The sequence below is a fragment of the Mycobacterium sp. SMC-13 genome (assembly GCF_045311035.1).
Taxonomy (GTDB): Bacteria; Actinomycetota; Actinomycetes; order Mycobacteriales; family Mycobacteriaceae; genus Mycobacterium.
Genome location: NZ_JBJIAI010000017.1, coordinates 57,040 through 110,974, shown reverse-complemented (window position 1 = coordinate 110,974; position 53,935 = coordinate 57,040). Strand labels below are relative to the sequence as shown.

Below are 53,935 nucleotides of genomic sequence, written 5' to 3'. Positions count from 1 at the left end.
TCGGCCTGCAGTTCGGCCTCGCGGCCGTCGAACCTGGCCTGGTATGCCTCGCCGAGTTCGCGCAGGTACTCGCGGTCGAAGCGGGGAATGATGGAGCGTGAGCAGTTCCAGTCGAAGGCCTCGACCGCGATCTCGATCTCGCGCTGCGGACCGTCCTCGATGACCGTCCCGCGGCCGAAGACCTTGAGGCGGGTGCGTCGCGGGTAGTCGACGAAGAACATTGCCAGCCGGTCGTCGGCGGCCAGATTGCCCAGGGTGACGAACTGGTTGTTGCCGGGCAGATCGATGAACCGCAGCCGGTCGGTCTCGGGCAGGTACCGTACGAATCCGGCTGGGCCACTGCGGTATTGGAGGTACGGCCAGCCGTTGGGTGTGACGGTGGCCAGGCAGAACTGGTCTGCGCGCCGGATCATCAGCAGCTCGCGGTCGTCGAGGCGCTGCGGTCCGTCGTCGGCGCGCTCGGTGTGCCGGCCGTACGCCAGATAGCTGCCGTTGCGCTGCTGACGATCCAGGGCATCGGGGCCGAATGCCAGGTGGTGATAGTGATTGTTGGGCTCGGCGGACACAACGGCTACGCTACGCCCGCCTTCGAGCCCGACGATCGGCTAGCGCGGTGGATTGAACGTGTTCGGGGTTTCCGGGTGGATGCGCTGCACCGTGGGGGCCGGGCGTGTGCCCTGTGGGCTGCCGGGATGCAGCGTCACCTGCCAAATACTGCTCAGGTCATTGGGTGTGAAGCACGTCTTGTCCAGGCACGGCACGCATTGCTGGTCGGGGCCGCATCCCGCCACCACGGGAATGCCGAGGAGATTCATGATGCGGAAGATGTTCTCGGTGTTGCCGCCCACGAGTGCGACCGATCCGGCGGGAAGGCTCGAGACTGCTTGGGCCAGCGGTTCGGCGGCTGCGGCGGACGGAGTGCTGGGATCCGCGTTGGGCAACTGCTGAACCGCCAGTCCGCGCGCTGCGGCGGTGTACGACACGGTCTGCTTGGACCGCAGCGCACTCGATGCGTACACGTTGTTGAACCTGATGTCCTGCAGGACCTTGGCGACGGCCTTCGCGTATTGAATCCCGTTGCTCGACAGCGGGAGGGTGGGATCGGAGAACACCGGTTCACCGTGTTCGACGATGTACACGACGGTCGGCGCCCGGTTGGGTGCGTCGGCTTGCGCGGGATTACTCGCCACCGCGATCGGTAGTGCGCACACAGTGCCCGCGATCGCGATCGAAGCTCGGGTTGTGAGCTTGCGTCGTGCCGCCATCGTTGTCCTCCTGGCCGTGAATGATGTTTGCAGGCACCATCTTTCGGTGCGCGCTGAACGGTACGACCGGAGCTGACGAGGCAGCGGGAGAGTTCCGCTGGATGGGATCACGGTCCGGCAACGCTACGGTGCGGCGGTCACCACGACCTGAACGACACCGGTGTCGGTGTCCGACGCGATCACCAATGTCGGTGCGTTCGCGGCCGAGACGACGTGGCCGCCGGTGACGCTGACGGTGTACCCGTTCGGGTAGGCGATGGCCGGCACCGACATGGTGCTCAACGAGCCGGCCGCGAAGCTACCCGAACCGTCCGCCTTGGTGGTCGAGTAACTGAAAGTGAAGGCGCCATTGGCATTTGACAGCTTGAGCGGCGTGCCGGACACCGCCTGTGGGTACGGCGAAGCCAGCACCTGCAGGTTGCCGGTGTTGACGTTGTCGCCGGTCGGCGGCAGGGCCGGGTCGTAGACCACCGACTCGCCGTCGGTGCTGCCGCTGGTGGTGATGTCTCCGACACCGGAGTAGGCCCATTCGGACCAGCTCATCAGGTACCGGTCGGCGGCATTCATCTCGGCTCTCAGATCCGATGGCAGGTGGGAGGCGCCGAATTCGTCCATGAACACGGGGATGTTGTTGGCTTTCCCGTAGGCGTGCGCGGTGGCGGCCTGCTGCATGGCCAGCCATCCGCAGATGCTGCTGGTGGCCGAGCCGGCGCAATAGTCATGAAACGCCAGAACGACTTTCGCGTCGTCGATGGTGCCCAACTGGATGGGTAGGCCGAGGATCGCGGGAACTTCGGACACCGCGGGGTTGGCGGGTTCGACGAACAGCGCGGTGTTCGGATCGACGGCCCGGATGGCGGCGGCCACCTGGTTGTACATCGGCGTCAGTTGCTGCGTCGCGTAGAACGGACTGCCCAGCAGCGTCGGCAACCATGACGTGCCCGGGAAAGGTTCGTTCATGATGTCGTACCCGATGACGCTGGTGTTGCCGGCGACGGCGGCAGCGACCGTCTCCCAGGCCTTGGCGTAGTTGTCCTCGAGGCCGATTCCGTTGGCGGCAGTTGTGTTGTTCCAGAAGCCATCCCACGCCGCGGTCTCGGCGGGGTTCAGGTAGTAGCTGCCGGGGAAACCGAAACTCCGGTTGGGCAGCCCACCGGTCTTGGTGGCCCACTCCGGGGCGCCCTCGCCGCCGAGCGATGCGCTGTACAGGTCCTGGTGCATGTCGATGATCGTGTAGATGCCGTGCGCCGCGAGCATGTCGACGGTCTGCCGGATCGAGTCGATGTAGGCGGCGTCGTACACGCCGGGCTGGGGTTCGACCCCGGCCCAGATGACCCCGAGTCGCACCACGTTGAAACCGTTGGCCGCCAGGAATGCGGCGTCGTCCTCGCTGAATCCGCTGGCCGCCGGATCGTAGGGCGCCAGCTTGTACACCTCGTTGAACCCGTGCAGCAGGACGACCTGCCCGTCGCTGTTGGTCAGCCAGACGCCGGTCGGCGTCACGGACAGCATGGAGCTGTTCACGCCGGTCTGCACGAGGGTGGCGCCGGTACCGGACTTGCCGACCGCGCCGTGGTTGCCCAGCAGGCCCGCGTTGCCGCCGGCGCCGCCGAGCGCCGGCAGGCCCGTGGAGCTGCCGCCGACGCCGCTGTTTCCGGCGCCGCCGCCGCCACCACCGATACCCAGGATGAAGGCACCGTTGCCGCCGTTCCCGCCGCGGCCGCCATCGGCTCCGTCGCCGCCTCGGCCGCCGGCGCCGCCGGCGCCGAACAACAGGCCGCGACCGTTTCCGCCCTTACCGCCTGGCCCGCCGGTACCACCGGCCCGGGCGCCGCCGTTTCCGCCGCGGCCACCGATCCCCATCAGGGCGCCACCGGCGCCTCCCGCGCCGCCCGACGCTCCGGCGCCACCGGCCCCGCCCCGTCCACCATTGCCGACCATGCCCGCCGCGCCGCCGTTGCCTCCGGGGACCGCGGCTTCGGTGCTGTCCCAGCCGGCTCCGCCATCGCCGAACAGCCATCCGCCTGCGGTGCCGTTGGGTGCGGTCGCGGTGCCGGTGCGGCCGTTGCCGATCACGTAGGTGCCGGCCAGCCTGTTGATGACGCCGTCCACGCCCTGCCCGAGCGGACTGGTGATCCAGCCTTGGATGCCGGTGTGCAGCGGGTTGTAGATCACGGCCTGGAACCAGCCGGCCGCATTGGTGGGAAGTGCCGGCACGGCGTTCGGCGCCGCCTGAGTCGCTGCGGAGGGGAGCGTCGCGGCGACAGCGGTTGCGGTGGTGCCGGTGGCTTGCGGGGTCGCCGGAGCAGCCGCGGCCACTGCCGTGGCAGCTGATTTCGGTTTGGTGGCAACGGGTTTCGATGTGGTGTGCGGTCGGGGCGATGAGGCAGCGGTGGTCGCTGCGGCCGTGCGCTGCGGCTGTTTACCAGCTGAACGCGTCGCCGGCGTGCTGCCGGCGGACGGGTGGGTGCCGCTCGAGCGGGGCGGCGCAGCATGTGCCGGCCGAGCGGGGGACTTGGTTGAACCGTCGCTGCCGGCATGCGCGGTGGCACTGGCCGCCGAGGCGGCGGGACTGCCGGCAGCGTCGTGCCCGGACTCGGTGTCGGCCCATGCGACAGCGGTCCCGGTGGTGAGTGCTGCCCCGATGATGGCCGCCGCGAGTCCCCCGACGCCGTACAGACCGGCGCTTACCGTCATTGCTTGTGTATACGTGACCGGTCCGTGCGCTGCGGCCAAAATGGCGCGGCTGTCTGAATTCGGCATGGCCGGACGGCACAGACGATTCGGGCCCGTCAACCGGAGTTGACGGGCCCGAATCGTGTGTTCAGTTGGCGGGTGCCGGCGGAACCGGGGGAACCGGTGCGCCGGGCGGGGGCGGGACATCGGCGGGGTCCGGACGGAACTCCACCAGACCCGGCGGGATGTTGGTGCCAGGTGGCGGCGCCGTGCCGGGCAGGGACTCACCGAGCTGTTCGCGCGGCATCTGTCCGAGCAGGCCGCCCTTCAGGCGACCGTCGCGGTACATGTCGATGTAGCGACCCAGCCACGTACGCCCGTTGACGTCGGCGTTCTCCTCACCGGGTTCGACATCGAACTGCTCGCACTTACCCGGAGCCGACGGCTTGATGCACTGCTGCGGGCCGTAGGCGTTGTTGAAGGCCCGCAGATTGGGGGGCGTGACGGGACCGCCCGCACCGGGGGCCGAGGGCGTGGCGTACTGGCCGAGAACGGAGCCGCGGTCGAGACCGGTCAGGTCCGACGGTGCGCCGAGGGCGGCGGCCAGCGGATTGACGTCGTTGGTCTGTCCCAGGACGTTCAGACCCTGCGGGCCCAGGTTCGCACCCGCGATCGGGACCGCCAGGTTCGCCCCAGGGCCTTCAGCCGCGACGGGCGCGGGTGGCGGCAGGGCGGGGCCTGGCGCCGGGACCGGGGTGGGTACGGGATCGGCGGCTGCGATGTCGGTCTGCGTCATTGCCGTCGCTGCTGCGAAAATCGCTGCGGCGACGGCAATTCCGCGGGTAACACGGTGCATCAGACGGACTTCGTGACGCCGTAGTAGGCGACGATGTCGTCGGTGTCGGTGGTGGAGCTGGTCAGCACCGCGTAGGACCGCAGGAACGACTGGCCGACGCAACCGTCGACCTTGATGTGGGTGTCCTTGAGGGTGACGCGCACCGGCGCGGCCTTGAATGTCTTTTTGTCGACGGGCACCTGGGTCACTGTGCCCGCCTTTGGACGGACTTCGATGGTCCCCGATAGCGGGACGCTCATGCCGGTGGGCAGCAGGCCTGCGAGGGTGGAGCCGGAGGTGCTGATGCCGATCCGGCCAGACAGGCGGACCTGGCCCAGCTCGATACCGCAGCCGATCTGGTAGCCGGCTTCCAGCGTGCCGCCGTTGAGCTTGGTCTTGCCGTTGCCGGTGACGGTGCCGCTGAAGGTGCCGCCCACCAGGTATTCGCGCGAGCTGGCGGCGGTGGTCAGTGGGGCGACGGGCAGCTGGGTTTCGTTCTTGGCCGCGACCTCCAGGACCCAACCATCCGGACTGGTGACGCGGGCCGGTTCGTCGGAGGCCACGATGCCGGTGTCCGGCGGCGGGCCGTCGAAACCGGCTGGATCGACCGGGTCGGCCAGAGCGAGGGGCGTAACGGTCGCCGACAACAGCACGCCTGCTGCGGCAGCCAATGTGGCAAGTCGGTTCAACATGGGGTTACGGGGCCTCTCGTGGTTGGAATCCGGGATGGAACTATCTCGATTCCCGGAGCATTCAATGGTCGTGTCTCGAATTGGTGAACAGTTGGCTAATTGCAGGGAACTGGAGGGGTGCAAAATCGATTTTCTGCAATCAGTGTCAAGTATTTTCTTCTTACTGATTGAAATCGCATCCGGTACACCTGTCCGGCGCGGTCGGGCTCGTGGAGACGTTGTTCGCCCGCGCAGGACATCGGGTCATCAGACGGACTTGGTCACACCGAGGTAGGTGATGATGTCGTCGGTGTTGTCGGTCGAGCTGGTCAGCGTGGCGTACGACCGGATGAACGACTGGCCGGCGCACTGGTCGGTCTTGATCCGGACACCGGTGATCGTGACGCGCGCCGTGGTGCCCTTGAACGACTTCTTGCCGATTGCGACGGTGGTCACGGTGCCGGGCTTGAGGTGCACCTTGCCCTCCAGGCTGATGCCGGTGCCGAGACTCGGGTCAGTGCCGGTGAAGGGGATCCTGATGCCCGGCGTCAAGCTGAGCCCGGGGTTGATCTGGCCTTCGTCGGCGATGATGCCGCAACCGATCTGCTCGCCGGCTTCCAACGTTCCACCAGTGAGTTTGGTCTTTCCGCTGCCGGTGATCTTGCCGGTGAAGGTGCCGGCGACCCAGTACTCGCGCGAGGAGATCGCGGTGGTCAGCGGGGCGACCGGCAGCTGGGTCTCGTTGCTGCCGGTGACCTCGATGTGCCAGCCGTCCGGGGTGTCCAGAACGCCGGCGGGGCCCGACGGCACGGCGCCCTCGCCCGGAGGCGGCGGGGCCGGGTTGCCGGCCGGCTGCACGGCGGGCTCGGCGGGCGGGTCAGCGAGTGCCAGCGGCGCGGTGCCGACCGGGAGCACCACGCAAAGGGCTGCCAACATGGCATAACGGTTCGACATGGTGATGAGCGGGCCTCTCGTATCGGGTAATCAGCGATGCTGCGGGGAGCTGTGCGTTGCTGAATTTGTGTCGCTGTGGAGCATCCACTGGCTGGGTTGCCGGTCGGTGAACGGACTGCAAAAACTTGCCCCTGCGTTATCAACCAGTGGGCAACGCCGGAATGCGCGTGTATTGCTGGAGTTATTTGTGGTGGTAGCCGACTATTGAATGCCCTGTTCAGCGTGTGTGATGTAGGCCATTGGTTGGATCGCAAAATACAACCGACAGGGATTGGAAATCGTCGGTTTGTCCATCGTTAACCAACTGGCCATGTGGACGCTTGACCGTTGGAGGGTCGAACGCCGAGCGTCCGTCATTGCCGGGCCGCGCAGGCCCGGCGGACGCGGCGGTCGCACCGAATGACTTGGAGGAAAAGGTGAAGTCTTCACACACCTGGGTACGGCTGGTGGCCGCGTCTGCTGCTGTCTTCGGCGCCGGCGTCATGTACCTGCCCGCCGCTGCTGCCGATGATGAAGCGGGCCCGATCGGCCCGATCGATGCCGGCTCCGGGGTGCAGTCGTCGGGCGTCACCTCGTCGAACGCCGACCCTGCTGCGGTCGCCGCGTGCTCGCAGTTCGCCTCCGCACTCGACGGCGCGTCCTCGGGCTACGAGAGCTTCGCCGAGAGCCTCGACGCGCACGACCAGTACGTCCACCAGAGCAACGTCGCGGGCCGGACCAGTCTGCGACAGTCCGCCGCCGTCGCGATGGATGCGGCCAACACCCCGGGCCTGGCGCCGGACATCGCCGGCCCGATGCGGTCGTGGTCCTACGGGGCCGCCAAGCTGCTGGTGAAGATGGGCATCGGAATGACGGGCGACAGCCTGGACACCACCGCAACCGAGGTCAACACCAACGCCGAGGCCGTCCAGCGCGGGTGCGCAGCGGCCGGCACTCACGCCTGAGCGCGCCAGCATATAAGGAACACGTGAAGCGACACGCCCTTGGCGTTGCCGTGCTGTGCCTGGCCCTGGCGGCCTGCGGCGGTAAGACCGGCACGCCGACCCCAACCACCCCGTCGGTCGTTGCCGAGTCGAGCATCGACGACCTGCTGCTGACGCCGGACGAGCTGAACAAGACGATTGGCATCACCGGCATGGTCGGTCAGCCGCCCACAGATGTGATGGACGACCACCGCAACATGTTGCCGAACCTGAACTGCCTGGGCGTCTGGCAGATCGACGAGGCCGCCATCTACTCGAAGGACGGCAAGGAGGCAGGCAGCGGCCAGGGCTGGAAGGCCATGCGGCAGCAGACGCTGCGGACACCCGACGTCGACCAGTGGAACTACCTGGCGGCGCAGTCGGTCGTCTACTACTCGACGTCCACGGCAGCGCGGGAGTTCTTCAACCTGTCGGCCGAGCGGTGGTCCAAGTGCACCAACCACCACGTGAACATCCGGCTCAACGACAAGCCGCTGCCGAAGTGGCTGTCCGGCGACCTCGAGCGCACCGACACCAAACTCGCGATGCCCATCACGCGTGGCACCGGGCCCGAAACCCGTTGGTGCCAACACGTTTTGCAGCTGGTCGCCAACCTGATCATCGATGTCGAGGCGTGCACTCCCAAGGCGCCGGTGACCGCGGCCGCTGACATCGCCACGAAGATTCAGGCCGGCATCCACTAACCGGAACGTCCCGCTGGTTGCACCATCCCGGTCCCGGCGCCTGGTCCGGTGGTCTATGGTCGCGCCATGGCAGTCAGCGCGTCGCACGAAGTGACCATCGAGGCAACCCCTGAAGAGATCATGGATGTCATCGCCGATCTGGCGCAGACGCCCGTGTGGTCGCCGCAGTACACCAAGGCCGAGATCCTGGATACCTACGACAACGGCCGGCCGAAGCAGGCCAAGATGACCATCAAGGCTGCCGGCATGGCCGACGACCAGATTCTGGAATACACCTGGACCGACCTGGTGGGCAGCTGGGTGCTGATCAGGTCGTCGTCGCTCAAGAAGCAGGAAGCGCGCTACACGCTGACCCCCGCCGGCAACAAGACCAAGGTGAAGTTCGAGATCACCGTCGACCCGGTGGTGCCGATCCCCGGCTTCCTGCTCAAGCGCAGCGTCAGCGGCGGCGCCGAGACCGCCACCGAGGGACTGAAAAAGTTCATGGCGAAGAACAAGAAGGGCTGACGCGCACCGGGATTCAGCCTCATCGACCCATGGGCTAACGTCGCGGGATGACGAATGCGGGGCCACTGGCCGGAGTCAAGGTGATCGAACTCGGCGGGATCGGCCCCGGGCCGCACACCGCCATGATGCTGGCCGACCTCGGCGCCGACGTGGTGCGGGTCCGTCGTCCCGGCGGGCTGACCATGCCCGCCGAGAACGTCGACCTGCTGCACCGCGGCAAGCGGATCGTCGACCTTGACGTCAAGTCCGACCCGGCGGCGCTGCTCGCGCTGGCCGCGAAAGCCGATGTGCTGCTTGACTGTTTCCGCCCCGGGACCTGCGAGCGTCTCGGTATCGGGCCGGCCGAGTGCGAGGCCGTCAACCCGCGTCTGATCTTCGCCCGGATCACCGGCTGGGGTCAGGACGGACCACTCGCGCAGACCGCGGGCCACGACATCAACTACCTGTCGCAGACCGGCGCGCTGTCGGCCATCGGCTACCGCGACCGGCCCCCGGTGGCACCCCTGAACCTGGTCGCCGACTTCGGCGGCGGTTCGATGCTGGTGCTGATCGGCATCGTGACGGCGCTCTATGAACGCGAACGGTCCGGCCGCGGCCAGGTGGTCGACGCGGCGATGGTCGACGGCGTCAGCATGCTCGCCCAGATGATGTGGACCATGAAGGCCACCGGCGTGATGAAGGACCAGCGCGAGTCGTTCCTCCTGGACGGTGGTGCCCCGTACTACCGCGTCTACGAGACCTCCGACGGCGGGTACATGGCGGTCGGCTCGATCGAGCCGCAGTTCTTCGCCCAGCTACTTGTGGGGCTCGATCTGGATCCCGCGGAGGTGCCCAACCAGTTCGACCTCGCGCGCTACGACGAGATGCGGGACATCTTTGCCGCCCGGTTCGCGAGCCGGACCCGCGCCGAGTGGACCGAAAAATTTGCTGGAACTGATGCCTGCGTCACTCCCGTGCTCAGCTGGACCGAGGCCGCTGCCGGCGAACACCTCCGGGCCAGGTCCACCATCGTCACCGTCGACGGCGTCGACCAGGCAGCGCCGGCGCCGCGGTTCTCGCGGACCCCGTCCGGCCCCGTCGGCGCCCCGCCGCAGCAGACCACGCCGATCGACGCGCTCGGTTGGTAACGGTTTGGAAAGTTAGCTGCCGCATTTCCTATACGAGGCCGGTGTAGAGGACTAAATTTGCCCCTATGGCAGTTATGGCGTCCCGAGAGCTGGTGATCGACGCCTCGCCCGAAGCCATCATGGATGCGCTGGCCGATATGGACGAGGCGTCGCAATGGCGCAGCTTGCACCGGGAATTACAGGTAGTGGATCGGTATCCGGACGGTCGTCCTCACCACGTCAAAGCGACCGTGAAGATCATGGGCATCACCGACAAGGAGCTCCTGGAGTATCACTGGGGTGATGACTGGATGGTGTGGGACGCGTCCGACACCATCCAACAGCGCGGGCAACATGCCGAGTACAAACTGACCCGTGAGGGCGACCGGACCCGGGTGCGGTTCGACATCATCGTGGACCTCGTTGCCCCCATTCCGGAGTTCTTGTTGCGCCGAGCCCGCAAACTGGTGCTCGATGCTGCGGTCGACCGGCTGCGGGCCCGGGTGACTCGTCTCTACGGCTAGTCCAGAATCTGTCGATAGGGAGTTTGTATGACCGACCGCCCACCTTCTCCGCTGTTGGAGAAGCTGGTGGTGGTGCGGCACGGGGGGCCGCAGCAGACCGTGGTGACCGAGCTGCGTCGAGTGATCCTGCGCGGCGACGCGCCGCCGGGGACCCCGGTGCCGCTGACGGAGGTCGCCGAGCTGTTCGGGGTGAGCCACATTCCGGTGCGGGAGGCGCTCAAGACGTTGATCAGCGAGGGCCTGGTGACCCACCGGCCGAACTCGGGGTACACCGTCTCCCGAATGACGAAGCAGGAGCTGCACGAGATGTACGTCGTGCGCGCGGCGCTGGAGGGCGCGGCGCTGGCGCGGGCCGCCGAACGCGCCACCGAGTACGAGCGGGCCGTCGCCATCGAGGCCAATGAGCGCATGGCGCAAGCGATCAAGGACTCCGACGGCGCGGCGTTCCAGCGGGAGAGCCGCAACTTCCACATGGCGCTGGTGCGCCCGTCCGGCATGCACCGGCTGCTGCACATCCTCGAAATGTCCTGGAACATGATCGAACCCGTGCAGGCCATGATGCACGTGACGCCGGACGACCGGGCCAAGCTCAACGGCGATCACGAGGAGATGCTCGAGGCGTTCCTGGCCCGGGACACCGACCGGCTCAGTGCCATCGCACAGCGGCACAACGACAGCGTCGACGCCGCGATCGGCACCCTGCCCACCGACACCGGGCTCCTCACCCAGGACACCTAGGGATTTGTGCACGATTTTCCGCGCCCGCCGCGGAAAATCGTGCACAAATCACAGGGTGCGGAGGCGGCTGATGGCCTCGTCGAGGGTGTCGTCGCGTTTGCAGAAGGCGAAGCGCACCAGGTGATTCCAGCCGGCGGAGTCAGGCGAGTCGGGATCGAGGAATGCCGACATGGGGATGGCCGCGACGCCGACGCGCTCGGGTAGCGCGGCGCAGAATGCGGTGCTGTCGTCGTACCCCAGCGGCCGGGGATCGGCGCACAGGAAGTAGGTGCCGAAGCTGTCGTGCACGTCGAAGCCGATGTCGGTCAGGGCACCGGCCAACCGGTCCCGCTTGCCGCGGTAGGACTTTCGCAGCGCCGCGACCCAGGCGTCCTCGTGGTCCAGCGCGTGCGCGACGGCCGGCTGGAACGGCGCGCCGCCGACGTACGTCAGATATTGCTTGGCGGCGCGGACCCCGGCGATCAGGTCGGCGGGCCCGCACGCCCAGCCGATCTTCCAGCCGGTGCAGTTGAACATCTTGGCGGCGCTGGAGATGGTGACGGTGCGCGCGGCCATGCCGGGGTACCCCGCCAGCGGCCGGTGCTGATGACCGTCGAACGTCAGCTGCTCGTAGACCTCGTCGGTGATGACCAGGAGGTCGTGCTCGATGGCGAGCGCGGCGATGGCCTTCAGCTCGTCGTCGCTGGCGACCATGCCGGTCGGGTTGTGCGGTGAGTTCAGGATCAGGGCGCGGGTCCGCGGCGTGATCGCGGCCCGGAGCCGGTCGATGTCGATGGCGAAGCCGTGGCCGTCGGGCGCCAGCGGAACGACGACGCGTCGGCAGCCGGCCATGGCGATCACGGGGGAGTAGGAGTCGTAGAACGGCGCGATGATCAGTACTTCAGAGCCCGGTTCGACCAGCCCGATCACCGCCGACGCGATGGCCTCGGTACCGCCGACGGTGACCAGTACCTCGGTGTCCGGGTCGTAGTCGATGCCGTAGTGCCGCTTGCGTTGGGCGGCGATGGCCTGGCGCAGCGCGGGGATGCCCGGGCCGGGCGGGTACTGGTTGACGCCACTGGAGATCGAGTCGATGGCCACTTGCAGCATGGGTGCCGGGCCGTCCTCGTCGGGAAACCCCTGGCCGAGGTTGACGGCGCCGACCCGGGCGGCCAGCGCCGACATCTCGGCGAAGATCGTGGAGGCGTAGGGCCGCAGGCGGGCGGCCATCCCCGGTGGCGTCACCCCTGGATTGTCGCAGAACTCCTGACGTGGTCGACGGTGCGCTCGTGCCGCTGCTGCCGCGCGATGACGGCGAAGTAGAACGCCAGCGCGAATGCGCAACTGGTGAACAGGCTGCTGACGAAGAACAGCCACGGGTGCCGGATGCCGCGCCGCAGCCCGTCGGCGATGGTGAACAGCGGCAGCAGGATGACGTTGATGATGGTGTAGTCCTGGCCGGCCGACGACGCCGCCGGGTTGACGAACATCAGCCGGATGTAGTCCGACCAGCTGCCCGGCCCGGTGATCGGATTGCCGCCCGGCGGTTGGTAATCCATGACGAACTTGGTGTTGAAGTAGTAGCCGAGCGCTATCGAGGCGATGCCGATCAGGTAGTAGGCCGACTCGAGTGCCGAGAACGCGGGCCCGTCGGCGGGCCTGCGGAAGACCGCGGGATTGAGTTTGACGATGACCGCGATGGTGATCAGTCCGAGGACGGCGTGGACGATGAGCGAGACCATGCCAGCGGAGTCTGCTCGCCCCGAAATGTTTTGTCAATCATGACAAAACATTCTGCGGTACGGTACTGGGATGCCCAGGCCGCCGCAGACCATACGTAGCGAACGCACGCGCGAGGCGCTGCAACAGGCGGCATTGGTCCGGTTTCTGGCGCAGGGCGTCGAGGGCACGACGGCCGAGGAGATCGCCGCCGACGCCGGTGTCTCGCTGCGCACGTTCTACCGGCATTTCACGTCCAAGCACGAGCTGCTGTTCGCCGACTACGACGCCGGCCTGCACTGGTTCCGCACCGCGCTGGCCGGCCGGCCCGCCGACGAACCGGTGCTGGCAGCGGTGCAGGCCGCGATCTTCGCGTTTCCCTACGACTTCGGCGCCGTCACCAAGATCGCTGCGCTGCGCGAGCAGGAACTCGACGCCGACCGGATCGTCAGCCACATCCGGCAGGTCGAGGCGGACTTCGCCGACGCCATCGCCGAGCATCTGGCGCGGCGTGGTGGATCGGACGACCGGCTGCGCATCGCGGTGACGTCGCGGACCATCGCCGCCGCGGTGTTCGGGGCCATGGAGGTGTGGATGCTGGGCGCCGAGCGGTCGCTGGCGGATCTGGCGCGCATGTGTCACCAGGCACTGGATCAACTGGCCGCCGGGGCCGTCTGACCTTCGTCGGCAAGTTTTGTCACTATTGACAAAACTATGCGCGGGTGCGACTCTGCCGAAATGGCGCAATTCGACGCAATCGTGGTGGGAGCAGGGCACAACGGGCTGGCTTCGGCGGTGCTGCTCCAGAAAGCGGGCCTGCGTACGCTCTGTCTGGAAGCCAAGCTCTACGCGGGCGGCATGGCCTCGACCGTGGAGCTCTTCGACGGCTTCAAGTTCGAGATCGCCGGCTCGGAGCAGTTCCCGACGTCGCTCAAGGTCAGCCAGGAGCTGGGCCTCGACGAGGTGCCGAGTGTCGAACTGGAAGTCATGTCGGTGAACATGCGGGGCATCGGCGACGAGCCCTTCCTCTTCTACTCCGATCCCATGAAGCTGCTCACGCACATGAACGAGGTGCACGGCGCCGAGGCCGTCAACGGCATGGCCGGGCTGATGGCGTGGAGCATGGCGCCCGCCCGGGCTCTCGGCCGGTTCGACGCCGGACTGCCGCCCAAGACGTACGACGAGATGTATGCCTGTGCCACAAACGAATTCGAGCGGTCAGCCATCACCGACATGCTGTTCGGGTCGGTGACCGACGTCCTGGACCGCTACCTGCCCGACAAGGACAAGCACGGTGCCATCCGCGGTATGTTGTCGGTGCTGGCGTGCAACTCCACCTACCGCGGACCGGCCACCCCCGGCAGTGCCGCCGCGCTGGCGTTCGGCCTCGCGGTGCCGACCGACGGTGCGTCACTGATGCGAAAGCTCAAGGGCGGCATCGGCGCGCTGACCAAACACCTCGAGGACACGTTCGTGGCGCACGGCGGCGAGGTCCGGTTGCGCAGTGCGGTCGCCGCCGTCACCGTCGACGACGGGCGGGTCACCGGCGTCCGGCTGGAGGACGGCACGGAAATCACTGCGCCCGTAGTGGTCTCGTCACTCGCGCCGTCGGTGACCGTGGACCGGCTGCTCGGTGCCGCCGCGCCTGACGACGTCCGGGCCCGCTACACGCGCGTCGACCACCGCGGCAGCTACCTGCAGATGCACTTCGCCCTCGACGGCATTCCCGAGTTCGCCGAGCCGTACGAGATTCTGAACAACCCCGAATTGCAGGGCACGATCGGCCTTTTCAGCACACCCGAGGAACTGCAGCAGCAATATGACGCCGCGCGCTGTGGAATAGTGCCGGCCGACCCGTCCATCGCCTGGCAGATCCCGTCGGTGCAGGACCCCGAGCTGGCGCCGCCCGGCAAGCACGCATCGTCGGCCTACGCGCTGTGGTTCCCGGTAGAAGGCGGCGGCGACTACGGCTCGATGAAACGAGAAATGGGACAACGGGTCATCGACAAGATCACCCGCGTGGCACCCAACTTCGAGAAGCTCATCCTGCGCCACACCACCTTCACACCGCGGCACATGGACCGCATGTTCGGCGCTCCCGGCGGCGACTTCTGCCACGGCCTGATCCACCCCGAGCAGATGGGGCCGAACCGGCCGGGGCCGCGCGGCTACCTCGATCAGGAGCTGCCGGTCGCGGGCCTCTACCTGGGCGGCGCCGGCTGTCACGGCGGCCCGGCCGTCAACTTCATCCCGGGCTACAACGCCGCGCACGCCGTGCTGAACAACTGACTCGGCTTACTCAGCCGAAACGTCACCGAAACGGGTTCGGCAACAACACCGACCTACGCTGCGGGGATGCGGCCCCACCGGCGTTCTGTCCTGCTCGGGCAGCTGGTGGCGGATCGGGCTGCGCCGTCACAGCAGGGGGTGCTCAATGAACTGCGCCGTGCAGTCCTCGACGGCGGCGTGCCACCCGGTACGCCGATCCCCTTGGCCGACGTGGCGGACGTGTTCGGCGTCAGCCAGATTCCGGTGCGGGAGGCGCTGAAAACGCTCATCGGGGAGGGGCTGGTGGAGCACCGGCTCAACTTCGGTTACACCGTGGCCCTGTTGACGCCGCAGGAACTCCGCGAAATGTACATCGTGCGTGAGGCTTTGGAGTCGGCATCGCTGGGAGTCGCCGTGGCCAACGCCACCGATGCCGACCGCGCGGCCGCGGTCGCGGTCAATGTCAGGCTGCAGCAGGCGATTCGCGACGATGACGCGGGCGCCTACCACCGGCAGAGCCGGGAGTTGCATGCCGCTCTCACCCGGCCGTCGCGCATGCATCGGCTGCTGCACATGCTGGAGGCGGCGTGGAACGTCACCGAACCCGTGCAGTCGATGCTGCATGTCAGCAGTGACGACCGGGCGGACCTGCATGCTGATCATTGCGCGATGGTCGACGCCTTCGTCGCCGGTGACGCCGAGCGCCTGATCACGGTCGCGGAGAATCATGCTGTCCGGCTCAACGCGGTGATCGCCAAATTGCCAACCGACACCGGGCTGCTGGCGTAGCGGCGGAACATATATCTTTTCCGCAATTGCGGCATATCTCAGGGGAAACAGCAGGGAAACGTTGCTTTTTTAGCGTTTTCGAGCATGACTGACACCCTCGTTCCCAAGGACCTGACCCCACCGGGCGCGGTGATCGGCGCAGGTGACATCGTCGAGGCCGCCGGCCACCCCATCGGTGGCGGCGTCATCAAACCGGACTACGACCCGCGATTGACCAACGAGGACCTGGCCCCGCTGGGCAAGCAGAGCTGGGGCTCCTACAACATCTTCGCGTTCTGGATGTCCGACGTGCACAGCGTCGGCGGCTATGTGACCGCGGGCAGCCTGTTCGCCCTCGGCCTGGCCAGTTGGCAGGTGCTGGTGGCGCTGCTGATCGGCATCACCCTCGTCTACTTCCTGTGCAACCTCGTCGCCAAGCCCAGCCAGGTTGCCGGCGTGCCGTATCCGGTGATCTGTCGCACCGCATTCGGTGTGCTGGGGGCGAACATCCCGGCCGTCATCCGCGGACTGATCGCGGTGGCCTGGTATGGCATCCAGACCTACCTGGCGTCGGCCGCCCTGGATGTGGTGCTGCTCAAGCTGTTTCCGGGACTGGCTCAGTACGCCGACCTCGCCACCCACGGATTCCTCGGCCTGCCGGTGCTGGGCTGGGCCAGCTTCCTGCTGCTGTGGGTGTTGCAGGCCTGCGTCTTCTGGCGCGGTATGGAGGCCATCCGCAGGTTCATCGACTTCTGCGGACCCGCCGTCTACGTCGTCATGTTCGTCCTGTGCGGTTACCTCATCTACAAAGCCGGCTGGGGCGCAATCGATCTCAACCTCGGCGAGGTCAAGTACACCGGCCTCGATTCGATTCCGGTGATGCTCGGCGCCATCGCGTTGGTGGTGTCCTACTTCTCCGGCCCGATGCTCAACTTCGGCGACTTCTCCCGCTACGGCAAGTCGTTCGCCGCGGTCAAGAAGGGCAACTTCCTCGGGCTGCCGGTCAACTTCCTGGTGTTCTCGGTGCTGGTGGTGGTCACCGCGTCGCTGACGCTGCCGGTGTTCGGCGAACTGCTCACCGACCCCGTGCAGACCGTGGCCCGCATCGACAGCACCTTCGCAATCGTGTTGGGCGCGTTGACCTTCACCATCGCCACGATCGGCATCAACATCGTCGCCAACTTCATCAGCCCGGCGTTCGACTTCTCCAACGTCAGCCCGCAGCGCATCACCTGGCGCGCCGGCGGCATGATCGCCGCGGTCGGCTCGGTGCTGATCACCCCGTGGAACCTCTACAACAACCCGGAGGTGATCCACTACACGCTGGAGATCCTGGGCGCCTTCATCGGCCCGCTGTTCGGTGTGCTGCTCGCTGACTTCTACCTGGTGCGCAAGCAGAAGGTGATCGTCGACGACCTGTTCACCATGGCCGATTCCGGAAAGTACTGGTACTCAGGCGGATACAACAAGGTCGCGGTCATCGCCACCGTGGCCGGCGCGGTGCTCGCGGCGCTTCCGGTGCTACTGGCGGGCACCGTGTACGGCATGCACACCGCTGCCCAGTACAGCTGGTTCATCGGCTGCGGCGTCGCCCTCGGCCTCTACCGGGTACTGGCCGTCCGCGACCGATTCGTCACCGAGTCGGTGTCGTGACCGTCCGGGAGTCCTTGGGATGAGCCAGATTTGGGTCATCAACCCCAACACCACAGAATCGATGACCGCTGGGATCGGCCGCTGCGCACAGGCAGTGGCCGGTCCCGGCGTCGATGTCGTTGCCGTGACGTCCGGATACGGTCCGCCCTCGATCGAAAGCCACTACGACGAGGCCATGAGTGTGCCGGGCCTGATCGCGGCGATCCGGCGTGGTGAGGACGCCGGGGTCGACGGATATGTGATCGCGTGCTTCGGCGATCCGGGGCTGGACGCGGCGCGGGAGGTCGCGGTCGGGCCCGTCATCGGCATCGCCGAGGCCGCCATGCATACCGCCAGCCACCTCGGCCGCGGCTTCTCTGTGGTGACGACGCTGTCGCGCACCATGGGCCGCGCCGCCGACCTTGCGGAACGCTATGGGATGCAACGGTTCTGCCTGGGTATCCATGCTTGCGACATCCCGGTGCTCGACCTCGAGACAGACCCGACGGCACGCAAGGTGATCACCGAGGCATGCCGGGAGGCTTTGGAGTCCGACGGCTCCGATGCCATCGTCCTGGGGTGCGCGGGCATGGCCGAGATGTGCGCGGCGATCACCGCAGAACTCGGGGTGCCGGTGGTCGACGGGGTGAGCGCGGCGACGTTGACGGTGCAGGCGCTGGTGCAAATGGGTCTGCGCACCGGCAAACGCGGCGAGTTCGCGACGCCGCCGGCCAAGCCGTACACCGTCCGGCGCGACGGCTAACCGGCCGGGTGCACGGCGCGCCAGTGCTCGGCGATGTCGATGCGCCGGGCCAGCCACACCCGGTCATGGCGCTGTACGTGGTCGAGGAATCGTTCCAGCGCCGCACTGCGGGCCGGGCGGCCGACCAGACGGCAGTGCAACCCGACCGAGAGCATCTTCGGGCTGCCGCCCAGGCCCTCGGAATAGAGGACGTCGAACGCATCACGCAGATGGGCGAAGAACTCGTCGCCGTTGGAAAACCCTGCGGGAGAAGCGAAGCGCATGTCGTTGGTGTCGAGCGTGTACGGCACCACCAGATGGTCGGTGTCGGCCACCCGCACCCAGTACGGCAGATCGTCGGCGTAGGAGTCCGAGTCGTACACGAACCCGCCGTGCTGCACCACCAGCTCCCGCGTGTGCGGTGAGTCCCGGCCGGTGTACCAGCCCAGCGGCGCGGCGCCGGTGAGCTCGGTCAGGATGCGTACCGCCTCGGCCATGTGTGCACGTTCGGTGTCGCGGTCGGTCAGCTGGTAGGACTTCCACCGCAGGCCGTGGCAGGCGATCTCGTGCCCGAGTTCACCGAACGCGGCCAGCGCCTCCGGGTTGCGCTGCAAGGCCCGCGCCACCGCGAAGATGGTCAGCGGGACACCCCGTCGCTCGAAAATCCTGAGTATCCGCCACAATCCGGCGCGCGAGCCGTACTCGTAGAGCGACTCCATGCTCATGTGCCGGTTGGGGAACGCCTCGGCGGGCGTCATCTCGGACAGGAAGGTCTCCGACGCCGGATCCCCGTCGAGCACGTTGTTCTCGCCGCCCTCTTCGTAATTGAGGACGAACTGCACGGCGATGGCGGCGCCGCCCGGCCACTGCGGGTCCGGCGGGGTGCGGCCATAGCCCACCAGGTCGCGTGGGTAACTCACGCGAGGTCCCCGAACAGCCGCAGCCGGGCCAGCCCGCCGTCCGGGTAGATGTCCAGTCGTGCCTCGGACACCACGTCGTCGGCCTCGATGATGAAGCGGTGCCGGGTGTCGGGCAACAGATCGGTGCGGGGCAACAGGTCGACCCACTGTCCGTCGGCGCGCAGTGCCGTCAATGCCGCTGCTCCGGGGCTGTTTCCGATGAAATAGGACGTGTCGATCTCGGCGAGCCGCACCCGGCCCGGTCCGGCGAGCCGGATGCGCACCCAGTCGTTGGAATCGTCACGGCGCCGGGCGGTTTCCCAGCCGTCACCCATCACCTGGGCCTGTCCAGGGAAGATCAGATTCTGCGGTGAGCTGTAGAAGCGATTCGAGGCGTCGAGCACCAGACCGCCGTTCTCCAGCGCCGCCAGGTCCAACGGGCCGACACCGAGGAATCGCTTGTCGGGGCGGCCTTCTCCGTGCACCCGCAGCCGCGCCACCCCGCCGTCCGGGTAGATGTTGAGCCGTACATGCGTCCAGCGCTGTTCCGAGGAGACCTCGAAGTTGTTACGGGTGTCGCCGTACACGCGCGAGCGCTCGATGAGCGGTACCCAGCCGGGGTCGACGGCCAGCTGTTCGGCGGTGGGGTAGCCGTCGACCTCGATGGCATCGACGGAGACGGCCGGCGGATAGTTGCCCTTGAACCACGCGGTGTCGACCACCACGCCGCGGATGACGCCCGGCACACCGAGCCGCACGATCGCGGTGTCGTGGCCTTCGTCGCGACGACGCCGCGTCTCCCAACCGTCGTACACCTGCCCCTTGTGGCCGAACGAGGCCGGCCGATACACCGACGGGCCAGGGGAGATGAGGTTCTCCTTCTCGGCGAACAAGTCGTCGTTGGCCCAGATCACCGCCCCGCCGAGGCTCCGTAGCGCGAGGTCGGGCAGCCAGGTGAAGTCGGGCAGTGATTCAGTCATGGCAGCTTCCGGTTCTTGAGGTTTCGTAGCACGTCGACGGTAGCGCCGGGCGCGATCGCGAGTATGTCGTCAGCGCCGAACGCGCCGCAGTCCAGCCCGCGCAGCACCACCGCCGCCAGCGCCTCGGCGGTCGCGGGTTCGTCGACGATCGGGCCGCCGCTGCGGTCCAGATAGGCCTGCAGCCGTGGCGCCGCGGCGGACATGGCGGCTCGGAAGAACGTGAAGGTCGCCAGCCACCGGGTCACCAGGTGGCCGGGGTGCATATCCCAACCCTGGTAGAAACCGCGCTCGAGCGAACGGGTGACGAGCCGATGGTGGCGCCGGATCGCCTGCACCACTTGCTCTTCGGTGCCGACGGGGGCCACCTGCGTCGAGCCGTCGGCGACCCAGACGCCGGTTTGCGCGGCGGCGGTCTGCATCACCGCCTTGGCGTGGTCGGCCACCGGGTGATCGAGCGCCTGGTGCTGCGGTGCGATACCGCAGGCGGCGCTGTAATCGTATGTACCGTAATGCAATCCGCTGCATCGTCCGTCGGCCAGCTGGATGGCGCGGGCGACGGTCGCGGTCCCGTCGGGGCCGAGGACCGCCTGCGGGCTCTCGATCTGCAGCTCGAAGCGCAGCGTGTGATCTGGCAGACCGTGTGCGGTCTCCAATGCCTCGCACAGCCAGACCGCCGCCGTGACCTGTTCGGCCGCACGCAGTTTCGGCACGGTGAAGACGAAGCCGTCGACGGCACCGGCGTCGAGCACCAATTCGAGGGTGCGCAGGGCCCGACGGCGCTCCGCGGTGGTCAGCCCCTTGATGCGAATCCCGCTGTGGCTCAACCCGAGTGCGGGCAGCGTCGCCGCCGCCCGCGCCGCGTCGCGATCCTCCACGTCGTCGCCGCGGTTGCCGTAGCCGTCCTCGAAATCCAGGCGCAGGTCGGCAATCGGCGCGGCGGTGAGTTGGTCGCGCACCAGCGTCACCGTGGCCTGGTCGCCGAGTTCGGTGAACACTTCCGCGTGCCGGTCGAGCAGTTCGAGCGCGGCTTGACCCCACTGCGCCGGCGTATCGGGCGTCGCGTCGGCCGCGCTGACATAGACGGTATGTATCGGCTGGACGGCGGCAGAGCTTCCCGGAAACCGCGCCGCGAGGTCGGCGTCGACACGGGACAACAGGGTGTCGATGCGATGGAGATCATCCGCCGGGATGCGATGGTGGGGGTCCGACACCCGCCTATCGTGCCGTGCCGGCGCGATCTCAGCATGTCGAGCCCGAGTCGGTCTCAGCGGAGCTGATCTAGTCTCGGCAGAGCAATGTCGCACAAGGAGGCCCGATGACCAGCGCCGAACGGATCGACGATCCCGCCGAGAATCCGGTGCCCGACACCGGCACATACGCCGGCCCGGAGTGGATGGGCAAGGCCAACTGGCACTCGGTCGCCGAGTCCTACCTGCTGCGGGCCGTGAAGCCGCTGCTGTTCCTGCTGACCAAGCTCATGCTGGCCATCAACAGGCGGTTCCCGCAGGCCCTGCTGGACCGCGCGTACGACGGTTCCGAGCGGGTGACGAACTGGATGCCCGCGGTGCGCGGGTCGCGCACCGAAAAGGTCGAGCTGCCGAACTGCCCGGCCGAATGGGTCTGGAACGAGACCACCCCGCCGGTCGACGGCCGCGTCATCATCTACTTCCACGGCTCGGCGTTCATCGCGCTCGGCATCAACAGCCATCGGCCGCTGGTGAGCCACATCGCCCGCGACAGCCGCGCGCGGGCCTTGAGCGTCGGGTACCGGCTCTGCCCACGAAACCTCGTCGAGGACGCTGTCGAGGACGGCGTCGACGCCTACCGCTACGTCTTGGCGCAGGGCGTGAAGCCCGAGAACATCGTCCTGGCCGGTGACTCGGCCGGCGGCTTCATCGCGGCCATGACGGCCGTGACGGTGCGCGACCTCGGCATGGCGCCGCCCGCCGGCTGCGTGCTCCTCTCGGCTGCCACCGACAGCGACATGACGCCGAAATACGAAGCCGCGGCCCGTGTTCCGGACGCCATGTTCCCCGTCGACTTCCTCCGGATGATCAATGAGGTCTTCCTGCTGCGCAACGGCGGACGCGAAGCGACCCCGTCCCCGGTCGACGCCGACCTGCGCGGCCTCGGCCCGTTCCTGCTGCAGGTGGGCTCGGAAGAGGCGCTGCGCCCCGATTCCGAACTGCTGGCCGAGCGCCTCGCAGGTGCGGGCGTGCCGGTGCGGCTGCAGGTCTTCGACCGCGCGGTCCACGTCTTCCAGGCCTTCGCCTTCTCGAACCCCGACGCCCGTCGTGCGGTCGGCGAAGTCGCCGAGTTCGTGAAGTCCGTCGCCTGATTCCTCCGAGCGCCGGCACGTGTTCGACGAGTCACCACGAAACAGCCGAACACAAGCCAACATTCGACGCTGTTGACCACAGTCGGGAATGAACCGGCGTCGTGCTGCGGTTGCCTACTCCGTGACTGCCGCACCCTTCCGTCTGTCCCCCGACGCCGCGCTGCTCAAGCCCGTTCAGGTCGGAGACACGTCGGCCACCAACCGTCTGTTCATGGCACCGCTCACCCGGTCACGGGCTGACGCCGACGGCACACCGTCGGACCTGGCGGCCGAGTACTACGCGCAGCGCGCCGGCGCCGGGATCATCATCTCCGAGGCCACGGCCGTCTCGCGCAGTGCCAACGGCGCCTACATGAACACCCCCGGCATGTACACCGACGGGCACCAGGCGAAGTGGGCCGGGATCGCGCAGGCCGTACACGATGCCGGCGGAAAGATGTTCGTGCAGCTGTGGCACGTCGGCCGCATGGCGCATTCGGAGATCAGCGGGGCCCAGCCGGTCGCGCCGTCGGCCATCGCCGCCGACATGGTCACGCACACTCCCACAGGCAAGAAGCCGTTGGAGATCCCGCGGGCACTCGACATCGAGGAGCTCCCCGGCATCGTCGCCGACTTCCGTGCCGCCGCACGCCGCGCGGTCGACGCCGGGATGGACGGCGTGGAGATTCACGGCGCCAACGGTTACCTGTTGCACGAGTTCGCGTCCGATGTGGTCAACCAGCGCACCGACGCGTACGGCGGATCGCCGGAGAACCGGGCCCGGCTGACCGCCGAGGTCGTTGAAGCCGTCGTGGCCGAGATCGGAGCCGGACGGGTCGGGCTGCGGATATCACCCGGGAACCCCGCCGGCGACATGCACGAGGACGACACGTTCAGCACATACGAGGCCCTGCTGAACCGCATTGATCCGTTGGGCATCGCCTACCTGCACGTCGTCATCGACCCCACCGCTGACCTGTTCGGTGCGATCCGCGCGCTGTGGTCGGGAACGTTCGTGCTCAATACGGGCCGTGGGTCGGGCACCGATTTCTGCCAGCTGAACAGCTTCGTCGACCTGGGTGCCATCAGTGCCGCCGCGGTCGGACGGTCCTTCCTGGCCAACCCCGACCTGGTCGACCGGCTGGTCCTGGGCGCCGAGCTCAACGAGCCGGACGTGGCGACGTTCTACGCGCCGGGTCCCGTCGGCTACACCGACTATCCGTTCCTCACCGAGGCTGTCGCCTGACGGCAGGCGCAGCGCTGCGGTCTTACGCAAGGGCCACTTACTGCACGTCAGGTTGACGCGGACGTGCGGTAGGTGGCCTTTTGCGTTGGTCTGGTCACTCTCCCAACCACCTGGTTGGGAGGGCCTGTTACGCTTCCGGGCAGGGGACCGTCTACTTGCGGGTAGATCCACCCACAACCCCATCTCAATAGGACCTGGAGCAAACACATGTCCGAAGAAGCCTTCATCTATGAGGCCATTCGCACGCCCCGTGGCAAGCAGCGCAACGGTGCACTGAACGAGGTCAAGCCGGTCAACCTGATCGTCGGCCTGATCGACGAAATGCGTCGTCGCAATCCCGATCTGGACGAGAACCTGATCAGCGACGTCATCATGGGCGTCGTCTCGCCCGTCGGTGACCAGGGCGGCGACATCGCCCGCACCGCCGCGCTCGTGGCCAAGCTGCCCGAGACCACCGGTGGTTTCCAGCTCAACCGCTTCTGCGCCTCCGGCCTCGAGGCCGTGAACCTGGCCGCCCAGAAGGTCCGTTCCGGCTGGGACGACCTCGTGTACGCCGGTGGCGTCGAGTCCATGAGCCGCGTCCCGATGGGTTCGGACGGCGGCGCGTGGGCCGGTGACCCCGAGACCAACTACCGCATCGGCTTCGTCCCGCAGGGCATCGGCGCCGACCTGATCGCCACCATCGAGGGCTTCTCGCGCGAGGACGTCGACGCCTACGCCGTGCGCTCGCAGGAGAAGGCCGCCGCGGCCTGGTCCGGCGGCTACTTCGCCAAGTCGGTCATCCCGGTCAAGGACCAGAACGGCCTGACCATCCTGGACCACGACGAGCACATGCGTCCGGGCACCACCCTGGAGAGCCTGGCCAAGCTGAACTCCGCGTTCGCGGGTCTGGGCGCCATGGGCGGCTTCGACGACGTGGCGCTGCAGAAGTACCACTACGTCGAGAAGATCGACCACGTCCACCACGGTGGCAACAGCTCGGGCATCGTCGACGGTGCCGCGCTGGTGCTGATCGGTAGCGAGGCCGCCGGCAAGTCGCAGAACCTGACCCCGCGCGCCCGCATCGTGGCCACCGCCACCAGCGGTGCCGACCCGGTCATCATGCTGACCGGCCCGACCCCGGCCACCAAGAAGGTCCTGGACCGCGCCGGCCTGACGGTCGACGACATCGACCTGTTCGAAATCAACGAGGCCTTCGCTTCGGTGGTGCTCAAGTTCCAGAAGGACCTGAACATCCCGGACGAGAAGCTGAACGTCAACGGTGGCGCCATCGCGATGGGCCACCCGCTGGGCGCCACCGGCGCCATGATCACCGGAACCATGGTCGACGAGCTCGAGCGCCGCGGCGCCAAGCGTGCCCTCATCACGCTGTGTATCGGCGGCGGCATGGGCGTGGCCACCATCATCGAGCGCGTCTAGGGAGATTGAAAGAACATGGCTGAGAAGACAATTCAGTGGGACAAGGATGCCGACGGCATCGTCACCCTGACCATGGACGACCCCACGGGTTCGGCCAACGTCATGAACGAGCACTACAAGGAGTCGATGCACTACGCGGTGCAGAGCCTGCTCGCCGAGAAGGACTCCATCACCGGTGTCGTCATCACCAGCGCGAAGAAGACCTTCTTCGCCGGCGGTGACCTCAAGGGCATGATGCAGATCGGCCCCGACGACGCCGGCGAGGCGTTCGCCATGGTCGAGGACATCAAGGCCGACCTGCGCGCCCTGGAGACCCTGGGCAAGCCCGTCGTGGCCGCCATCAACGGCGCCGCCCTCGGCGGCGGCCTGGAGATCGCCCTCGCGTGCCATCACCGCATCGCGGCGGACGTCCGCGGCAGCCAGATCGGCCTGCCCGAGGTCACCCTGGGCCTGCTGCCCGGCGGTGGCGGCGTCGCCCGCACCGTGCGCATGTTCGGCATCCAGAAGGCCTTCATGGAGGTCCTGAGCCAGGGCACCCGCTTCACCCCGGCCAAGGCGCAGGCCACCGGCCTGGTCGACGAGCTCGTCGACACCGTCGAGGAACTGGTGCCCGCCGCCAAGGCGTGGATCAAGGCCAACCCCGAGGGCGGCGTGCAGCCGTGGGACGTCAAGGGCTACAAGATGCCCGGTGGCACCCCGTCGAGCCCGGGCCTGGCCGGCATCCTGCCGTCGTTCCCGGCGCTGCTGAAGAAGCAGCTCAAGGGTGCTCCGATGCCCGCGCCGCGCGCCATCCTGGATGCCGCCGTCGAGGGTGCGCAGGTCGACTTCGACACGGCGTCGCGCATCGAGAGCCGCTACTTCACCCAGCTCGTCACCGGCCAGACCGCCAAGAACATGATCCAGGCGTTCTTCCTGGACCTGCAGGCCATCAACGGTGGCGCCTCGCGTCCCGAGGGCATCGCCAAGCAGGAGATCAAGAAGATCGGTGTGCTGGGCGCGGGCATGATGGGCGCCGGTATCGCCTACGTGTCGGCCAAGGCGGGCTACGAGGTCGTCCTCAAGGACGTCACGCAGGAAGCCGCTGACAAGGGCAAGAACTACTCCGAGAAGCTCGAGGCCAAGGCGCTCGAGCGTGGCAAGACCACGCAGGAGAAGTCCGACGCGCTGCTGGCCCGCATCACCCCGACCGCGGACCCGCAGGACCTCAAGGGCGTCGACTTCGTCATCGAGGCCGTGTTCGAGAACCAGGAACTCAAGCACAAGGTGTTCCAGGAGATCGAGGACATCGTCGAGCCCAACGCGCTGCTCGGCTCGAACACCTCCACGCTGCCGATCACCGGTCTGGCGACCGGCGTGAAGCGCCAGGAGGACTTCATCGGTATCCACTTCTTCTCGCCGGTCGACAAGATGCCGCTGGTGGAGATCATCAAGGGTGAGAAGACCTCCGATGAGGCGCTGGCCCGGGTGTTCGACTACACCCTCGCCATCAAGAAGACCCCGATCGTCGTCAACGACAGCCGTGGCTTCTTCACCTCGCGCGTCATCGGCACCTTCGTCAACGAGGCGCTGGCCATGCTGGGCGAGGGCGTCGCGCCCGCGTCCATCGAGCAGGCCGGCTCGCAGGCCGGTTACCCGGCTGCGCCGCTGCAGCTTTCGGATGAGCTCAACCTGGAGCTCATGCACAAGATCGCTGTCGCCACCAAGGAAGGCGTCGAGGCTGCCGGTGGCACCCACGTGGCGCACCCGGCCGAGGCTGTCGTCGAGAAGATGATCGAGCTCGGTCGCCCGTCGCGTCTGAAGGGCGCGGGCTTCTACGAGTACGTCGACGGCAAGCGCACCCAGCTGTGGCCGGGACTGAAGGAAGCCTTCAACTCGGGTTCGACCGAACTGCCGCTGCAGGACATGATCGACCGCATGCTGTTCGCCGAGGCACTCGAGACCCAGAAGTGCATCGACGAGGGCGTGCTGACCTCGACCGCTGACGCGAACATCGGCTCGATCATGGGTATCGGCTTCCCGCCGTACACCGGTGGTTCGGCGCAGTTCATCGTCGGCTACCAGGGCGAGCTCGGTGTCGGCAAGGAGGCCTTCGTGGCCCGCGCCAAGGAACTGGCCGCCAAGTACGGCGACCGCTTCCTGCCGCCGGCGTCGCTGGAGAGCTAGCCCCTAGCGCCACCAAAAACCCCCAAATCCCAAGGGATTTGGGGGTTTTTGCGTTGGTGGGGCACGCGGATGCGCGGTGGTGGCTGGTCAGGTGCCGGAGTCTGTCGTCTGGGGTGCCTTCACGTGAATCCACAGTTTGTCGAGGATGCGCTGCAGGTCCCGGCGCTCGCGCTCGCTCAGCACTTCGATGAGCCCGCCGCACGCCTGCTCGAAGACCGGAAGCGCTTCGGCGACAAGCTTTTCCCCTTCGGGTGTGATGCGGACCGGTGTGCTGCGGCGGTCGGTGGCATGCCGGGTCCGGGCAACCAGCTTCCGGTTCTCCAGCCAGTCGATGAGACCGGTGGCGCTGGCCTTGGTGATGCCGAAGTACTCGGCGATCCCGCTGGGGGTCTGGCGGACGGTCCATTCGTCTTCTGGTTGGGCGAGCTGTGCCGCGAAGATCATCAGGACATCGAGCTTGGCTTCTGAGATGTTGACGCGTTCGAGCTTGCGGTTCACCGCGGCGATGACGTCGTCGGCCAGCCACAGTAGGGACAGTCCCAGCCGGGCCGCATTGACGTCCTTCGCCGGATCGGCACCCTTCATGAGGTTGAGCACGGGCCGCATGGCCTCCGGCGCCGTGAGTTTGACCCGGGCGGCCGAGAGGCCGCGGCGAACGGTGGCGGTGCTGATCTGTGGCCGGCCCATGCCGGCAGTTTAGAAACCTGACAGTAAGGCAACCGAACCGAGTCTTGTCATGCCACCCCGGCGGCGGGTTTCGAGGTCAGCGTGCGGGGTTCGAGTACACCCGCGTCGGCACGATGAGCACCGCGGCGCGGCCCTCTTCCCGCATGACGCGGTCGTACGTGTCCCAGTCGTCGTGGGTGCCGCCGGCGGCGGTAAAGACGTTGCGCAACATCACCCTCAGTGTCTCGGCATCGGTGTCGTCAGGCCCGATGACCTCCGCCGTGCCTTCGACCGTCAGCCACTGCCACCCTGCGTGCGCGACGACCGAAGTGCGCGGGTCGGCCCGCAGATTGCGCAGCTTGCGGGTTGACCCGATGGCGACGAGCGCCACGACCGGCTCCCCGGTCGTCGGATGTGGCAGCACGCCGGCATTGACCACCGACGACTGGATGCTGCCGTCACCACGCAGCGTGTTCAGCACAACCAGCCCGTGATCACGCGCGGACAGCTCGGCGAATTCAGACAGGTCGGTCATGGCGTCCTCAATCCGCCACGTCAAATGCGGCAATGACTTTCGTCGGTTTGACCCGGACCACCAGCTCGCCGGGGACACCGTTGCGGCGGCCGTATTCCTCGGCGCGGTCGGCGCCCATGTAGCGGCCGCCGGTACGCGTGGCGATGTCGAGCAGCTCGTCGGGGTCCTCACTGATCGCCGCGACGCCCTGAATCTGGACGAACGCATAGGGCGGGGACGTGTCGTCGACGCACAGCACCACGCGTGGGTCGCGGGCCAACGCCCGACCCTTGGCGGTGTCCTTGCCGGTGTTGAACACCAGCTCGCCGCCGTCCACCACGAACCACACGGGTGCGGCCAGCGGCCGGCCGTCGGCCGCCACCCAGCCGAGCACCGCGGTGCGCGTGCCCTCGGACAGAAACGCGATCACATCGTCAGAAAGTTCGCCCATGTGGCCACGCTACGCCCGGCGACCGACGGCCCGATGCCGGCAAAGTCTGGCTGCGAAACCTCAGGTGCGGCGCCGCTTGAACAAGTAGTACCGCGCCGGGTTCTTGCCGCCCCGGTCCAAGCCCGGCTCGTCACCGCTGTCGAGCAGCGTCCACCCGAGCGCGAAGCGCCGCTCCACCTCGGCCGGATCGATCCCCGGCACCCCGAACGAGGCGCCCGGCACGAACGCGACGATCAGCAGGCGCGCGTCCGCGGCGGCGACCGCTGTCACCTCGCCGACGTAGGCGTCGCGGTCGTCAGCGCTCATGCCGTGCAGGCACCCGTTGTCGACGATCAGCGTGAAATCGGCGCCGATGCCCTGCCCGGTGAGCCGGGTGGCATCGGCCTGGTCGAACCGCACCGCGCCCGGCGCCGTGGCGTCCCGCTTGGCGGCTTTGGCCCGCGCCTTCTGGACCGCCGTCGCGACGTAGTCGATGCCGGTGACGTCCCAGCCGAGCCCGGCCAGATACAGGGCGTTGTCGCCGGTGCCGCAGCCGATGTCGAGCGCGGTGCCCGGCGTCAGCGCACCGTCACCCTCGACCAGCTCGCGCAGACTGGTGGCCAGTGGATGCCCGTCCCACGGGGTGAATCCGAGCCGGTAGAAGACCCGGAACAGTCGCTGTCGGGAGGACATGGCATCACAGCGCCCCGAGGTCGGCCGACAGCCAGTGCTTCGGGTCGACGGTGACGGTCACGCTGGGGCCGTGCTCGCGCCGGGCGATCTCGAGGTAGGCCGGGGCCTTCTCCTTGCCGAGGTACCGCTCGGCCATCTCGACCAGTTGTTCGTCGGTGCCGGTCTCGATGCTGAGCACCGGTCCGTCGACCGCGACGTAGCGGACCGTCGGCTCCAGCCGCTCGGCCATCAGCGACACGTGCCCGGCCGCCTCGATCAGCTTGTGTTTACGGGAGCCGAGCCCGGTGAGCAGCCAGAGCTTGCCGCCGGGGCTGTACTGGTACCAGATCGGCAACGTCAGGGGACCGCGGTCCGGGCCGGCGTTGACCGACAGTGCCCCGATGTGTGGTTCGGCCAGAAATTGTTCGCGTTCATCCTTGGAAAGGGCCATGAACCCAACGTAGCGAAAAAGGGTGACACCGCAGCGGCTTCGGCCACACGCGCAGACGTCAGTCGGGCAGCGGCATGGTGTCGTACAGCCGGACGCCCTTCGCGTTGAGCCGGGCCAGGCGCCCGGTCAGGCCCCGCGGCAACACCGAGATGGCCCGCGCGACGCCGACGAGTGTTCGTGCGCCCCAATCAGATCCGGGCACGATGGTCCTGGCGTTGACGCGCGCCATGGTGCGGCTGCCGGCCACCGGCGCGGCCATGGTGCGCTCGTAGGCGGCGAACGCGGCAGTGTGATCGCCGCGGGCCGCGGACAACGCGTGGGCCAAGACGTATGCGCCGTACACCGCCAGGCTCGTGCTCCCGCCGACAGCGGGGCCGGGGCAATACCCCGCGTCACCGACCAACGTGACCCGTCCCCGCGACCAGGTGCTCATCTCCAGTTGGGTGATGGCGTCGAAGTAGAACGCCGGGGTGTGGTCCACCTCGCGCAGCCAATGGTCGACCTCGGGAACCAGGCCGGCGAACGCCGCCCGCAGGTGGCGCTGCTGAGCTGCGATGTCGCGGTAGTGGTAGTCCAGCGGCTCATCGGTGCGAAACAGGAACACCGCCCGGGCATCATCGAGGTGGTCGGCGCTGTACACCATGGCCATCTTCCGCGGCGCCAGGTAGCCGCTCATCTCACCTTTGGGCGCAAGCACTTTCGGCACCGACACCACGGCCAGATAGCCGCCGAGGAACCGCTCCCGAACCTCGTCGCCGAAGATCAGTTGCCGGACCCCCGAGTGCAGCCCGTCGGCGCCGACCACCAGGTCGTAGCGCTCGGGGGCACCGTGCTCGAACGTCACCTCGCCGGCGTCGGTGATGGACGTGATCTGGTCGCCGAAACGGAACTCGGCGTCGTTGCGGACGGCGTCGTAGTACGCCTGGCTGAGGTCGTCGCGCATGATCTCGACGTGCCGGTCGGACATGGCGGCGATGAGCTTGACGTAGTCGATGTGGGTCCACCGGGTGCGCGGCGGACGGTTGACGGTGAGCGCGGTCGTCCCGGTGGCCCGGGCCTCGATGCGCCCCAGCACGCCCATCCGTTCGGAGATTTCCATGGCCGGCCGGAAGAGGTCGACGGCATGGCCGCCGGTCTTGCGCAGGGCCGGTGCACGTTCGACGACCGTCACATCGAATCCGTTGCGGGACAGCCAGTAGGCCAGGACCGGGCCGGCGATGCTGGCGCCCGAGATGAGCACTTTCATGGATTCCTCCCCATTTACTTAACGGTCGGTAAGTGGATGTCGGGTCAGCTTACCGCCCGTTAAGTAAGTTAGGGTGGCTACGTGGCGAGAACCCCGTCCGAGACCCGTGTGCGCATCCAGGATGTGGCGCGCGAGCTATTCAGTCAGAAGGGCGTGCAGCGGACCAGCCTGCAGGACATCGCCGATCGGCTCGGCATCAGTAAACCCGCGCTCTACTACCACTTCAGCTCGCGTGAGGACCTCGTGCGCAGCATCCTGCAGCCGCTGGTCGAGGAGGGCGAGGAATTCGTCGCCGCCCACGAACGCCTGCGCGGCTCGGCCCGCGCCACTCCACGCGAGCTGTTGCAGGGCTACTTCGACTTCCACTACCGGCACCGCGCCGACCTCATGCTCATCGTCACCGACCTGATCACGCTGGCCGACCTGGGACTGATCGACAGCATGCTGGCGTGGCGCGAGCGGCTGGGCAAGCTGGTCTTCGGACGTCGGCCCACCCTCGAACAAGCCACCCGCGCCGTCATCGCGTTCGGCGGCCTGCAGGACTGCTGCCTGCAGTTCCCGGACGTGCCGGCCGACCAGCTGCGGCGAGCGGCGGTCGACGGCGCGATGGCCGCGCTCGGACTGCCGGACTGACGGACCGATCGCGTCCGGCGCCGGCCGCATCCGGTACCGCACTCGTCGGCGTCGGTACGATTGCCCCATATCGGTCCGAGCGACGACGCCGAACGCAACGGAGAGTGCCTGTTGGAGATCCCCTTTATCGGGCCACTGACGCTGTCCGGGTTCTCGAGTGCCTGGTTCTTCCTGTACCTGATCGCCGTCGTCGGCGCCGTCGCGATCTACCTGCTGCTGCGCAAGGCCCGTCGCAAGCGGGTGTTGCGGTTCGCCAACACCGAACTGCTCGAACAGGTCGTCGCGGCCCGTCCCAAGACGCGCTCGCGCTGGCGGCACCTGCCGGCGGTGCTGCTGGTGATCTCCCTGGTCCTGCTGACCACCGCCATGGCCGGACCGACCCACGACATCCGGATTCCGCGTAACCGCGCCGTCGTCATGCTCGTCATCGACGTCTCCGAATCGATGATCGCCACCGACGTCAAGCCCAGCCGCATCGAGGCGGCGAAAAGCGCCGGCAAGACGTTCGTCAAGGGCCTGACGACCGGGATCAGCGTCGGCCTCGTCCAATTCTCGTCCAGCGCAACGATGCTGGTCGCGCCGACCAGCGATCACGACGTCGTGGCGCGGACCATCGACACCCTGGAGCCGTCGCCGCGCACCGCGACCGGCGAGGGCATCTTCACGGCCTTGCAGGCCATCGCCACGCTCGACGCGGTCATGGGCGGCGGTGACGGTCCGCCGCCCGCACACATCGTGCTGATGTCGGACGGTAAGGAAACCGTGCCGGCGGACCCGAACGACCCGCGCGGCGCACTGACGGCGGCCCGCGCGGCCAAGGACCAGGACGTCGTGATCTCGACCATCTCGTTCGGTACACCGTCGGGTGTCATCACCTACGAGGGTCAGGAAGTGCCGGTCCCGACCGATGACCTGTCGCTGCAGAAGATTGCGAAGGTCACCGGCGGCGAGTCGTTCCGCGCCGAGACCCTCGACCAGTTGACCCGTGTGTACGCCAATCTGCAGGAGCAGATCGGCTACCAGACCATCCGCGGCGATGCCAGCGGCAGCTGGACGCGCGTCGGTTTCTTCGTGCTGGTGCTCGCGCTGTTCGCGGGCCTGCGGATCAACAACCGCCTGCCGGGCTGATCAGCGTCCCGGCATCGTTGTGCCGATGGCGTTGCCCGCCGCGGCGTCGGTGCTCTGGTAGTTGGTGGCCGCGGTGCGCAGCGAGTCGGCGAAGCCGGTGACGGCCTTGCCGAGGTTCTCGCAATCGGTGTTCAGCACCGGGCCGACGCGCTGACAGGCGGCGCCGGAGGCGAGCCCGGACATGCCGGCCGCGGCCGAATTCAGCGATTCTCCCGGCTTGGCTCCGCCGACCGCGGAGCCGCACGACGCCATGGTGCTCGCCGCGGCCGTCAGAACCTGCGGATCGACGCGCAATTCGGGTGCCATGGTCTTCAGCCTAAGCCCGGGCCGTGAGGGTTCCCGACGCCGTTTCGTGGAGCGGCCCGCACGTATTGCATAAAGTCGGGACCATGCGCTTCGGATTGTTCATCCCGCAAGGTTGGCGACTCGATCTGGTGGGGATCGCCCCACAGGACCAATGGCAGGTGATGCGCGACCTGGCCGCGCACGCCGACGCCGGACCCTGGGATTCGCTATGGGTCTACGACCATTTCCACACCGTGCCGATGCCGACGGCAGAGGCCACGCACGAGGCGTGGACGCTGATGGCGGCATACGCCGCCACGACATCGCGGATCAAGCTGGGTCAGATGTGTACGGCGATCAGCTACCGCAACCCGGCGTATCTGGCGAAGGTGGCGGCGACCACCGACATCATCGCCGGCGGCCGGGTGCAGATGGGCATCGGCGGCGGCTGGTACGAACACGAATGGCGCGCTTACGGTTACGGCTTCCCGTCGGCGAGTGTGCGACTCGCCCGGCTCGATGAGGGCGTGCAGATCATGCGCACCGCCTGGCGCGACGGGGTGGTGAGCTTCGACGGCAGGCACTACCAGGTCGACGGCGCCATCGTGCAGCCGAAGCCGTTGCAGGACAACGGCATTCCGCTGTGGATCGCGGGCGGCGGCGAGAAGGTGACACTGAAGATCGCCGCGAAGTACGCGCAGTACACCAACTTCACCTCCGAGCCTGACGGCTTCGCGCACAAATCCGAAGTGCTGCAACAGCACTGCCGTGAGGTCGGCACCGACTACGACGGCATCGTCCGCTCGGCCAACTTCAATGTGGTGATCGGGGAATCCGAGGACGACGTCGCGGCCCGCATCGCGCGCATCCGGGATCGCCAGGTCACCGTCGCGCACGAAGCCGCCGTCGACGCGATGGTGAAAAACCTGACCTCACCCGATTCCGCTTGCGGCACAACCGAACAGGTCGTCGCGAAGCTGCAGAAGATCAAGGATCTCGGCTGCGAGTACGCGATCCTGTACTTCCCCGAGGCCGCGTACGACAGGTCGAGCATCGAGGCGTTCGAGCGCGAGGTCATACCCGCGCTCAGTGACTAGCCACCGTGGACGGATTTCTGATCGACGCGCCGCCGCTGCGTCCGCCGGTGTGGGTGCAGCAGTTCTGGGGTGACCTCACGTTCCTGCACTGGCCCGTCGACCCGGCGAGCGTCGCGCACCTGTATCCGCCCGGCACCGCGCCGGATATCTTCTCCGACGGGCTGACGTACGTCGGCCTGGTGCCGTTCGTCATGCACCGCTCGGCGGTGGCCGGCGGTGTGCCATTGCCGTACTTCGGCACCTTCGCCGAAACCAACGTGCGGCTGTACTCGGTCGACGCCGCCGGCCGGCACGGCGTGCTGTTCCGGTCGCTGGAGACGACGCGGCTGGCGGTCGTGGGGGCGACGCGACTCGGCATGGGTGTGCCGTACACCTGGGCCAAACTGCGCGTCACTCGCGCCGGTGACCGGATCACCTACTCGGGCACGCGCCGGTGGCCCGAGCGCGGCCTGCGCACCCTGGCCGAAGTCGCGATCGGTGCGCCCGTCGAACCCTCGCCGTTGGAGGTGTGGCTGACGGCGCGGTGGGGCGCGCACACCCGCAAGGCCGGCCGGACGTGGTGGGTGCCCAACGAACATCCCACCTGGCCGTTGCGACAGGCCGAGGTGGTCGAGCTGACCGACGATCTGGTGCCGGCCAGCGGGGTGGTGCCGGTGGGTCCGCCGTTGCGCGCGCTGTTCTCGCCGGGGGTGCAGGCCCGTTTCGGTCGGCCGACCGCGCTTCGTTGAGCCTTTACCCGAAGGTGTCCGATTCCGGTCCGGAAGATGAACGGCTGGTAGCGCAAAGGTGCAGTCTCGGTGATCATTGCGCCATGTTGCCGACGATGCGTGATTCCGGACTCCGAGCCGGTGCGGTGCCGATCCCTGCCAACGCCGTGTCCAGTCGGCGCACGGTGCGCCCCGGCGTCGTGAGTGGCCGGCCGCGGGTCAGTGCCGGTCCCGCTCCCGCGCACCGGGCCGACCTGGCGCAATCGCGCCTGTTCGCGGCCCTGCTGCTGGACGAGATCGCCGATCTGGAGGACCAGATGACGTTGGCGGAGCGGCGATCCCGGCGCGCCCAAGCCGCCACGGGGTCGGCGGCCGAACTCCCGTCGGAGACGCTGCTGGCGCTGCGCCGCAGGGTCCTGGAGGTGCAGCGGATGCTCGACGCACTGCGTCGTCGCTTCCCGGGCGAGGGGGATTCGCTGCGCGTGATTTAAACCGCCAAAGGGTCGCCACGGGCATTGCTGAGGCGGATAGTCAGATCATGGAGAAGATCTCTTTGACCGCGCTCGCCCGTCAGCATCTGGACGCCGCGAAGAACGGGAATGGCGGGCGCAGCGCGCACACGGTCTTCGGCGGCCACGAGCACGCGTTGCGGCAGACGCTGATCGCTCTCGCCGACGGCAATGAGTTGGGCGAACACGAGAGCCCCGGCGAGGCCACGCTTCAGGTGCTGCAGGGGCGGGTGCGCCTCGTCGCCGAACAGGCCAGCTGGGATGGCATGGCCGGCGACCACATCATCATCCCGCCCACCCGGCACAGCCTGAAGGCGCTCGCCGACTCGGTGGTGCTGCTGACCGTGGTCAAACAGCCGGCGCGTTAGCCGGGATGAAGGTCATCGCGCGCTCGGCGAGCGCGGTGATCGTCAGGCTCGGATTGGCGCCGACGTTGGCCGGGACTGCCGCGCCATCGGTGACCAGCAGGTTCTCGTAGCCGAAGACGTGGTTCCGGCTGTCGACGACACCGGTCTCAGGAGAGGCGCCGATCACCGCGCCGCCGAGGATGTGCGCCGTCGACGGGATCGCGAAAATGCCTTCTGTCACACCGGAATAGGCGACGCCGCCCATGCGGCGCGCGAACCATTTCGCCGCGTCGTAGGCGGCGGGCACGAAGTCCGGGTTGGGGTTGTCGGGATCCTGCTCGGTGGTCAGGGCGACGTTGCCGTTCGGGAGCCGCATCTTGACCTTCAGGCGCATCGCATTGTCGATGGACTGCATGACCAGCAGGATGATCACGCGGCGCGAAGTGTCCTTGATCTTCCAGGCCGCCAGCGCTGCCTTCGGGTTCTTCGCGGCGGCGGCCAGGAAGTGAAGCGGCCGGGTGCCGCGCTTGCCCGCCTCGATCATCAGGTTGAACAGCAGCGACTGGCTGTCGCCGCCCTTGCCGTATGTGACGACCTCGATGTGGGTGGCGGGGTCGGTGTAGATGCTCGACGTGATCGCGATCGAGTGGGTGAAGTCGTCGGGGTAGTCCTTGGGTGCCATCACCGCCATGATCGATTCGCTGTTGGTGCGCACCACGTACCCGAGGCGGTCGGAGATGTTCGGTAGCGAACCGCCGAGCTTGCAGCGCTGCAGGAGGCGGTTGGTGCCCAGCGCCCCGGCTGCGACGACGACCCCGCGGGCGCGCAGTTTCTCGGCCGACCGCTTGCCGAGCGCGCCGCTCTTCTGGTGTGTCACTTCGTATCCCGTGGCACCACGGGCGTCGAGCGGCTTGATGTCGGTCACCGACCGTTCGCTGAAAATCTTCACGCCGAGCTTCTCGGCGAACCACAGGTAGTTCTTGCGCAGGGTGTTTTTGGCGCCGTGGCGGCAGCCGACCATGCACGACCCGCACTTGATGCAGCCCGTTCGGTCGGGTCCGTCGCCGTCGAAGTACGGGTCGGCCACCGTCTTGCCGGGCTGGCCGAGGAACACCCCCACCCGCGTACGGCGGTAGGTGTCGCCGACGCCGATCGACTCGCTGTACTCCTTCAACAGCAGGTCCGCGGGGCCGTCGTCGTCGTACTCGGTGACGCCGAGCATCCGTTCGGCTTCGTCGTAGTGCGGCGCTAGTTCGGTCTCCCAGTCGGCCAGCCCCTTCCACTGCGGGCTCTCGTAGAAATTCGGGAACGCCCGGTACAGCGTGTTCGCATAGCCCAGGCTGCCACCGCCGACACCGCAGCCGGAGCCGATGAAGATGTCCTTGAACAGCGTCAGCCGGAGGATGCCGCGCATCCCGACCTGCGGTGCCCAGTAGTAGTTCTTGGCATCCTTGGTCTCATCCGCGAAGTCGGCGTCCTCGAATCGGCGGCCGCATTCGAGAACCGCTACGCGATAACCCTTTTCGGCCAGCCGCAGCGCCGAGACGCTGCCGCCGAAGCCGGAGCCGATGACCAGCCAGTCATAGTCGTACGTCATCAGTGACCTCCGCAGGTGGGCGAACTGCGAAGAGCGTATGTCCCGGCGGTCACGGCCGCATCCGATTGCTGGGACTGGCTAAATAGCCGGCCCCAACAGGTCGTCGGCGTCCTTGATGACGTAGCCGTAGCCTTGCTCGGCCAGGAAGCGCTGCCGGTGCGCGGCGTACTCGGCGTCGAGGCTGTCGCGCGAGACCACCGAGTAGAACACCGCGCCGCCACCGTCGGCCTTCGGGCGCAGCAGCCGGCCCAGGCGCTGGGCCTCTTCCTGACGCGATCCGAATGTGCCCGAAACCTGAACGGCAACAGAGGCTTCCGGCAGGTCGATGGAGAAGTTGGCGACCTTCGACACCACCAGGGTGCGGATCTCGCCCGACCGGAACTGGTCGAACAGTGCCTCGCGTTCGGCGTTCTTGGTCGAGCCCTGGATCACCGGGGCGTCCAACTCCTGGCCGAGCTCTTCCAGCTGGTCCAGGTAGGCGCCGATCACCAGCGTCGGCTCGTCGGGATGCCGGGCCAGGATCGACTTCACCACCGCGATCTTGGTGTGCGCCGTCGAGCACAGCTTGTAGCGCTCCTCGGGCTCGGCCGTCGCGTACGTCATGCGCTCGTTCTCGGTCATGGTGACCCGGACCTCGACGCACTCGGCCGGCGCGATCCAGCCCTGTGCCTCGATGTCCTTCCACGGGGCGTCGTACCGCTTTGGCCCGATGAGTGAGAACACGTCGCCCTCGCGACCGTCTTCGCGAATCAGTGTGGCGGTCAAGCCGAGTCGGCGGCGGGACTGCAGATCGGCCGTCATCCGGAACACCGGGGCGGGCAGCAGGTGCACCTCGTCGTAGATGATCAGCCCCCAGTCGCGGCTGTCGAACAGCTCCAGGTGCTTGTACTCACCCTTGGTGCGCCGGGTGATCACCTGATACGTCGCGATGGTGACGGGCCGAATCTCCTTGCGCTCGCCGGAGTATTCGCCGATCTCCTCTTCGGTCAACGAGGTGCGCGCGATCAGCTCGCGCTTCCACTGGCGTCCGGCGACGGTGTTGGTCACCAGGATCAGCGTCGTCGCACCCGCCTTGGCCATGGCCGCAGCGCCGACCATCGTCTTGCCCGCGCCACAGGGGAGCACCACGACGCCCGACCCACCGGCCCAGAACGAATCCGCGGCCAGCTCCTGGTAGTCGCGCAGCTTCCAGGTGTCCTGCTCCAGCATGATCGGGTGCGCCTCGCCGTTGACGTAACCCGCCAAATCCTCTGCGGGCCAACCGATCTTGAGCAGCATCTGCTTGACGCGGCCGCGCTCGGACGGGTGGACGATGACGGTGTCGTCGTCGATCTGGGCGCCCAGCATCGGGGTGATCTTCTTGTTGCGCAGCACCTCGGCCAGCACGGCCCGGTCCAGGCTCACGAGCGTCAACCCGTGCGCCGGGTGCTTCACCAGCTGCAGCCGCCCGTAGCGGCCCATGGTGTCGACGATGTCGACCAGCAGCGGCTGCGGCACCGCGTACCGCGAGTGCGACACCAGCGCGTCGACCACCTGCTCGGCGTCGTGGCCCGCGGCGCGCGCGTTCCACAGCGCCAGCGGCGTGATGCGGTAGGTGTGCACGTGCTCGGGCGCACGCTCCAGTTCGGCGAACGGCGCGATCGCCGCCCGCGCCGCCCCGGCCTGCTCGTGGTCGACCTCGAGCAGCACGGTCTTGTCCGACTGGACGATCAGGGGTCCGTCAGTCATGCGCCATCCACTCCATCAATTGCTCGCAGGCCATCCGATCCATTATCCAGACGCGCGCGAGTGGTCACGTTTCCACCGCGAGCGGGAGGTACCCCCAGCTTGCGAGGAGAACGTGACCCCGCAGCGTCCTATTCCGGCGCGACGACCGAGGTCACCCGGTGGATCGCGAATTCGCGGACCCGGCCGGCGGCCGGGTCGTAGGCGGTCAGCTGGCCGCCACGCACGTTCACCGGCGCCACCACGCGCTGCGTGGCAACCCCGGCGGCGTCGACGTACCCGATCACCACCGACGACTGGGTCACCGCGGCGTCGGTCAGCAGCGAGATCGCGGCCGCCGGGTCCAGTCGCTCCCCGTTGCCGCCGCGGCCGGTCTGGCGCAGAACGGCGACGATGGCGCCGAGCGTCTTCTCGTTCGGTGCCTGCGGGTGCCGGAAGGTGCGCCGGTGGATCGGTGTGGACACCCGCGCGCCGAGCGGGCGCAGGTCGACGATGGTGCCCGACCAGTCCTCGGCGGCCGGGGCGAAGCCCGCGGTGCGCAGGCCGGCCAGCACGTCGGCGATCGGCGCGGGTGACACCGCGACGGTGGGCGCCAGGGCCCGCAGGCTCAACTGCTCGAGCGTGGGGGAGGCGAGTGCCTGTGCCAGCAGCGCCGGGTCCTCACACCGGATGAACGACGACGCCATGCCGACCCGCAGCTGTCCGTGCCGGCGGGCGACGTCGTCGATCAGATAGGTGAGGCCCTGCGGCACCGGCGTCTTGGAGTGCCGGGCGAACAGGGTGTGGATCTCGCTGGCGGTCCTGCCGGTATCGAGGGCGCGCCGGATGGACTGCTCGCTGACGCGGTAAACCGATGCGGCCCCTGCGGATTCGATGTCGGCGACGGTCGCCAGCTGGTCGGCGAGGTCGCGTTCGAGCGGCCCGGGGACGACGACTGTCAGATCGGCCTGCAGCAGGAAATGGTCGATCGGGTCGGGCAGTGCCGCCGCCATCGCGGCGACGACGTCCTCTTCGGGTGCGCCGGCCAGCAGCATCCTGATCGGCCCGGCGAGCGCGCCGCGGCCGACCATGCCCAAAGCGTGTGCCTCGGTGAGCAATTCGTCGGTCGGCTCGGGTTGCAGACGGGCGGTCCAGCGCGGCCGGCGCCACAGCATCGCTGCCGAGGCGGTGGCGGTGTCCATGGTGCCGCCCGGCGGCAGTTCGGCGAGCACCGTCAGCAGCAGCCGGCGGTCCAGCGGCGCGGCCGACGAATACAGCGCATTGGTCAGGGCGGCATACGGCTTGCCGTCGGGCCCGCGCTTACCCACCAGCCCGGGACGGCAAGGCAGGTCCAGCCAGGTGGTGGCCAGCAGGTGCCAGCGCGTGGCGGCACTCGATTCGATGAATCGGTCCGCGGCGACGGTCGGCGCCCAGTAGGGGCCGTCGTCGTAGTCGTCCGAGTCGGGGATGCCCGATGCGATCAGCGTCGCCGACGCGCACAGTTCCAGGATCAGCGAGAGCCGGCCTTCGTCGATCCCGGTGACCTTGGTCAGCCGCTTGGCGTCGCGCACCCCGAGGCCGCCGCTGCGCAGCTCGGGAACCGGTGTCGCAGAGAGGGTTTCGAGGACCAGTTCGACTTCGCGCAGCAGGTCGATGGCCGAGCCCGCCGCGGCCGCGTCGACGTCCTTCTCGGCCAAGACCGGAGTCGAGGGTGTCGGCGGCGTCAGCGTCGTCGGCCCCGGCGCCTGTCCTCGCAGGACCTGGCCGACGAGCCGCGGCAGGATCACCGTCTCGTCGTCGATCGGGCGCAGCAGTCCGGCGGCGATCAGCTGCGGCACCGGACGGTCGGGTGCGGTCCCCGGCGCCGCATCCTTGGTCCGGCCGATCGGCGACCCGTCAGCCAGCCGCTCGAGCAGGTCCCGCTGCGGCGTATCGATGGCGGCCAGCTTCGCGGCGATGCCGTCGGCGTCTGGGTCCTCGACGGTGACCTGCCCCGGATACCAGGGCAGCACCGACGCCGCCTCCGAGACCACCCGCACCGTGTCGGCGCCCCACACCAGCCCGCGGGTGCGCAGCTCGTCGAGCGCCGAGGTGACGACCTTCTTGTTGGCGCGCCCAGCCAGCAACTGGAACAGCGCGCCGGTCGGCACGGCGATGGTGGTGGCCTGCAGCGTCAGCAGCGCGTCCAGCACGGCGAGCTGCAGAAAATCGAGATCGTCGGTCGCGGCCTTGACCGATTGCCGGGACTGGGCGCGGGCCGCCAGCGCGGACAGGGTCGCCGGCGGCGGTTGCGTGAGGTCGGGCCGGACGCTGAGCAGCTGCACCAGCTGCGCGTCCGACATGTCGGCCAGCCAGGAGCCCAGCGGCACACCCGGGGAATCGTCGATCATTGCTGACCAGCGTAAAGCAGCCTCCCGGCCTCGCCAGCGGGCGCGGGGCCTGCCACAATGTCTCCGTGGCTGAGAAGAAGAAGAACCAGTACGTCGACAATGGCTGGCCCGAGGTGTCCGGCGACGACCACGCCGTGAGCGAGCTGGCAACCGACCGTACCGGCGCGCTCTCGCCGTTCGGCGACCTGGAGTTCCCGCTGCCGGCCGAGAAGCTGCCGTACATGCACCCGGTCACCGTCGTCAACAAGTAGCCGTGGAGCTCTCGCACCTGGACGAATCGGGTGCGGCCCACATGGTGGACGTGTCCGCCAAGGACGCCACCCGGCGCACCGCCGTCGCGGCGGGCGTCCTGCACACCCGCGCTGACGTCGTCGACCTCATCACCAGCGGTGGACTGCCCAAAGGTGACGCACTCGCGACCGCCCGCGTCGCCGGCATCATGGCGGCCAAGCGCACCAGCGACCTGATCCCGCTGTGCCACCAGCTGGCACTGACGAAGGTCGACGTGTCGTTCGAGGCCGGGTCGGCTGACATTGCCATCACCGCGACCGTGCGCACCACCGACCGCACCGGCGTCGAGATGGAAGCCCTCACGGCGGTCAGCGTCGCGGCCCTGACGCTGTACGACATGATCAAGGCCGTCGACCCGGCCGCGCGCATCGACGACATCCGGGTGCTGCGCAAGGAAGGCGGCAAGACCGGCCTCTGGGAGCGGGAACAGTCGTGAGCCGCACCGCCCGCGTCGTCATCGCCTCCACCCGCGCCGCTGCCGGCGTCTACGAGGACCGCACCGGCCCGCTCATCGTCGCCTGGTTCGCGGAACGCGGGTTCGACGTGCCCGCACCGGTCGTCGTCACCGACGGCGAGCCGGTCGGCGCCGAACTGCGCCGCGCCATCGCCGACGACGTGGACGTCGTCCTCACCTCGGGCGGTACGGGAATCTCCCCGACCGACGCCACGCCGCAGGCGACGCTCGAGGTGCTGGACTACCAGATCCCCGGGCTCGCCGACGCGATCCGTCGGTCCGGGCTGCCGCACGTCCCGACCTCGGTGCTGTCCCGCGGGGTGTGCGGCGTCGCCGGCCGGACGCTGATCGTCAACCTGCCGGGTTCGTCCGGGGGAGTGAAGGACGGGCTGGGGGTGCTGGCCGGGGTACTGGACCACGCGCTCGACCAGCTCGGCGGAAAGGACCATGCCGGATGAGCGTGCTGCGCGCCGACCTCAGTGAATCGCCGATCGACGTCGCGTCCCACGAGGCCCTGGTCGACCACAGCGCCGCGGGAGCCGTCGTGAGCTTCGCCGGGGTCGTGCGCAACCACGACGGCGGCCGCGGGGTGACGCGGCTGGAGTACTCGGCGCACCCGTCGGCCGCGGCGGTGCTGGCCGAGGTCGCCGCCGACGTCGCCGCCGCCTCCGAAGGCGTGCGCGCCATCGCGGTCAGCCACCGGATCGGGGTGCTCAACATCGGCGACGCCGCCCTTGTCGCGGCGGTATCGGCCGATCACCGCGCCGCGGCATTCCGTACCTGCGCGCTGCTGGTCGACACCGTCAAGGAGCGGCTGCCCGTCTGGAAGCACCAGTTCTTCACCGACGGCACCGACGAATGGGTCGGCTCGGCCTGAGCCCCGAGGCCTGCTCTTCGCTCGCCGAGGAAAGGCTGGCGCGCAAGTACCTGGCTTCAATCACCAGGCGCGCGCAGCTGCCGTGACTGAAGCCAGGTACGTGTTTCGGCCGTCGGCGGTCCCTGAGCGCAATGACCGCCGTCTGACCGCTCCCCGATTGCACTCACGTACTTTCGCCGGCGCCCTGCACTGACTGGCCACGAAAAAAAATCGCCCCGGTCGAATGACCGGGGCGATTTCTCTATGTACGTATTACGGAGCCGGAGGGGCGTCGACGATCGGGGCCGGGCCGGGCGCCGGAGCGTTCGGCGGGGCCGAGATGCTGCCGCCCGGTGCGCCGGTCCGCGTCGAGGCGACGGCGAGCAGGGCGTCACGACCGGAGATGTCGTTGTTCTGGACCGCGTGCCACAGCTGCTTCAGGTAGCTCATGTTGGCGCTGTCACCCGTCTCGGGCGCATCCATGGTCGAACCCGGGGGCAGGTTGGTCGGGCTGGCGAGGTGCGGCGTGCCGTCCGGCGGGGTCTGCAGCGCGACCGGGGCGGCCGGGGCGGGAGCCGCGGCATCGGCAACCGGAGCGGGGGCCGGCGCCGGGGCGTCGACGACGGGGGCCGGGTCGGCCGGCAGGTCCTGCTTCGCGTGCAGGGCCCACGCGCCGTTCTCGGCGGGGGCCTCGCTGGTGTCCCAGTTGGCGGCCTGGATCACGGGCGCCGGGGCCTCGACCGGAGCTTCCGGGGCGGGCGCTTCGACGACGGGTGCCTCGGGAGCCGGGGCAGGAGCCTCAGGGGCCGGGGCGGGGGCCTCGGGGGCGGGCGCGGGAGCCTCGGGCGCGTCCAGGACGGGGGCCTCGGGGGCGGGGATCTCGTTGGAGACGTTGACGATCGCGGGGCCCTCGGGGGCCTCCGGCAGCGGCGCGTCGAGCGGAGCGGCGGCCTCTTGCACCGGAGCCGGGTCGGCCGGGGCGTTGAGCTCGGGGTTGTCCAGCGTGGCGGCCGGGGCCGGCGCCGGGTTGTTCTTCACGGCGTTGCGCGGGGTGGAACCGGACAGGCCGGTGCCGCAGACCGGCCAGGCGCCGCGGCCCTGGCTGGCCAGGACGCGCTCGGCGACGGCGATCTGCTGGTCCTTGCTGGCCATGTTGGCGGCGGGGGCGTACTCGCCACCGCCGTGGGCACTCCAGGTGCTGGGCGAGAACTGCAGCCCGCCCTGGTAGCCGTTGCCGGTGTTGATGGCCCAGTTACCGCCGGATTCGCAGCGGGCTACCTTGTCCCATTCGCCGTCGGTCGCGGCGGTGGCCTGGGCGGCGAGGGCGATGCTGCCGCCACCAAGAACCGCGCCGGTGAAGGCGATCTTGGCGACAGAGACGCTGGACGTGGTCGGTTTGCGGTGGCGTCCACTCATGAAAAAAGCAGTCCTCTCGTCAACGCCTGCGAGGTCAGCTGTCGGGTTCGGGCTGGAGAGGTTGCCCGGCCTGCAGAGCAGGCTTCACCCCAAGGAGCCGAGGCTCCTGGTCCTGATTTCCTCGGTGGACCGGTTGGGTCCCCCGCCTCCATCCACGGGTTGTCGTCGGCCGCACCTGATGGATGGAGCTAGGCGTTTCAAGTGCGGGTGCCAAAGGGTCGCTCTGGCTTGAGAGACGACGGTATCGGGTCAGGTGGGTTCCGTCACCTCGACCGATTTCGGGCGTTTCGGGCCCGAGCAAATTATGAGAGGACTTTAAAGCCGCTGGCTGATTCGGCGTTTTCGCAGGTATCGATGCCGGTCAGGGGCGCCGCAGCCAGGTCGTTACCGTTTCGTTATGTGAGGCATTTCACAATTAGCCGCCGGCGAAGGGGGGTAGGACATCGAGCGTCCCGCCCGTGGCGAGCGCGGTGTCCAGATCGCGCACGGCGACGCCGTCGCGCAGAAATGAGCAGCGTGAGAGCACTTTTGCCACATCTGCCCCACGTGTACCAATGGAGTTCACCAGATCGCGGACGGTTACACCCTCATTGAGCTGCAACGTTTCGGTCTCGATTCCGGTTGCGGCCTTCGCGGCGGCGAAATAGCGCACCGTCACCACCAAATCCGCCACCGTCAGCCGCCGATCGCGCTCATCGGGCGGTCCGGCTGGACGAAACCCGGATCGTTTATTCCATGGCCCGCCGGCTTGGCCCACATCGCGGCCCGCCAGGCGGCCTCCACCGCATCGTCGTCCGCGCCGCCGCGCAGCAACGCCCGCAGATCCGTCTCCTGCTGTGAGAACAGACAGCTGCGCACCTGACCGTCGGCCGTGAGCCGGGTGCGGTCGCACGTGCCGCAGAACGCGGCCGAGACGGACGCGATGACGCCGACGGTGCCGAGCACCGCGCCGTCGTCGTGCACCTGCCACAGCTCGGCCGGGGCGGAACCCCGCGGCGCCGGGTCCGGGCGCAGGCTGAATTCGCGGCGCAGCGCCGCCAGAATCTGGTCGGCCTGCAGGACCGAACCCCGCTGCCAGTGATGCCCGGCGTCGAGTGGCATCTGCTCGATGATGCGCAGCTGGTACCCGTGCTCGAGGCAGAAGCGCAACAGCGCCGGGGCGTCGTCCAAGCCGGTTTCCGGGTCGAGCACAGCGTTGACCTTGACCGGACTCAGCCCCGCCGCCTTTGCGGCGGCCAGGCCGTCGAGCACCTCGGGCAGTCGCCGACGCCGCGTGATGGCCGCGAAGCGGTCCGGGTCCAGGGTGTCGAGCGAGACGTTGACGCGATTCAGGCCGGCCTTCTTGAGCGCTGCCGCGCGCTTGGCGAGTCCGATGCCGTTGGTCGTCACGGCCATGGCCGGCCGCGGCTGCAACGCGGCGGTCGCCGCGACCACTTCCTCCAGATGTGGAACCAGCAGCGGCTCACCGCCGGTGAACCGCACACCCGTGATGCCCAACCGCGTCACGGCCACCCGGATCAGCCGGGTGAGCTCTTCGGGAGTGAGCAGGTCGGCGCCGGGCAGCCAGTCCAGGCCCTCGGCCGGCATGCAATAGGTACAACGCAGATTGCAGCGGTCGGTGAGCGACACCCGCAGATCGGCGGCGACACGGCCGTACGTGTCGATCAGCGGCCCGGATGCCGGGGCCGGACCGACAGGGCGCGCGATGGTCGGGAGGCCGAGTGGCGTGAGTGTCATTGCTGCCAGGCTGGTGCGGGGTGGGTCTGGTCGACCGGGACGATCTGCTTGCCCAGCGGCAGCAGCGACACCGGGATCAGCTTGAGGTTGGCCAGCGCCAGCGGGATACCGACGATGGTGATGGCTTGCGCGATGGCGGTGGCGATATGGCCGAGCACCAGCCACCAGCCGCACAGCACCAGCCAGATCACGTTGCCGACCAGCGCCCCCGGGCGCGGTCCGGGCTTGTCGACGACCGTCTGGCCGAACGGCCACAGGGCGTAGACGCCGATGCGGGCCGCCGCGACGCCGAACGGGATGGTGACGATGAGGACGAAGCAGATCAGGGCTGCGAGGAAGTAGCCGAGCGCCAGCCAGAAGCCGCCGAAAACCAGCCAGATGATGTTCAGGATCAGGCGCATGTCACCTCCTCTACATAGAACCTTCAGCCTACCGAGTAATGGGGATGCTGCGATCTGAGGTGGCCGAGTAGGATCAACGGCAACGCGTCCTGCGGAGGTGGGGCGCTTTCGTTATGTAACCGTATGTTGAGAACGAGCAGGTGAGACCAGTGCCAAGCGGCCGGGTTAAGTGGTACGACACGGAGAAGGGCTTCGGCTTCCTCTCCCAGGAAGAGGGCGAGGACGTCTACGTCCGGTCTTCGGCGCTGCCCGCCGGGGTTGAAGGTCTCAAGGCCGGTCAGCGCGTCGAGTTCGGTGTCGCGGCCGGGCGTCGCGGTCCGCAGGCGCTGAGCCTCAAGCTGATCGACCCGCCGCCGAGCCTGTCGCGCACCCGTCGCGAGGCCGCGGCCCCCGAGCACAAGCACACGCCCGACGAGCTGCACGGCATGGTGTCGGACATGATCACCCTCCTCGAGGACGTCGTTCAGTCCGAGCTGCGCCGGGGGCGTTACCCCGACCGCAAGACGGCCCGCAAGGTGTCCGAGGTGGTCAAGGCCGTCGCCCGCGAGCTCGACGCCTGATTCACACGCCGAAGGTTGGCTTGTGTTCGAGAGTCGGCTGATTTCTCGCACACAAGCCAACTTTGGGCGGGCAGACTGGGGATGTGACCTACGTCAACCCCGGTTCTGAGTTCACCCGCGACACCAACTACATCAGCACCCGGATCACGGCCGACGGTCGTGACGGGTACCCCGTCGAACCCGGGCGGTATCGGCTGATCGTCGCCAGGGCCTGTCCCTGGGCCAACCGCGCCATCATCGTCCGTCGGCTGCTGGGCCTGGAAGATGTTCTCTCCATTGGCTTTTGCGGTCCGACGCACGATCAGCGTAGCTGGACATTCGACCTGGATCCCGGCGGCGTCGACCCGGTGCTGAAAATCCCGCGGCTGCAGGACGCCTACTTCAAGCGCGACCCGGACTACCCCAAGGGCATCACGGTGCCCGCGATCGTCGACGTGCCCACCGGTGCCGTCGTGACCAACGACTTCGCGCAAATGACGCTGGACCTGTCCACCGAATGGACGGCGTACCACCGCGACGGTGCGCCGCAGCTGTACCCCGAGCATCTGCGCGACGAGATCGACAGCGTCGCCAAGCGCGTCTACACCGAGGTCAACAACGGCGTCTACCGCTGCGGGTTCGCGGGATCACAGGAGGCGTACGACGCCGCCTACGACCGGCTGTTCACCGCGCTGGACTGGCTGAGCGAAAGGCTCAGCGGCCAAAGGTATCTCGTGGGGGACACCATCACCGAGGCCGACGTGCGGCTGTTCACCACGCTGGCCCGGTTCGACCCGGTCTATCACGGGCACTTCAAGTGCAATCGGTCCAAGCTCGCCGAGATGCCGGTGCTGTGGGCGTACGCCCGGGACCTGTTCCAGACCCCCGGCTTCGGCGACACCGTCGACTTCGTGCAGATCAAGCAGCACTACTACATCGTGCACGCCGACATCAATCCGACGCAGATCGTGCCGAAAGGTCCCGATCTGGCAAATTGGCTGACGCCGCACGGCCGGGAAGCGTTGGGCGGCAGGCCTTTCGGTGACGGCACGCCGCCCGGGCCGGTTCGCGACGGTGAACAGGTGCCGGCCGGCCACGGCGCTGGGTAGGTCAGGGCCAGACGGTCCGCACGGACCATTCGGCGTGCGGCAGGGGGAACTCGTTGCCGTCGGAATCCCTTGCCAGAGTGGGCAGTTGGACGGCGAGCCCGAGCAGCTTGCCGTGATGCGGGTCGACGGTCGGGATGGTCACGGCCAGCCGCTGGTTCGGCCGGAACTCGCTGACGGTGGAACCGTCGTCCTCGTAGGCGAGCAGCAGCACCCACGGCGCCCGCGCCACGGGCTGCGGCACGGACAGCTGAATGGGGTGCCGCGCCGTGACGTGCAGTTCGCCCGTCGTCGCGGGGACGTCGCACGCCTTCAGGTGGACGTCGCAGTAGCGGTACGGCCCGATGCGCGTCAGCTGGCCATCGGTGAAGGCGCTGATCTCGGGGAAGTCGGGACCCTGGTGCCGCGTCAGCCGCCAGACCAGGACACCTGTGGCCGTCGCCGACAGCACCGCGACCACTGCCAACAGCGCGAGAACTCGTTTCATATCCATCCTTGACGCGCCCCGGGCATTGCCGCGGGATCGGGCCGTGGTCCTTCCTGCTCGGCGAGTACGGGCCGGTTGCCGCCGAAGCCCGGGATCAGTGAGCCACCGTTGTAGCTCACGAGGGTCTGGGCGAGCCCGGGGATCAGCAGGGCGCTGACCGCGGTGAACCCGACCCAGAGGTCGGTATAGATCAGCACACCGACGGCGCCGCCGACCACCCAGGCCAACTGCAGCACCGACTCGGACCGGCCGAAGGCCGACGCCCGGGACGCCTCGGGCAGGTCGTGCTGCAGCGAGGCGTCCAGCGACGCCTTGGAGATCGCCGTGGCGGCCGAGGTGATCAGCGCGGCGGCCGCGGCCACCATCAGGTTGCCGGCCACCGCGGCGGCGATTGCCGCAGCAGTGACGATGACAGTTGCGCGCACGACCACCTGCGCGGGATGCCCCAATTTGAGGCGGGCACTGGCGATGTTGCCGGCGAAGTTCCCGATGCCGGCGGCGGCGCCGATGAGGCCGAGGATCTTCAGCTGTTCCCACGCACCCGCGTCGTGCGACTTGGCGACGAACGCGGGGTAGAGGAACAGAAAGCCGACGAGCACCTTGATGGTGCAGTTGCCCCACAGTGACGTGATGATGTTGCGGCCCAACGGCTGTCGCGGGGACTTGTCGTGATGCGGATGTCGCAGCTGCTCGGTCGGCGCGTGATACGACAGCGTCGCCGGCACCTCACCCTCGGTGACCTCGACCCACTTGGGGATGCGCATCGTCAGGACGGCGCCCGCGACCGCCACGACGGCGACGACGTAGAGCGCGCCCGGCAGATGCATCAGGCCGAAGGTGTACTCGAACGCGGCTGCGACGCCACCGCCCAGACCGGTGCCACCGAGCAGCCCGAACATGGTGAGCCGGGAATTGACCCGGACCAGGTCGATCGTCGGTGGCAGCACACGTGGCGTCACGGCGCTGCGCAGCACGCTGAACGACTTGGACAGCACCATCATCCCCAGCGCGCACGGGTAGAGCACCCACGGGGGATAGCTGCCCGTGGCGCCGTCGTAGTTGCCGATCAGCACCAGCGCCAGCACCACGCGCAGCGCGAACGACACCGCAAGGGCGACGCGCCGGCCGTGCTGCACGCGGTCCAGCGCCGGCCCGATGAGCGGGGCGATCACCGCGAACGGCGCGATGGTGATGAGCAGGTACAGGGCCACCTTGCTCTTGGACTCACCTGAGGCCGCCGCGAAGAACAGCGTGTTGGCGAGCGCGATGCCCATCGCCGCGTCGAGCGCGTTGTTCGCGACGACGGGCCACGTCAGCGCCGTCAGACCGGATTTGTCGGCGCCGTCGGCCGTCGCGGCCCGGTGCACCAGGCCATACACCTTGGTGCCCATCTCACGGCTGCGCTGCGCGGCGGCCCGGGTGACGGTGATCTTCTCGCCGCCCGCGGGGCCGCGGCGCCGGTCGTCGTCATCGCGGCGCCGGTCGTCGTAGCCGTCGTCGTATCCACGGTCGTAGCCATGGCCGTCGTGGTGATCGTCGTCGAGCGGCGGCAGCCAGCGGTTGTCGCTGTGCGACGACGACCCCCGCGGCGGCGGCCGGCGGCGGGCCTGACCAGGATCGCTCGGGTAATTGGCCATGCCCGGATGCTCTTCGTCATCGCGGCGCGGTGGGCGCGGCGGGTAGTAACGGGGATCCCCCGACCTCCCGGCATCCCGCGGTCCACTCATGAGCACGATTGTTCCCCATGCTGCCGACGGCGGCGCGCAGGCAGGCGGTGTGGCCTTGTCCTGGGTGGTCAGGCAGTATTGATCACGATGGACATGCCCAATGACACCGAATCGGCAGCCGTGACGCCGGACGAGTCGACGCCGCCCGAGGCGCCGGTCGAGGTGCCGACCCCTGAAGCCGCCGTGGAATCCGTCGACGCCGTCGAAGCTCCCGCCGAGGCACCGGAATCGGCCGAAGTGCCCGAGACCGTCGATGAGCCGCAGGCCGCCGACGAGTCCCCGGCCGCCGACGCTGTCGTCGACGAGGCCCCGGTTGCGGAGACCGCTGACGCGCCCGCGACCGAAGCGGCCCCCGAGGCCGCGGCGGCTGTCGAAGAAGAGGCCGAGCTGCCCGACCTGACCCCGATCCTGATGGGCGCGGTCGACCAGGCCCGCGCCGCGATCATCGAGTTCAGTGGCGAGGGCGTCGTCGGTGACTACCTGGGCGCCAGCTTCGACGACCCGGCGTCGGTGACCCATCGATTCCTCGCGTCGATGTCCGGCTACCACGGCTGGCAGTGGGCAGTGGTGCTGGCGACCTACCCGGGCGCCGACCACACCACCGTCAGCGAAGTGGTCCTGGTGCCGGGACCTGATGCGCTGCTGGCCCCGCAGTGGGTGCCGTGGAACGAGCGCGTGCAGCCGGGCGATCTGAGCCCGGGCGATCTGCTGGCGCCGCCGCCCAACGATCCCCGGCTGGTGCCCGGTTACCTGGCCTCCGGTGACCCCGAGTGGGACGAGGTGGCTGCCGAGGTCGGTTTCGGCCGCAAGCAGGTGCTCAGCGACTGGGGCCGGACGGATGCCGCGCAGCGCTGGCAGGACGGCGACTACGGGCCGAACGCCGCCATGGCCCGGGCCACCCGCCGGACCTGCCGTGGCTGCGGTTTCTACGTGCCGCTGTCCGGGTCACTCGGCCTGGTGTTCGGCGTGTGCGCCAATGAACTGTCCGCCGACGGACGTGTGGTGTCCGCGGAGTACGGCTGTGGCGCGCACTCGGACACGCCGCCGCCGGAGCCCATCGGCTCACCGGCCTTCGAGCCTTTCGACGACGGCGTGCTCGACCTCGGCTAAGCGCCTTCGGCCGCGGCCTTGATCCGGCCGAGCGAGGTCTTCATGCCCTCGACCAGTTCCACCTCGAAGTTGGGCACGCCGCCCATGAAGCGGTTGATCAGCGTGCTCGAGATCGGCTTGACGGCTTCCGCACGCCGGCTCACGGTCACCTTGGTGCCGGTGCCCGCAGGCTCGAGGTCATAGGTCCACTCGGTGTTGTTGGTGTTGACCCGGAACGACAGCTTCTTCTGCGCGTCGAGCGCGGTGATGGTCGAGGTCGTGGGCCAGAACATCGCGCCGCGGCGGTTGACGTTGACGGTCTTGGTGCCGACCTTGACGGCGCCGACCGCCTTCATCACCCGACACTGCGGGCTCCACTTGGGCATGTTGTCGAGGTCGGAGATCAAGGCCCAGACCTTGGCCACCGGCGCGTTGATGGTGATGTCTGCCTGCAGCAGGGGTGTTTCGCCAGCCATCGGACTTCTCCCTTGTCGAGATGAGAATGGTCAGCGCAGGCCGCGTTGGGCACCTCGTGCGCCGCGACGGGCCGCGCTGCGTTGCCACAGAAATATAGATGTGCCGAGTACGCCGACACCGAGGCCCGCGACGGTCACCGGCCGCCAGGTGTGCAGGGCCGTGACGGTGAAGGCCAGCGCCACCGCCACCAGCCAGCCGACGGCGATCACCACGATCACCGGAACCGGGTCGAGGAGGCGGTCGGGGAGAGCCGGCGGAACGGGTTCCGCCGGATGTTCGTGCGCGGGCGTGGCCATCTCCTCTAACGCTAGTCGATCGATCGGTACGCTATCTGCTCGTGACGGACGCCGATGACCGCTTGGCCAATGACCTGTCGCTGGCCGTTGTGCGGCTGGCACGGCAGTTGCGATTCCGTCGTCCCGATTCGCCGGTGTCCCTGACGCAGTTGTCGGCCCTGGCCACGCTCGCGAAGGACGGCCCCATGACGCCGGGCGCGCTGGCCACCCGGGAGCGGGTGCGGCCGCCGTCGATGACGCGCGTCATCGCTTCGCTCGTCGAGCTGGGGCTGGTGGAGCGCAGTTCGCATCCGGATGACCGGCGCCAGGTGCTGGTCGCGGTGTCCAAAGCCGGCGAGGAGCTGTTCGAGGCCGAGCGCCGGGCGGGCATGGAGTGGCTGCAGGGCCGGCTCGAGAAGCTGTCCGGCCAGGACCGCGGCATCCTGCTGGCTGCCGCTGACCTGATGTTCGCGATCATCGACGAAGCCCAGTGAGCGCTGCCGCAGAACTCGACGCGATGGACGACGTCATCGTTGTCGACGTCACCGACCCCGCCGATCCCCGGCTCGACGATTTCCGCGACCTCAACAGCGTGGACCGCCGGCCTGACCTGCCCTCGGGCAAGGGGCTGGTGATCGCCGAGGGCGTGTTGGTGGCGCAGCGCATGCTGGCGTCGCGGTTCAGCCCGCGTGCGTTCCTCGGCACCGATCGCCGGCTCCGCGAACTGTCCGGCGACCTGGCCGGCTGCGGCGTGCCCTACTACCGCGCCAGCGCCGAGGTGATGGCCGAGGTCGTCGGCTTCCACCTCAACCGCGGCGTACTCGCCGCGGCCCCCCGGCCCGTCGAGCTGACGGTGCCCGACGTGCTGCGGGATGCCCGGACCGTCGCGGTCCTCGAGGGTGTCAACGACCACGAGAACCTGGGCTCGATCTTCCGCAACGCCGCCGGCCTCGACGTCGACGCGGTGGTGTTCGGCGCCGGCTGCGCCGATCCGTTGTACCGCCGCGCGGTCCGGGTGTCGATGGGCCATGCCCTGCTGGTGCCCTACGCCCGCGCGGAGTCGTGGCCCGGTGATCTGAAATTGATGCAGGACAACGGCTTTCACCTGATCGCCATGACGCCGGGGGAGGGTTCGGTGCCGCTGGCCGATGCCCTGGCGCCGCTGGCCGGGGAGAAGGTCGGGGTGCTCGTCGGGGCCGAAGGCCCGGGGCTGACCGAACACACCATGCGGGCCTGCGAGGTGCGGGCGCGCATCCCGATGTCGCGGGGCACCGATTCGCTGAATGTCGCCACGGCCGCCGCGCTGGCGTTCTACGAGCGCGCGCGAACGGCGGGCTAGATTGGCTCAGATGACGACACCGTCGCAGACGCCGTGGGGCACCGGACTGACGGTGTCGGCGTTCGTCGCTGCCGTGACGGCCGCCGCCATCATCGTCCTGTCCCTGGGGCTGCTGCGGGTGCACCCGCTGCTCGCGGTCGGTTTGAACGCCGTCGCGGTCGGTGGCCTGGCCCCGACGGTGTGGGCCTGGCGCGTGCGCCCGGTGTGGCGCTGGTTCGTCTGGGGCGCCGGTGCCGGTGTGGCGCTGGGCTGGATCGCGACGCTCGCGATCGCCCTGGGCCGTTAGCCCCG

At 68.3% G+C, this 53,935-nt stretch carries 60 protein-coding genes and 1 riboswitch (1 of these 61 cut by a window edge); of the genes, 31 read left to right on the top strand and 29 right to left on the bottom strand.

Going from position 1 to position 53,935, the window contains the following annotated elements:
• The 6 genes from ACJH6I_RS22550 to ACJH6I_RS22525 all read right to left on the bottom strand — a co-directional run.
• Positions 1-566, bottom strand: partial view of a pyridoxamine 5'-phosphate oxidase family protein gene (locus ACJH6I_RS22550; RefSeq protein ID WP_318987348.1) — the 5' portion only. Its footprint begins 58 nt before the window's first position; 566 of the gene's 624 nt are visible here — the first part of the coding sequence; its start codon is at positions 564-566; the stop codon falls past the left edge of the window.
• Positions 567-605: 39 nt separating this feature from the next.
• The gene (locus tag ACJH6I_RS22545; protein WP_212813287.1) at positions 606-1,265 is read right to left on the bottom strand and encodes a histidine phosphatase family protein; all 660 of its coding nucleotides are present in this window, start codon (positions 1,263-1,265) and stop codon (positions 606-608) included.
• 123 nt (positions 1,266-1,388) lie between these two features.
• Positions 1,389-3,962 carry a cellulase family glycosylhydrolase gene (locus ACJH6I_RS22540; RefSeq protein WP_406784512.1) on the bottom strand — a complete coding sequence of 858 codons (2,574 nt, stop codon included), beginning with the start codon at positions 3,960-3,962 and terminating at the stop codon, positions 1,389-1,391.
• A gap of 127 nt (positions 3,963-4,089) precedes the next feature.
• Positions 4,090-4,737: a hypothetical protein gene (locus ACJH6I_RS22535; RefSeq protein WP_406784511.1), complete on the bottom strand. Its 648-nt coding sequence runs from the start codon at positions 4,735-4,737 to the stop codon at positions 4,090-4,092.
• Positions 4,738-4,796: 59 nt separating this feature from the next.
• Entirely contained in the window at positions 4,797-5,468 is a 672-nt protein-coding gene (locus tag ACJH6I_RS22530; protein ID WP_064857817.1) for an MspA family porin, read from the bottom strand.
• Positions 5,469-5,714: 246 nt separating this feature from the next.
• Entirely contained in the window at positions 5,715-6,401 is a 687-nt protein-coding gene (locus ACJH6I_RS22525; protein WP_082934546.1) for an MspA family porin, read from the bottom strand.
• 416 nt (positions 6,402-6,817) lie between these two features.
• On the opposite strand from ACJH6I_RS22525, the gene ACJH6I_RS22520 reads away from it, so the two are divergent.
• From ACJH6I_RS22520 to ACJH6I_RS22495, 6 genes are all read left to right on the top strand, one after another.
• The gene (locus ACJH6I_RS22520; protein ID WP_064857834.1) at positions 6,818-7,345 is read left to right on the top strand and encodes a hypothetical protein; all 528 of its coding nucleotides are present in this window, start codon (positions 6,818-6,820) and stop codon (positions 7,343-7,345) included.
• A gap of 23 nt (positions 7,346-7,368) precedes the next feature.
• On the top strand, positions 7,369-8,067 hold the full coding sequence (locus ACJH6I_RS22515) for a sensor domain-containing protein (RefSeq protein WP_064857818.1): 699 nt from the start codon (positions 7,369-7,371) through the stop codon (positions 8,065-8,067).
• Between the two features lie 66 nt (positions 8,068-8,133).
• Positions 8,134-8,574: an SRPBCC family protein gene (locus ACJH6I_RS22510; RefSeq protein ID WP_064857819.1), complete on the top strand. Its 441-nt coding sequence runs from the start codon at positions 8,134-8,136 to the stop codon at positions 8,572-8,574.
• 47 nt (positions 8,575-8,621) lie between these two features.
• Positions 8,622-9,701, top strand: a complete 1,080-nt coding sequence (locus ACJH6I_RS22505; RefSeq protein ID WP_406784510.1) for a CaiB/BaiF CoA transferase family protein — start codon at positions 8,622-8,624, stop codon at positions 9,699-9,701.
• Between the two features lie 65 nt (positions 9,702-9,766).
• The gene (locus ACJH6I_RS22500; protein WP_406784509.1) at positions 9,767-10,204 is read left to right on the top strand and encodes an SRPBCC family protein; all 438 of its coding nucleotides are present in this window, start codon (positions 9,767-9,769) and stop codon (positions 10,202-10,204) included.
• A gap of 27 nt (positions 10,205-10,231) precedes the next feature.
• Positions 10,232-10,942 (top strand): GntR family transcriptional regulator, encoded by a 711-nt coding sequence (locus tag ACJH6I_RS22495; protein WP_406784508.1) that lies wholly within the window; start codon positions 10,232-10,234, stop codon positions 10,940-10,942.
• A gap of 48 nt (positions 10,943-10,990) precedes the next feature.
• On the opposite strand, the gene ACJH6I_RS22490 is transcribed toward ACJH6I_RS22495, so the two are convergent.
• Both ACJH6I_RS22490 and ACJH6I_RS22485 read right to left on the bottom strand, forming a co-directional pair.
• Positions 10,991-12,151 (bottom strand): pyridoxal phosphate-dependent aminotransferase, encoded by a 1,161-nt coding sequence (locus ACJH6I_RS22490; protein ID WP_406784516.1) that lies wholly within the window; start codon positions 12,149-12,151, stop codon positions 10,991-10,993.
• 11 nt (positions 12,152-12,162) lie between these two features.
• Positions 12,163-12,663, bottom strand: a complete 501-nt coding sequence (locus ACJH6I_RS22485; RefSeq protein WP_406784507.1) for a DUF2834 domain-containing protein — start codon at positions 12,661-12,663, stop codon at positions 12,163-12,165.
• A 70-nt stretch (positions 12,664-12,733) separates the two neighbouring features.
• Here ACJH6I_RS22485 and ACJH6I_RS22480 point away from each other — a divergent pair, with 70 nt between their 5' ends.
• The 5 genes from ACJH6I_RS22480 to ACJH6I_RS22460 all read left to right on the top strand — a co-directional run bounded on the left by ACJH6I_RS22480 (position 12,734) and on the right by ACJH6I_RS22460 (position 18,071).
• The gene (locus ACJH6I_RS22480; protein ID WP_406784506.1) at positions 12,734-13,318 is read left to right on the top strand and encodes a TetR/AcrR family transcriptional regulator; all 585 of its coding nucleotides are present in this window, start codon (positions 12,734-12,736) and stop codon (positions 13,316-13,318) included.
• 60 nt (positions 13,319-13,378) lie between these two features.
• Entirely contained in the window at positions 13,379-14,929 is a 1,551-nt protein-coding gene (locus tag ACJH6I_RS22475) for a phytoene desaturase family protein (RefSeq protein WP_406784505.1), read from the top strand.
• Positions 14,930-14,995: 66 nt separating this feature from the next.
• Positions 14,996-15,697, top strand: coding sequence for a GntR family transcriptional regulator (locus tag ACJH6I_RS22470; RefSeq protein ID WP_267324674.1), 702 nt, complete (start codon positions 14,996-14,998; stop codon positions 15,695-15,697).
• An 84-nt stretch (positions 15,698-15,781) separates the two neighbouring features.
• Positions 15,782-17,329: an NCS1 family nucleobase:cation symporter-1 gene (locus tag ACJH6I_RS22465; RefSeq protein WP_406784504.1), complete on the top strand. Its 1,548-nt coding sequence runs from the start codon at positions 15,782-15,784 to the stop codon at positions 17,327-17,329.
• Between the two features lie 19 nt (positions 17,330-17,348).
• On the top strand, positions 17,349-18,071 hold the full coding sequence (locus ACJH6I_RS22460) for an aspartate/glutamate racemase family protein (protein WP_267324676.1): 723 nt from the start codon (positions 17,349-17,351) through the stop codon (positions 18,069-18,071).
• On the opposite strand, the gene puuE is transcribed toward ACJH6I_RS22460, so the two are convergent.
• The 3 genes from puuE to ACJH6I_RS22445 are packed head-to-tail and all read right to left on the bottom strand — an operon-like array spanning position 18,068 to position 21,140.
• Positions 18,068-18,970, bottom strand: coding sequence for an allantoinase PuuE (gene puuE / locus ACJH6I_RS22455; RefSeq protein ID WP_226520606.1), 903 nt, complete (start codon positions 18,968-18,970; stop codon positions 18,068-18,070). The two genes, ACJH6I_RS22460 and puuE, sit on opposite strands and share 4 nt — an antisense overlap.
• Complete coding sequence (gene alc / locus ACJH6I_RS22450; RefSeq protein WP_406784503.1) at positions 18,967-19,929, bottom strand: allantoicase; 963 nt, start codon at positions 19,927-19,929, stop codon at positions 18,967-18,969. Before alc ends, puuE begins: the two co-directional genes overlap by 4 nt.
• Complete coding sequence (locus ACJH6I_RS22445; RefSeq protein WP_318986787.1) at positions 19,926-21,140, bottom strand: DUF6986 family protein; 1,215 nt, start codon at positions 21,138-21,140, stop codon at positions 19,926-19,928. The genes alc and ACJH6I_RS22445 overlap by 4 nt, the downstream gene beginning before the upstream one ends.
• A gap of 104 nt (positions 21,141-21,244) precedes the next feature.
• On the opposite strand from ACJH6I_RS22445, the gene ACJH6I_RS22440 reads away from it, so the two are divergent.
• From ACJH6I_RS22440 to ACJH6I_RS22425, 4 genes are all read left to right on the top strand, one after another.
• On the top strand, positions 21,245-22,267 hold the full coding sequence (locus ACJH6I_RS22440; protein ID WP_318986786.1) for an alpha/beta hydrolase: 1,023 nt from the start codon (positions 21,245-21,247) through the stop codon (positions 22,265-22,267).
• A gap of 88 nt (positions 22,268-22,355) precedes the next feature.
• Positions 22,356-23,492: an alkene reductase gene (locus tag ACJH6I_RS22435; RefSeq protein ID WP_318986785.1), complete on the top strand. Its 1,137-nt coding sequence runs from the start codon at positions 22,356-22,358 to the stop codon at positions 23,490-23,492.
• A gap of 207 nt (positions 23,493-23,699) precedes the next feature.
• Positions 23,700-24,911 (top strand): acetyl-CoA C-acetyltransferase, encoded by a 1,212-nt coding sequence (locus ACJH6I_RS22430; RefSeq protein ID WP_020098862.1) that lies wholly within the window; start codon positions 23,700-23,702, stop codon positions 24,909-24,911.
• Positions 24,912-24,926: 15 nt separating this feature from the next.
• On the top strand, positions 24,927-27,074 hold the full coding sequence (locus ACJH6I_RS22425) for a 3-hydroxyacyl-CoA dehydrogenase NAD-binding domain-containing protein (RefSeq protein ID WP_406784502.1): 2,148 nt from the start codon (positions 24,927-24,929) through the stop codon (positions 27,072-27,074).
• 87 nt (positions 27,075-27,161) lie between these two features.
• Here the strand turns inward: ACJH6I_RS22425 and ACJH6I_RS22420 are convergent, their stop codons facing one another.
• The 6 genes from ACJH6I_RS22420 to ACJH6I_RS22395 form a co-directional block, all read right to left on the bottom strand.
• Entirely contained in the window at positions 27,162-27,761 is a 600-nt protein-coding gene (locus ACJH6I_RS22420; RefSeq protein WP_318986784.1) for a MarR family transcriptional regulator, read from the bottom strand.
• Positions 27,762-27,837: 76 nt separating this feature from the next.
• Entirely contained in the window at positions 27,838-28,275 is a 438-nt protein-coding gene (locus tag ACJH6I_RS22415; RefSeq protein WP_318986783.1) for a TIGR03618 family F420-dependent PPOX class oxidoreductase, read from the bottom strand.
• 7 nt (positions 28,276-28,282) lie between these two features.
• Positions 28,283-28,705 carry a PPOX class F420-dependent oxidoreductase gene (locus ACJH6I_RS22410; RefSeq protein WP_318986782.1) on the bottom strand — a complete coding sequence of 141 codons (423 nt, stop codon included), beginning with the start codon at positions 28,703-28,705 and terminating at the stop codon, positions 28,283-28,285.
• A 60-nt stretch (positions 28,706-28,765) separates the two neighbouring features.
• A complete protein-coding gene (locus ACJH6I_RS22405) occupies positions 28,766-29,377 on the bottom strand; it encodes a methyltransferase domain-containing protein (protein WP_318986781.1) in 612 nt (203 codons plus the stop codon).
• Between the two features lie 4 nt (positions 29,378-29,381).
• Positions 29,382-29,807, bottom strand: coding sequence for a pyridoxamine 5'-phosphate oxidase family protein (locus tag ACJH6I_RS22400; RefSeq protein ID WP_212813242.1), 426 nt, complete (start codon positions 29,805-29,807; stop codon positions 29,382-29,384).
• Positions 29,808-29,865: 58 nt separating this feature from the next.
• Positions 29,866-31,053, bottom strand: a complete 1,188-nt coding sequence (locus ACJH6I_RS22395) for an FAD-dependent monooxygenase (protein ID WP_318986780.1) — start codon at positions 31,051-31,053, stop codon at positions 29,866-29,868.
• Positions 31,054-31,134: 81 nt separating this feature from the next.
• On the opposite strand from ACJH6I_RS22395, the gene ACJH6I_RS22390 reads away from it, so the two are divergent.
• Positions 31,135-31,686 (top strand): helix-turn-helix domain-containing protein, encoded by a 552-nt coding sequence (locus ACJH6I_RS22390; protein ID WP_318986779.1) that lies wholly within the window; start codon positions 31,135-31,137, stop codon positions 31,684-31,686.
• 111 nt (positions 31,687-31,797) lie between these two features.
• The gene (locus tag ACJH6I_RS22385; RefSeq protein ID WP_318986778.1) at positions 31,798-32,814 is read left to right on the top strand and encodes a VWA domain-containing protein; all 1,017 of its coding nucleotides are present in this window, start codon (positions 31,798-31,800) and stop codon (positions 32,812-32,814) included.
• Here ACJH6I_RS22385 and ACJH6I_RS22380 read toward each other — a convergent pair whose 3' ends face one another.
• Positions 32,815-33,120: a type VII secretion target gene (locus tag ACJH6I_RS22380; RefSeq protein ID WP_318986777.1), complete on the bottom strand. Its 306-nt coding sequence runs from the start codon at positions 33,118-33,120 to the stop codon at positions 32,815-32,817.
• 83 nt (positions 33,121-33,203) lie between these two features.
• Here ACJH6I_RS22380 and ACJH6I_RS22375 point away from each other — a divergent pair, with 83 nt between their 5' ends.
• From ACJH6I_RS22375 to ACJH6I_RS22360, 4 genes are all read left to right on the top strand, one after another.
• Positions 33,204-34,196: an LLM class F420-dependent oxidoreductase gene (locus tag ACJH6I_RS22375; RefSeq protein ID WP_318986776.1), complete on the top strand. Its 993-nt coding sequence runs from the start codon at positions 33,204-33,206 to the stop codon at positions 34,194-34,196.
• A gap of 5 nt (positions 34,197-34,201) precedes the next feature.
• Positions 34,202-34,924 (top strand): DUF2071 domain-containing protein, encoded by a 723-nt coding sequence (locus ACJH6I_RS22370; RefSeq protein WP_318986775.1) that lies wholly within the window; start codon positions 34,202-34,204, stop codon positions 34,922-34,924.
• 95 nt (positions 34,925-35,019) lie between these two features.
• On the top strand, positions 35,020-35,394 hold the full coding sequence (locus ACJH6I_RS22365; protein ID WP_318986774.1) for a hypothetical protein: 375 nt from the start codon (positions 35,020-35,022) through the stop codon (positions 35,392-35,394).
• Between the two features lie 47 nt (positions 35,395-35,441).
• Entirely contained in the window at positions 35,442-35,780 is a 339-nt protein-coding gene (locus ACJH6I_RS22360; protein ID WP_061006989.1) for a cupin domain-containing protein, read from the top strand.
• Here the strand turns inward: ACJH6I_RS22360 and ACJH6I_RS22355 are convergent.
• The 3 genes from ACJH6I_RS22355 to ACJH6I_RS22345 all read right to left on the bottom strand — a co-directional run bounded on the left by ACJH6I_RS22355 (position 35,761) and on the right by ACJH6I_RS22345 (position 41,450).
• Entirely contained in the window at positions 35,761-37,356 is a 1,596-nt protein-coding gene (locus ACJH6I_RS22355) for a GMC family oxidoreductase (protein WP_318986773.1), read from the bottom strand. The two genes, ACJH6I_RS22360 and ACJH6I_RS22355, sit on opposite strands and share 20 nt — an antisense overlap.
• 78 nt (positions 37,357-37,434) lie before the next feature.
• Positions 37,435-39,084, bottom strand: a complete 1,650-nt coding sequence (locus ACJH6I_RS22350; protein ID WP_226520619.1) for a DNA repair helicase XPB — start codon at positions 39,082-39,084, stop codon at positions 37,435-37,437.
• A 128-nt stretch (positions 39,085-39,212) separates the two neighbouring features.
• A complete protein-coding gene (locus ACJH6I_RS22345; RefSeq protein WP_318986772.1) occupies positions 39,213-41,450 on the bottom strand; it encodes a helicase-associated domain-containing protein in 2,238 nt (745 codons plus the stop codon).
• Positions 41,451-41,515: 65 nt separating this feature from the next.
• On the opposite strand from ACJH6I_RS22345, the gene ACJH6I_RS22340 reads away from it, so the two are divergent.
• From ACJH6I_RS22340 to ACJH6I_RS22325, 4 genes are read left to right on the top strand one after another with little or no spacing between them, the layout of a single operon-like run.
• Positions 41,516-41,701, top strand: coding sequence for a hypothetical protein (locus ACJH6I_RS22340; protein ID WP_061006992.1), 186 nt, complete (start codon positions 41,516-41,518; stop codon positions 41,699-41,701).
• Between the two features lie 41 nt (positions 41,702-41,742).
• Positions 41,743-42,177 (top strand): cyclic pyranopterin monophosphate synthase MoaC, encoded by a 435-nt coding sequence (gene moaC / locus ACJH6I_RS22335; RefSeq protein ID WP_061006996.1) that lies wholly within the window; start codon positions 41,743-41,745, stop codon positions 42,175-42,177.
• The gene (locus ACJH6I_RS22330) at positions 42,174-42,653 is read left to right on the top strand and encodes a molybdenum cofactor biosynthesis protein B (protein WP_133426535.1); all 480 of its coding nucleotides are present in this window, start codon (positions 42,174-42,176) and stop codon (positions 42,651-42,653) included. Before moaC ends, ACJH6I_RS22330 begins: the two co-directional genes overlap by 4 nt.
• Complete coding sequence (locus ACJH6I_RS22325; protein ID WP_061006994.1) at positions 42,650-43,072, top strand: molybdenum cofactor biosynthesis protein MoaE; 423 nt, start codon at positions 42,650-42,652, stop codon at positions 43,070-43,072. Before ACJH6I_RS22330 ends, ACJH6I_RS22325 begins: the two co-directional genes overlap by 4 nt.
• A 252-nt stretch (positions 43,073-43,324) precedes the next feature.
• Here ACJH6I_RS22325 and ACJH6I_RS22320 read toward each other — a convergent pair whose 3' ends face one another.
• The 4 genes from ACJH6I_RS22320 to ACJH6I_RS22305 all read right to left on the bottom strand — a co-directional run bounded on the left by ACJH6I_RS22320 (position 43,325) and on the right by ACJH6I_RS22305 (position 46,605).
• Positions 43,325-44,467, bottom strand: coding sequence for a transglycosylase family protein (locus ACJH6I_RS22320; protein WP_318986771.1), 1,143 nt, complete (start codon positions 44,465-44,467; stop codon positions 43,325-43,327).
• An 8-nt stretch (positions 44,468-44,475) separates the two neighbouring features.
• Positions 44,476-44,672: riboswitch (cyclic di-AMP (ydaO/yuaA leader) on the bottom strand.
• A 210-nt stretch (positions 44,673-44,882) separates the two neighbouring features.
• On the bottom strand, positions 44,883-45,140 hold the full coding sequence (locus ACJH6I_RS22315; RefSeq protein ID WP_082934726.1) for a MoaD/ThiS family protein: 258 nt from the start codon (positions 45,138-45,140) through the stop codon (positions 44,883-44,885).
• A 2-nt stretch (positions 45,141-45,142) separates the two neighbouring features.
• Positions 45,143-46,204 (bottom strand): GTP 3',8-cyclase MoaA, encoded by a 1,062-nt coding sequence (gene moaA, locus ACJH6I_RS22310; RefSeq protein ID WP_133426537.1) that lies wholly within the window; start codon positions 46,202-46,204, stop codon positions 45,143-45,145.
• The gene (locus ACJH6I_RS22305) at positions 46,201-46,605 is read right to left on the bottom strand and encodes a YccF domain-containing protein (RefSeq protein WP_064859312.1); all 405 of its coding nucleotides are present in this window, start codon (positions 46,603-46,605) and stop codon (positions 46,201-46,203) included. The genes moaA and ACJH6I_RS22305 overlap by 4 nt, the downstream gene beginning before the upstream one ends.
• Before the next feature lie 149 nt (positions 46,606-46,754).
• Here ACJH6I_RS22305 and ACJH6I_RS22300 point away from each other — a divergent pair, with 149 nt between their 5' ends.
• On the top strand, positions 46,755-47,165 hold the full coding sequence (locus ACJH6I_RS22300; RefSeq protein ID WP_053854517.1) for a cold-shock protein: 411 nt from the start codon (positions 46,755-46,757) through the stop codon (positions 47,163-47,165).
• Positions 47,166-47,248: 83 nt separating this feature from the next.
• Entirely contained in the window at positions 47,249-48,253 is a 1,005-nt protein-coding gene (locus ACJH6I_RS22295) for a glutathione S-transferase C-terminal domain-containing protein (RefSeq protein ID WP_318986770.1), read from the top strand.
• A gap of 1 nt (position 48,254) precedes the next feature.
• Here the strand turns inward: ACJH6I_RS22295 and ACJH6I_RS22290 are convergent, their stop codons facing one another.
• Positions 48,255-48,737, bottom strand: coding sequence for a DUF2771 domain-containing protein (locus tag ACJH6I_RS22290; RefSeq protein WP_060998943.1), 483 nt, complete (start codon positions 48,735-48,737; stop codon positions 48,255-48,257).
• On the bottom strand, positions 48,734-50,374 hold the full coding sequence (locus ACJH6I_RS22285; protein ID WP_064859310.1) for an MFS transporter: 1,641 nt from the start codon (positions 50,372-50,374) through the stop codon (positions 48,734-48,736). Before ACJH6I_RS22285 ends, ACJH6I_RS22290 begins: the two co-directional genes overlap by 4 nt.
• A 501-nt stretch (positions 50,375-50,875) precedes the next feature.
• Here ACJH6I_RS22285 and ACJH6I_RS22280 point away from each other — a divergent pair.
• A complete protein-coding gene (locus ACJH6I_RS22280; protein WP_234789681.1) occupies positions 50,876-51,574 on the top strand; it encodes a DUF3027 domain-containing protein in 699 nt (232 codons plus the stop codon).
• Here the strand turns inward: ACJH6I_RS22280 and ACJH6I_RS22275 are convergent.
• Entirely contained in the window at positions 51,571-52,029 is a 459-nt protein-coding gene (locus tag ACJH6I_RS22275; protein ID WP_060998947.1) for an SRPBCC family protein, read from the bottom strand. The genes ACJH6I_RS22280 and ACJH6I_RS22275 overlap by 4 nt on opposite strands.
• A 30-nt stretch (positions 52,030-52,059) precedes the next feature.
• Entirely contained in the window at positions 52,060-52,326 is a 267-nt protein-coding gene (locus ACJH6I_RS22270) for a DUF2530 domain-containing protein (RefSeq protein WP_060998949.1), read from the bottom strand.
• Positions 52,327-52,367: 41 nt separating this feature from the next.
• Between ACJH6I_RS22270 and ACJH6I_RS22265 the strand changes: the two genes are divergently transcribed.
• The 3 genes from ACJH6I_RS22265 to ACJH6I_RS22255 are packed head-to-tail and all read left to right on the top strand — an operon-like array spanning position 52,368 to position 53,930.
• Complete coding sequence (locus ACJH6I_RS22265; RefSeq protein WP_318986769.1) at positions 52,368-52,799, top strand: MarR family transcriptional regulator; 432 nt, start codon at positions 52,368-52,370, stop codon at positions 52,797-52,799.
• 23 nt (positions 52,800-52,822) lie between these two features.
• Complete coding sequence (locus ACJH6I_RS22260) at positions 52,823-53,644, top strand: RNA methyltransferase (RefSeq protein WP_318986797.1); 822 nt, start codon at positions 52,823-52,825, stop codon at positions 53,642-53,644.
• A 10-nt stretch (positions 53,645-53,654) separates the two neighbouring features.
• Complete coding sequence (locus ACJH6I_RS22255; protein WP_212813194.1) at positions 53,655-53,930, top strand: DUF2537 domain-containing protein; 276 nt, start codon at positions 53,655-53,657, stop codon at positions 53,928-53,930.
• The last annotated feature ends 5 nt before the right edge of the window (positions 53,931-53,935 follow it).

Coding starts and splice junctions, on each gene's coding strand:
- ACJH6I_RS22545 (WP_212813287.1), bottom strand. CDS start 1,265: ATGGCGGCACGACGCAAGCTCACAACCCGAGCTTCGATCGCGATCGCG.
- ACJH6I_RS22540 (WP_406784512.1), bottom strand. CDS start 3,962: ATGACGGTAAGCGCCGGTCTGTACGGCGTCGGGGGACTCGCGGCGGCC.
- ACJH6I_RS22535 (WP_406784511.1), bottom strand. CDS start 4,737: ATGACGCAGACCGACATCGCAGCCGCCGATCCCGTACCCACCCCGGTC.
- ACJH6I_RS22530 (WP_064857817.1), bottom strand. CDS start 5,468: ATGTTGAACCGACTTGCCACATTGGCTGCCGCAGCAGGCGTGCTGTTG.
- ACJH6I_RS22525 (WP_082934546.1), bottom strand. CDS start 6,401: ATGTCGAACCGTTATGCCATGTTGGCAGCCCTTTGCGTGGTGCTCCCG.
- ACJH6I_RS22510 (WP_064857819.1), top strand. CDS start 8,134: ATGGCAGTCAGCGCGTCGCACGAAGTGACCATCGAGGCAACCCCTGAA.
- ACJH6I_RS22505 (WP_406784510.1), top strand. CDS start 8,622: ATGACGAATGCGGGGCCACTGGCCGGAGTCAAGGTGATCGAACTCGGC.
- ACJH6I_RS22500 (WP_406784509.1), top strand. CDS start 9,767: ATGGCAGTTATGGCGTCCCGAGAGCTGGTGATCGACGCCTCGCCCGAA.
- ACJH6I_RS22495 (WP_406784508.1), top strand. CDS start 10,232: ATGACCGACCGCCCACCTTCTCCGCTGTTGGAGAAGCTGGTGGTGGTG.
- ACJH6I_RS22490 (WP_406784516.1), bottom strand. CDS start 12,151: ATGGCCGCCCGCCTGCGGCCCTACGCCTCCACGATCTTCGCCGAGATG.
- ACJH6I_RS22485 (WP_406784507.1), bottom strand. CDS start 12,663: ATGGTCTCGCTCATCGTCCACGCCGTCCTCGGACTGATCACCATCGCG.
- ACJH6I_RS22480 (WP_406784506.1), top strand. CDS start 12,734: ATGCCCAGGCCGCCGCAGACCATACGTAGCGAACGCACGCGCGAGGCG.
- ACJH6I_RS22475 (WP_406784505.1), top strand. CDS start 13,379: ATGGCGCAATTCGACGCAATCGTGGTGGGAGCAGGGCACAACGGGCTG.
- ACJH6I_RS22470 (WP_267324674.1), top strand. CDS start 14,996: ATGCGGCCCCACCGGCGTTCTGTCCTGCTCGGGCAGCTGGTGGCGGAT.
- ACJH6I_RS22465 (WP_406784504.1), top strand. CDS start 15,782: ATGACTGACACCCTCGTTCCCAAGGACCTGACCCCACCGGGCGCGGTG.
- ACJH6I_RS22460 (WP_267324676.1), top strand. CDS start 17,349: ATGAGCCAGATTTGGGTCATCAACCCCAACACCACAGAATCGATGACC.
- alc (WP_406784503.1), bottom strand. CDS start 19,929: ATGACTGAATCACTGCCCGACTTCACCTGGCTGCCCGACCTCGCGCTA.
- ACJH6I_RS22440 (WP_318986786.1), top strand. CDS start 21,245: ATGACCAGCGCCGAACGGATCGACGATCCCGCCGAGAATCCGGTGCCC.
- ACJH6I_RS22435 (WP_318986785.1), top strand. CDS start 22,356: ATGAACCGGCGTCGTGCTGCGGTTGCCTACTCCGTGACTGCCGCACCC.
- ACJH6I_RS22430 (WP_020098862.1), top strand. CDS start 23,700: ATGTCCGAAGAAGCCTTCATCTATGAGGCCATTCGCACGCCCCGTGGC.
- ACJH6I_RS22425 (WP_406784502.1), top strand. CDS start 24,927: ATGGCTGAGAAGACAATTCAGTGGGACAAGGATGCCGACGGCATCGTC.
- ACJH6I_RS22420 (WP_318986784.1), bottom strand. CDS start 27,761: ATGGGCCGGCCACAGATCAGCACCGCCACCGTTCGCCGCGGCCTCTCG.
- ACJH6I_RS22415 (WP_318986783.1), bottom strand. CDS start 28,275: ATGACCGACCTGTCTGAATTCGCCGAGCTGTCCGCGCGTGATCACGGG.
- ACJH6I_RS22410 (WP_318986782.1), bottom strand. CDS start 28,705: ATGGGCGAACTTTCTGACGATGTGATCGCGTTTCTGTCCGAGGGCACG.
- ACJH6I_RS22405 (WP_318986781.1), bottom strand. CDS start 29,377: ATGTCCTCCCGACAGCGACTGTTCCGGGTCTTCTACCGGCTCGGATTC.
- ACJH6I_RS22400 (WP_212813242.1), bottom strand. CDS start 29,807: ATGGCCCTTTCCAAGGATGAACGCGAACAATTTCTGGCCGAACCACAC.
- ACJH6I_RS22395 (WP_318986780.1), bottom strand. CDS start 31,053: ATGAAAGTGCTCATCTCGGGCGCCAGCATCGCCGGCCCGGTCCTGGCC.
- ACJH6I_RS22380 (WP_318986777.1), bottom strand. CDS start 33,120: ATGGCACCCGAATTGCGCGTCGATCCGCAGGTTCTGACGGCCGCGGCG.
- ACJH6I_RS22375 (WP_318986776.1), top strand. CDS start 33,204: ATGCGCTTCGGATTGTTCATCCCGCAAGGTTGGCGACTCGATCTGGTG.
- ACJH6I_RS22365 (WP_318986774.1), top strand. CDS start 35,020: ATGCGTGATTCCGGACTCCGAGCCGGTGCGGTGCCGATCCCTGCCAAC.
- ACJH6I_RS22360 (WP_061006989.1), top strand. CDS start 35,442: ATGGAGAAGATCTCTTTGACCGCGCTCGCCCGTCAGCATCTGGACGCC.
- ACJH6I_RS22355 (WP_318986773.1), bottom strand. CDS start 37,356: ATGACGTACGACTATGACTGGCTGGTCATCGGCTCCGGCTTCGGCGGC.
- ACJH6I_RS22350 (WP_226520619.1), bottom strand. CDS start 39,084: ATGACTGACGGACCCCTGATCGTCCAGTCGGACAAGACCGTGCTGCTC.
- ACJH6I_RS22345 (WP_318986772.1), bottom strand. CDS start 41,450: ATGATCGACGATTCCCCGGGTGTGCCGCTGGGCTCCTGGCTGGCCGAC.
- moaC (WP_061006996.1), top strand. CDS start 41,743: ATGGTGGACGTGTCCGCCAAGGACGCCACCCGGCGCACCGCCGTCGCG.
- ACJH6I_RS22325 (WP_061006994.1), top strand. CDS start 42,650: ATGAGCGTGCTGCGCGCCGACCTCAGTGAATCGCCGATCGACGTCGCG.
- ACJH6I_RS22320 (WP_318986771.1), bottom strand. CDS start 44,467: ATGAGTGGACGCCACCGCAAACCGACCACGTCCAGCGTCTCTGTCGCC.
- moaA (WP_133426537.1), bottom strand. CDS start 46,204: ATGACACTCACGCCACTCGGCCTCCCGACCATCGCGCGCCCTGTCGGT.
- ACJH6I_RS22305 (WP_064859312.1), bottom strand. CDS start 46,605: ATGCGCCTGATCCTGAACATCATCTGGCTGGTTTTCGGCGGCTTCTGG.
- ACJH6I_RS22290 (WP_060998943.1), bottom strand. CDS start 48,737: ATGAAACGAGTTCTCGCGCTGTTGGCAGTGGTCGCGGTGCTGTCGGCG.
- ACJH6I_RS22285 (WP_064859310.1), bottom strand. CDS start 50,374: ATGGCCAATTACCCGAGCGATCCTGGTCAGGCCCGCCGCCGGCCGCCG.
- ACJH6I_RS22280 (WP_234789681.1), top strand. CDS start 50,876: ATGGGCGCGGTCGACCAGGCCCGCGCCGCGATCATCGAGTTCAGTGGC.
- ACJH6I_RS22275 (WP_060998947.1), bottom strand. CDS start 52,029: ATGGCTGGCGAAACACCCCTGCTGCAGGCAGACATCACCATCAACGCG.
- ACJH6I_RS22270 (WP_060998949.1), bottom strand. CDS start 52,326: ATGGCCACGCCCGCGCACGAACATCCGGCGGAACCCGTTCCGCCGGCT.
- ACJH6I_RS22260 (WP_318986797.1), top strand. CDS start 52,823: ATGGACGACGTCATCGTTGTCGACGTCACCGACCCCGCCGATCCCCGG.
- ACJH6I_RS22255 (WP_212813194.1), top strand. CDS start 53,655: ATGACGACACCGTCGCAGACGCCGTGGGGCACCGGACTGACGGTGTCG.